This is a genomic window from Comamonas fluminis (assembly GCF_019186805.1).
In the GTDB taxonomy this organism is placed as follows: domain Bacteria; phylum Pseudomonadota; class Gammaproteobacteria; order Burkholderiales; family Burkholderiaceae_C; genus Comamonas; species Comamonas fluminis.
Window position 1 is genome coordinate 2,410,975 of record NZ_CP066783.1, and the last position, 55,839, is coordinate 2,466,813.

The following is a 55,839-nucleotide window of genomic DNA, read 5'->3' on the forward strand; positions in this document are numbered from 1 at the left end:
CGTTCCACCCAGGCGGTGATGCGGCCCAGCGTTTTGTCGTACAGGCTTTTGCTGGTGTGTTCGCCGTGCGCGTGAATCGCCGGGTCGTGCCAGACGCTGGAGAGCATGGGGTCCAGCGTGAAGCTGACAAACATGGAAATCATCACCGCGGCGACGATGGTGATGCCGAACTCGTGAAAAAACTGGCCGATGATGCCGCCCATGAAGCCAATGGGCAAAAACACCGCCACGATGGACAGCGTGGTGGCCAGCACGGCCATGCCAATTTCCTGCGTGCCTTCCAGCGCCGCCTGGTAGGCGTTCTTGCCCATCTGCACATGGCGCACGATGTTCTCGCGCACCACGATGGCATCGTCAATCAGCAGGCCCACGCATAGCGACAGCGCCATCAGCGTGACCATATTGATGGAAAAGCCGAACCAGTACATGAACAGGAATGTGCCGATCAGTGCAATCGGCAGCGTCAGCCCGGTGATGATGGTGGAGCGCCATGAATTCAGGAACAGGAAGACGATGAGTACCGTGAGCACAGCGCCCTCGATCAGCGTCTGGCGCACGTTGTCCACCCCCACGCGAATGGCGCGGGAGTTGTCGGCCACGGCTTCCAGGCGTATGCCGGGCGGCAGCTCGGCGGCGATGGCCTTGGCGGCGGCGTTCAGCCCATCGACCACTTCAATCGTGTTTTCGTCCTGGGCTTTTTGCACCGACATCAGCAGCGTGCGCTGGCCGTTGTACAGAGACAGGGTCTGCAGCTCGGCGGCGTTGTCCTGTACACGGGCCAGCTGGCCCACGCGAACCGGCGCACCATCGCGCTGGGCTACGATGATGTTGGCAAACTCCGCCGGGCGCTGAATGCGGGCATCAATCTGCACCACGCGCTCCTGCGTCAGTGAGCGCACAGAGCCTACGGGCAGGTCCTGATTTTCGGCCCGCACAGCCTGGGCCACCTGGTCGGGCGTGATGGAGTAGGCCTCCAGCGCCTTGGGGTCCAGATAGATATTGATTTCGCGCTGGGTGGCGCCCACCAGATTCACCGCACCCACACCGCGCACGTTTTCCAGGCGCTTTTTCAGCACCTGATCGGCCCAACTGCTCATGGCAATGGCGTCGGGTGGTGTCACGGCGGCGTTTTCAGGCTTGCTCACGCCATGCAGCGCATGCGGGTCGGGCAGCACAGCCAGGGACCAGACGGCGGCGCTGGCCGGGTCAAAGCGGATGACGCGGGGTTCCTTGACCTCATCGCGCAGCGTGGGGCGCACCGAGGCGACTTTCTCGCGCACATCATCGGCGGCGCGGCGGCCATCAATGTGCAGCTGAAACTCGATGATGACCACGCTGGTGCTGTCGTAGCTGCGCGAGGTCAGGGAGTTGATACCGGCCACCGAGTTGACGGCTTCCTCAATCTTCTTGGTGACTTCGCTTTCCACAATTTCGGGCGAAGCACCGGGATAGGCCACCGAGACCACCACCACGGGAAACTCGATGTTCGGGAACTGGTCCACCTTCAGGCGCTGGTAGGAAAACACGCCCAGCACCACAAAGGCCAGCATGACCATGGTGGCCAGTACCGGGTTTTTCAGACTGACGCGGGTGAACCACATTTAGCGGCCCCCTGCTTCAGCAGCAACGGGGGCCGCCGCAGGTTGCGCTTTGGGCTGCACTTCCACGGCTGTGCCTTCACGCAGGCCACCGGCAGTGCCCAGCAGTATCTGGTCGCCAGCCTGAACACCTTTGAGAAGCTGAACCCAGGTGGCGCCCTGGTAGGCGCTCTGGCTGCCCAGCTCAAGGCTTTGGTGCACCACGCGCAGCACAGGGCGGGCAGCCATTTCATCACTGCGATCTGGAGAGACGCTGGCGGGCGCGACCTGGCCCTGGCGTATCAGCTGCAGATAGGGCTGGGGCTTGTCAGTGCGCACAGCGCTCAATGGAGCGGCCAGCTGGCTGGCGTTGCCTGTGATGATGTTTCCTTGCAAAAACAGGCCGGGGCGCAGCTGTAATGTAGGCTGGCTGCTATCGTTATTGAATGGCGCTACGGCAAGATAAGCGGCAACAGTGCGCGAGCCCGTCTGGGCGCTGGGGTTGATGCGTACCACCTTGGCCTGCACCGGAGGCAGGCCATCGGCAGCGCCGGGCACCTGTAATTGCGCGGCTTGCCCCACCTGAACCTGTACCGAATCGGCAGGAGCCAGCTGTGCCTGAATTTCAAGCTGTGCCGTGTTGACGATCTCCACAATCTTGGCCTCAACCCCCACGCGCTCACCACTTTGCACAAAGCGCTGGGCAATCTGTCCATCCATGGGGCTGGTGATGACGGAATCCGTCACCGCTTTGTGCGCAGCATCGGCGGCGGACTGGGCAGCGGCAAGATTGGCGCGGGCGGTATCGAGATTGGCCTGTGAGGTTGCCAGCGCCGTGGTGGAGATAAAGCCTTTTTGCACCAGGGCGGCGTTATTGTCCTGGTTGCGCTGGGCAATGGCCAGCTGGCCGCGTGATGCATCGGCCTGCTGCTGGGCCTGGCGCCAGCGGGCGGTGGCTTCCGTGGCATCAATGCGGGCCAGCACCTGGCCTTTTTTCACGTTGTCACCTTCGCGCACTTCCAGCCCGCGCAGCTCTCCTGCCACATAGGCCTTCACAACTGCAGAATGCAGTGCCTGTACGGTGCCATTGACGGGAACGCTCAGCGACAACTGCAGCGGGCGCAGCTCCAGCACTTCATTGGCCGCAATCTGAATGGGCAGCTCCAGCGGTGTGCTGGATGCCGCCATGGCCTGCTTCTTGTGCTGCTGATTGCTGAAAGCGCGCCAGCCTGCAGAGGCCAGCAGACCTACCACGACCAGGCCGATGGCCCAGCGGACGGAAGACTTCATGGTGTGAGATTGACGAGGTGAGGAAGACATCCTGAGCGATCAGGGTCAGGGCTTTATTACAGTTTCTGCGGCAAGTGTAGTGGGCCGCCAAAATGGCGATAGTGCCCGGCGTTGCACATTGGTGAAATCGTGATTGATTCAATCAATAGACATACGCGGTATTCAAAGGAGAGAACTATGACGGTGCAGACGATTTATCTGGGTGGAGGATGTTTTTGGTGTACGGAAGCCGTGTTTGACCGTGTGCGCGGCATTGTGGATGTGGAAAGTGGCTACGCCAACGGCCATTTGGACCATCCCAGCTACGAAGATATCTGCACCGGTCAGACGGGGCACGCCGAAGTGGTGAAGCTGGAGTACGACGCGGATGTTATTTCGCTGCGTGATCTGCTGCTCATCTTTTTTGCAACGCACGACCCAACCACGCTCAACCGCCAGGGCAATGATGTGGGAACGCAGTATCGCAGCGCCATCTACACCACCAGCGACGAGCAGGCCCAGGTGGCCAAAGCCCTGATGCAGGAAATGCGGGAAGAGGGGGCATACGACGCCCCCATCGTGACAGAGCTGCAGCCCATCAAGGCCTACTGGCCAGCCGAGGCCTATCACCAGGACTACTTTTTGCAGCACCCCAACCAAGGCTATTGCGCATTTGTGGTGAGCCCCAAGGTGCAGAAATTCCAGCATGCGTTTGCACGCTGGCTCAAAGAGTGAAGCGCGGCGGCAATGGATGCCGCATTGACGATCAGCGCAAGCATGGCGAAGAATCTTGCCCGCAAAGCCTGCCCGGGCAGGCTACACTTTGCAACTCTTGGCCAGCCTCTGCGCTGGTGAGCTGACCAGCCTCTCTTCCTTGTCTTCCAGATTTTTCCCCTCACATCGCAACCGTGCAGCGCAGGCTGAGCGGGGTGTGACGCTGGGCGACTGGCGCCGTTACTGGCTGGCGGCTATGCTGGTCTTGGCCATGGTGCTGGGCCCGGCGCTGGGGCAGATGCACCGTGCGGTGCACGCAGCGGGCAGCGCTCCCGTGGCGGCATCGGGCAGCAAGCTGGGTGCGAATGCACAGCATGCGCTTCATGCACCGGCCTCGGCGTCTGATGCGATTTCAGATGGGGCTTCCTGTGCCACATCTGCCGAGCTAGTCAGCAGCAGTGCCAGCAACGGTGCCTGTGGCGACTGGGTTCATGCCCTGTTTGCAGGCCATGGCCCGGCAGATTGCCAACTGCTGGATCAAGCCAACCATGGTTTTGCCGGGCCACCGGCGGTTCTGCAACTGGTGGGCGAGGCGCCAGACTCAGCGCAGCCTGCGGTCCATATTCCCCGGCCTCGCGCCATCTTTGTCGCCGCATCGTTTGATGCGCGCGCGCCTCCTGCATTGCAACTCCTGCGCGCCTGATTTGCGGTCATGCCATGCATGACGCAGAACTTCGCGCTCTTCAAACAATAGCTGTCAGCACTTGATCTGCAAGGGCTGCAGGCTGCTTTGATTCAAATTTAGCTGCGTTCGTCCTTGCATGGTCAAGCGGGCGCAGCTGTGTGGAATTGCAATGTCTTACCGTTCAACTTTATTGATTTCTTCTGTGCTGGTGGCCGTGCCAGCTGTTCATGTTCACGCGCAGGAAGCTGCGACTGCTGAGGCAACTCTGGGCGAAGTCACTGTCTCCACCACTGGCATGGCCGAGGGGGATATGGCTACGCCAGTGCAGGTGCTGGGCGAGGAGGACCTGCGCCTTCGCCGCGCCGCCACGCTGGGCGAGACCCTGGCCGCAGAGCCCGGCATCAACGCCAGCCACTTTGGCGCAGGCGCCAGCCGCCCTGTGATTCGCGGCATGGATGGTGCGCGGGTTTCCGTGCTCAGCAATGGTTCTGAATTACTGGATGCCTCCACCGTCAGTCCCGACCATGCTGTGACCACAGAGCCACTTCTGGCCACGCAGATGGAAGTGTTTCGCGGCCCCTCGGCCTTGCTCTACAGCGCGGGCGCCATGGGCGGCGTGGTCAATGTGCTGGATAACAAGATTGCCACCAGCGTGCCTGAGAAGGCGCTGTCTGGCTCTGCTGAAGTGCAGGCGGGCACGGCTGCGGGCATGTCTGCCGGGGCACTTTCTTTAACTGGCGCCATGCCGCTGCAAAACAATAACGGCACCCTGGTACTGCATGCCGAAGGCGTGGCCCGTAACGCCGGCGACTACCGCGTGGGCAGCGGCTGGGATCAGGGCAGCAAGGTGGCAGGCAGCTTCAGCCGTGGCAACACCGGCAGCCTGGGCCTTTCCTGGGTGGGCGACAGCGGCTATCTGGGCCTGGCCTATACCCGTCAGCAGGCACGTTATGGCCTGCCCGGCCATCAGCATGGCTTTGAGGGCTGCCACGCCCATGGCGATCATCTGCACTGCGGCGATCATGATGGGCATGACCACGAGGAAACAGACTCTTCCAGCGTGCCCGTGGTGGACTTGACCAGCGAGCGCTGGGATCTGCGCGGCGAATGGCGCAAGCCTGTGGCCGGCATTGCTGCCGTGCGCTTGCGTGGCGGATGGACGCGCTATCAGCACGATGAAATCGAAGAGGGCGCCGTATCGACCGCTTTTCGCAACCGCGGGCACGATCTGCGCCTGGAGATGGAGCATGAGCCCATCGCCGGCTGGCGCGGAACGCTGGGCGTGCAAACGCTGAACCGCCGCTTTAGCGCGACGGGTGAGGAAGCCTATGTACAGCCGACCAACACGCAGCGCGAAAGCCTGTATCTGCTGGAGGAATACCGCTGGCAGGACTGGAGCCTGCAAGGCGCTTTGCGCCACGATCGCCAGCGTATTGAAGCGCAGCAAACCGATCAGACGCGCAAGCACAGCGCCACCTCGCTGTCTCTGGGCACTGTCTGGAAGTTCACTCCAGGCTACAGCGCAACGGCTTCGCTGACCCATGGCAGCCGCATGCCCACAGCGGAAGAGCTGTTCGCCAATGGTTTGCACATGGCCACATCTACTTATGAAGTGGGCAATGCCAATCTGGGGCGGGAGCGCTCGCAGGCGCTGGATCTGGGTGTGAGCAAGACGGCAGGCGATACGCGCTGGAAGCTCAATGCCTACCACTATCGCATCAAAAACTACATCTATGGCGCGACGGTGGATGAGCATGACGGCCTGCAGCTCTTGCACTACACCCAGGCCGATGCGCGCTTTACCGGCTGGGAAGCGCAACTGAGCCAGCGCTTGAGCCGTGAATTCATCGCCACAGTCTTTGGCGATGGCGTGCGCGCCAGGCTGGAAGATGGCTCGGCCCTGCCGCGCATTCCTGCTTTACGCGCCGGTGTTCGCGTGAACGCCAGGCTGGGCGGCTGGGACACCATGGCGGAATGGACGCAGGTGCTGCGCCAGAACCGCACAGCAGCGTTTGAGAGCGAAACCGGCGGCTACGGCATGCTGAATCTGGGCGCCAGCTATCAATGGCGCAGCGGCGGCAATCAGTGGCAGTTCTATGTCAAAGGCCAGAACCTGACCAACCGTCTGGCTTACGCGGCCACCTCATTCATCAAGACGGCCGCTCCATTGACTGGGCGCAATCTGGTGCTGGGCTTGCGCATGGACTTTTAAGCCTCCACAGGCCTATGGCCTGTGTGGAGTATTGGCTCAACTGGCATGCAGCGCTTATGGCACAAGCGCTGCATGCTATAGATAGTGTTGCAAATGCCGCAAGGCACGCGGGCTGTCCACGCCAATTCTGGCAATCACTTCCAGCTCGGGCACACCTGCGCGCAGCCATTGCACGATGGCGGTATTGCGCAGCACCTGCGGGCCCACGCGCTGCAGCGGGAACTTCTGGCTACCTTCGGGCTGAGCCTCGTGGGCGCGCTGGATCAGCTGGGATGCCACATGAAAAAGCATGCGTACAGAAAGCGGTCCCCCCCGGCGGGAATAGAACACCTCGTGATCGCCATCCACTACGCTGGGGCCACGCTGGCCTGCACTGAAGCGCCGCCAGTCGCGCAAGGCCTGGGCCACGTTGTGCGGAATATCCAGCAAACGCTGTTGTGCGGCCCGTCCTCCATCGATGTGCAGCTGTGCAGGAACGTCAGATACGGTTCCCTGGCCGGTGTCCGCCCCTGCGACTGAAGGTATCCATATGCGTGCATCGCTGCTGCAGATATTTCTCCACTGCAGCACGCGTACTTCTTCTGGCGCCAGCGCCATTTCATACAGCAGCAAAACAATGGCCCGGTCACGCGCATTCTGGTAGCCATCGGCCTGAGGGAACTGCCTTGGCAAGGCTTTCCAGAGCAGGGGAGGCAGGCAGTGCCCTTTGCCATCTTCAGACGGAGGCCGTTCGGCAGGCTCAAGCCCTGTTGCGGGATTGATCTGCAGCCACCCATGCTCAAGGGCATGGTCATAGATGCGCTCCAGCAACCGCCAGTAGCGCCGGCGAGTCACGGGGCTGATCTTGCGTTCAGGGTGGTGGTGTGCGCGCTGCCCATCTCGTATGCGCAAAAAGCTTTGCACATCCACAGCATCAGCCTCATGCCACCTCTTCGGAGCCAGTGAAGCCGCAGAAGAGGGTGAAGGCAATTCACCAAGGTGAGACAGCCAGGCCAGCCAGACCTTTTCATAGTTGCCGTCTGGGCTTGTGTCCAGAGCATCCCAGCTCTTGCTGCCCTCATGAGACAGCCATTCACTGAAGACTTCGGTACCGCAGGGAATATTCATGACAGGGAGTATCAAACAGGAAACAGAGCGCCCGAACAGTAAATTGAAAAGCTGAGCCCGATGTGGGAGCAAGCGCCTGCAAGAAGACGCGGCGAAGGAGAACCAAGCAAAGACAGCAACGGTATCTGGGCAGCCATGGCAATCAGAACGCATTGATTGCGATCTCGACCGAGACAAACACCCCAAAAACTATAGCCACAAAGAGCTGAACGCCGAGCTCACGTAAAGGCAAACGCTTTCTCAACTCATCTATTTAATGTAACTTACATGAATCTAGTTTAAAGAACAAAATTCAATTCTTGACGAAGTGATCTATGACAATAAAGTCCTGTCCTCAATCAATAAGTCCTGTCCTGAGCCGTTTTCACAATAAGTTCTGTCGCAAAAGGGGGGGGGCGTCCCCAAAGTGCCGACAAACAGAGCTGTCCCACTTCCACGAGGTGTTGTGGCTGGATTTGCGGTGCCGATGGTCAATTTTGGGAGCTTGGGGCTTAGCACAAGCCTGCAACGCTCGATGTGCTGATTTTTGCTTAAAAATTATGCAAATGGTAGGTTTCGAACAAATAGATCTGTCCCAAAATTTAAAGTGACATTAAAGGTCTGTCCTGGCTTGGGCGACAAGCCTTCAACGAATGCTGAGCTATCTAGGAGTTGAGTGCTGTGGTGGCACTGCCCGGAGATCAAGGCCGAGGCTAGTGGCAAGCATGAGTGTTTGCGTTGTTGTTGGGAGGGCTGCTTCAGGCTGGTTGCAGCCGCTGAGATTTGGCACGTCTGTGACCGCTGCCGCCGATACCAGACGTTGACAGGCTATCTGACTAGGCGTCCGCTGTGCGCCTCAAACCGGATGCTGGCTGCATAGCAGTTCGCCAAGCAATCTGAACGACAGCTCTCATAAGCTGCGAACTGGTGCTGCCGACCCATTGTTGTCTGTCGATACTCACACCAGCCCTCCTGAAAGCAGTCTCCGACGCAGGCTCAATGACTGTTGCAGCAGCACCGTGAGTAACCAATTGCACCGACAATCCTGTCATAGATCACAGGAGCACCAATGGGTATTTCGTTCGAATGGATCAACTCATTTTTGGAGTCAAACGTCGCTAAGGTCGTTGTAATTCCTCTATTAGTCGCAATTGGGGGATGGGTTGGCTACCTTGTAAAGCGCTGGATCGAAAAACCCAAGCCTTCAAACCTAGATGAGTATGCTGATCTACATAAGGCGCTTACGTTGAAGGAAAAGCTAGACCAAAACCAGATGTCGCTGAATGATTTGAGAGTTTTCAGAGCTGACGTTCTAAGCAGGCCTGCGCAGGCTGCAGTTATGAGCGCAGAGCACTACATCGAGTTGGCTAAGCGATTAGCTGACGCGGTGGAGGTGGCTCCTAACAATGGACTGATGCTTGAGAACGCCAGTAACCAACTTGAGATGAATGAAGTATCTGCGAAAAGTGCAGAGACAGTTGACAAAATGAATCGCCCCGGATTCCCTAGACACTTTTAAGCCGTTGGGAATGGCGTTTCTCGAACTCTATCGGAGAAATATCTCCTGCAGTGCCGTGACGCCTTTTTGGGTTGTAGAACATCTCGATGTAGTTGAAGATATCTGCCCTTGCGTCCTCGCGCGACGTGTAGATCTGGCGACGAATTCGCTCGCGCTTGAGCAACTGGAAGAAGCTCTCGGCCACTGCGTTGTCATGACAGTTACCGCGGCGACTCATGCTGGAGACTAGGTTGTGATCTCGTAGGAAGTCCTGCCAGTCATGCCCGGTGAACTGACTTCCCTGATCCGAATGCACCATGACCGCCTGATCAGGTCGACGACGCCACAGAGCCATCAGTAGTGCATCGAGTACCAAGTCGGTATCGATGCGGCTGCCCATGGACCAGCCCACGACCAGACGGGAGAACAGATCAACCACCACTGCCAGGTACAGCCATCCCTCGTGAGTGCGGATGTACGTGATGTCGGTCACCCACGATTGATTGGGCTCATCCACAGCGAAGCGGCGCTGCAGGTGGTTAGGGGCAACTATGGCGGGCTTGCCTCCGCGCATCCCAGGGCGGCGCCGGTATCCCGTTTGCGAACGCAGCCCTTGGAGCTTGAGCAAACGGGCCACGCGGTGTTTACCGCAGCGCTCTCCCAGATCCCGCATGTCCAGTGTGAGCTTGCGGTAGCCGTACACACCACCACTTTCAAGCCAGGCTTGTTTGAGCAAACCTTGCAGTCGCAGATCATCCCGAGCCCGTGGGCTGACGGGTTCAGCTTTCCAAGCGTAATACCCGCTGGGATGTACCACCATGACTTTGCACATGCTACGAATGCTGTATTCGTGCTCATGTTTCTGAATAAATGCGTACTTCACCCGAGCTGCTTGGCAAAGTACGCTGCGGCCTTTTTTAGGATGTCACGCTCCTCGGTCACACGCTTGAGCTCGGACTTTAGTCTGCGCAACTCTTCTGTCTGCGTAAGTTGAGCTTGTCGCTCTGCGGGAGGCCCTGAATGCGTCTTCAGCCACTGATACAGGCTATGTTGACTAACGCCAAGGCGCTGTGACACGTCAGCGACCTTGTGGCCTCGTTGTGTGATCTGCTTGATGGCTTCGATCTTGAATTCGTCTGGATATTTAGGCTTACTCATGGCACCTCCTATTGGGCCTCGGGATTGAGGCTCAGAAGTGTCTAGAAAACCCGGGGCGATTCACAGAAACTGGCAGGACAGGACATTTGTCATCGAAAGGAGGACGGCCGCGATGCTTCCCTCTGAAGCTAGGACAGATCTTTATTTGCAGGAATCAGAAGCTCTGTCATCAGGAAGGAGGGCCTTCCTGATGCGCTCAAGGTTAGGGAGCCAGTCGTTCACGAATCCAGTCCTGTCCATCCAGACGGTAGTTCAGTCTGTCGTGCAGGCGGCTCTTGCGGCCTTGCCAGAATTCCCAGCGATCCGGCACAAGGCGAAAGCCTCCCCAGTGCGGAGGGCGGGGAGGGTTGAGCAAAAACTGCGCGCTGTACTTGGCTGCGTTGGCCACCAGAACGCTGCGGCCGCTGATGACCTGGCTTTGAGGGCTGGCCCAGGCACCAATGCGCGAATCCAGCGGGCGGCTTGCGAAATAGGCATCGCTTTCTTCGGCACTGACTTTTTCGACCCGGCCTTCAATCCGCACCACACGCTCAAGCTCTACCCAGTGAAACTGCAAAGCGGCAAAGGGGTTGCCCGCCAGCTGCTGGCCCTTGCGGCTGTCGTAGTTGGTGTACCAGACGATGCCGCGCTCGTCGTAGCCCTTGATCAGCACGATGCGCGTGCTGGGGCGCATGTCCCCGCTCACCGTCGCCACGGTCATGGCATTGGGCTCGGGCACCTGCGCGCTGACAGCTTCCTGCAGCCATTGATCAAACTGCTGGAAAGGATTGGCGCTTGAAGCGGATTCACTCAGTTCTGCACGCTCATAGCTCTTGCGCAGATCGGCGATGGATGAAGATAGGCTGCTCATGGCCTCATTGTGCCGCGCCATCAAGCCAGCGTTATGCTTGAACGCAATATGAGCCACGAAGATTTGAACAAGCCTGCACACGCTGCCAGCCACGGCCCCTGTGTTTTGATCCTGGCCGCGGGAAAAGGCGAGCGCTTTACGGCCTCAGGCGGCAGCACACACAAATTACAGGCCATGCTGGGGGCAAAGAGCGTGCTGCAGACCACGCTGGCCAGCGTAGAGGCCTCGGGGCTGCCCTGGCATGTGGAATATGGCCCCCATCCCGGCATGGGTGACAGCATTGCCGCGGCAGTAAGCGCCACCGCGCAGGCGGATGGCTGGCTCATCCTGCCAGCGGATTTGCCGCTGGTTCAGCCACATACGCTCACAACACTGGCCCAGCAGTTGTACCAGCTGGACGCTTCGCAGTTGCATGTCGTACAGCCCTTCTACCAGGGCCAAAAAGGCCATCCCGTCGCATTTTCTCGCGCAGCAGGGTGGGCGCTTTCCCAGTTGACGGGCGACCAGGGCGCTGCCAGCGTGGTGAAGGCCGCTGCGCAGCAGCAGACACTGCAGCGCTGGGACTGTGACGATATTGGCTGCGTGCTGGATGTGGACACCGTCACGGCGTTGGAGCAAGCCCGCCAGATCTGGCAGCAGCGAAGCACCTTCTGAAACTCAGAATGAAAAAAGCCCCTGCTTTCAGGGGATTGGCAGCAGTGCTGGGTCAATCCAGCGATCACTCAGGCTCCGCGCTCAATCACGCCACAGGCCAGGCGCGCGCCAGAATTGCCTGTGGGCTGAGTGGTGTAGTCATCCGCATCGTTGTGCACGATAAGGCTGCGACCCAGAATGCCGTTGGCTGAGCGATTGAGAGCGAAATCCTTGCTCACAAAGTCAATGGTGACCACGCCGTCCTGATTGGCGTCCAGGCTTGGCAGATCGCCCAGATGATGTGGCTGGCTGCCGTTGAACTGGCCATGGGCCTGTTGCGTCGGATTGAAGTGGCCGCCTGCGCTCAAGCCGTCGCCGCTGGAGCAATCGCCTTTTTCATGGATATGGAAGCCATGTTCACTATTGGGTGCGAATCCCTGAATCTGCCCCTGCACGCGGACGCTGCCATCGGGCTGAGGAAAGAACTGCACCACGCCGCTGACGCTGCTGCCCTTGGTCGCTTCCAGCCGGGCAATGGACTGAATACTCTTTCCTGTCGCTGCGCCGGGCGTTGAAGCAGCGCCAGCCTCGCCAGAGCCAGAAGAGGGCGCTACCGTAGGGGCGGTGGAGCAAGCCGTCAGAGCCAGAGCTGCGGCGAGCGACAGGCCCGCTGCCAATGGGCGGGAAAAGAGGGTGGCAACAGGGCTGGCAAGCATGACGTTCTCTCCATGAGGCAAACCTGCATTGTGCCGCAGCGCTCCCGGTCAGTTCAATAGTTTCTGCCTTGAAGCCCAGTCAGAGCATGCGCTTTCAGCTATGTTTCAAATAGCGGCCTGAATGGAAAACTGGCTGCTGTTGCTTTGCGCATAGCTCAGCAGACGTTTCAAAGCCTTGTCATCAATCCCCAGACGCTGCAGCTCATCGAAGGTGGCACGCGCATAGTCAAACGTCGTGCCGTAAATACCCTGGGCCTCGGAAAAAATGCGCCGGTACTCGTCCGGCGCCAGCTCGCCGGTATGGTGCGGGCTCTGGCGCGAAAGCGTAAAAGCCAGCGCTTTCACAGTGCCCTGCGGCGTCTTGCAGGCCAGCCACTTGGGGTCATACACGGCATTGGGCATTTCGCGCTGCCACAGCTTGCGCATGACTTCATCGCCCGCATTGCGCGGAATACGAAACACCATGCCCTGGCAACTGCCGCCAGAGAGCATGCCAAACACCAGCCCGGGAACCTGGGGCGTGCCACGGTTGATGGTGCTCCACATTTTGAGAGCACGGTGCCAGCCGTGGACATGGGCTGCGCGCCGCTCTGCAAAGTCAAAGTCAGGGCGCCAGATCAGTGAGCCATAGCCAAACACCCACAAGTCTTCTTCGCCACCCCATTGCTGCAGAGCCTGTGCCAGCATGTGATCGGCATTGCGCGGGCAGTTCGTTGCATACGCATTCAACAAAGAAAGAGTGGACATCAAAAACTCCCGTAACCGGCACCAGGCCTCAGCTCACTGCTATGTATAACGCCTGGCGGCGCCCTTGGTGCACAAGGCACGGGCAACAGGCATAAAAGCAACGCTTTTCCTTGTGCAGCAGGGCTCTTTGCCATGGTTTTGCGCATCGATGCATGCGCAGTCTCAGACGCTCAGTACCAAACCTCTACAATGCGTGGTTTTGCCACCCTTGCTGCTGGAGCACCAGCCAAGAGGTGATGAAGACAGATTTCGCACTTCAACACTTATTTGCAGGAACGGAGAATTCATTCATGTCTTTCAACAGCTCTGACGACGACAGCCAAGAACGCTTTGCACTGGGCTTTCTGTTTGCTCTGATTGCACTGGTCGTGTCCACCGTGGTTGGCACCGTCGTTTACAAGCGCGGCATTTCGCACGCTCCCAAGGCCGCCGTAACAGCGCCCGCCAGCAACGCCACCAATGTGCCCGTCGTGATTCAGGAAGACGTGGCCAGCGTGGTCGTGGAAAACGGCGTGGTCAAGTTCTTCTTTGCCTCCGGCAAGGCAGACGTGGCAGAAGGCGGTAACGCAGCGCTGGCCGACGTGGTCAAGGGCGTGCAAGATGGCAAGCGCGCTGTGATCTCCGGCTTCCATGACGCCACCGGTAGCCTGGAACAAAACATGGAACTGGCCAAGAACCGCGCACAAGCGGTGCAAGCGGCTCTGATCGCTCTGGGCGTTGCAGAAGACAAGGTCGAGCTGAAGAAGCCCGAACAAATGCAAGCTGACGGCAGCAATGCTCAAGCGCGTCGCGTGGAAGTGATTCTGGTCGACTAAGACAAGATTCCCGCCTCAAAAAAGCCCGATACGGTAAGAGCCGTATCGGGCTTTTTTGCTATTGAATTAATAGCGAATCACGCAATATTCACGGCGGCTAATCAGCTATTTTCTATAAAACCCGCCGCAGGAGGCTGGCCCAGAGCAAGCACTTTCTCCGATCCATCTTCGGCCACCTGACGCATCACAAAAGAGTTCCGCTGAAACCGCATGCTCTTGACCTGCCAGCGCCCCGCAATGCGCACGCATTCGTCGGTGTACTGGCCCGAGAGATTGACGATGGTGCGCTCTTTCACGTTGACCTGGCAAAAATCCAGATCCCACAGCACGATGGCACTGTCAGCGTCCGTAAACAGTATCTGGGGGTTGTGCGCGTGGTGCCTGTCCTGAATCGATGGATTCTCAACCGCCAGACGCGTAAAAGTCTCCACCCATCCGTCTCTTCCGATGATGGGGGGGAAGCCATCGGCTTCAATGACAGCCCCATGCTCCACAAAGCATTCCCGTACAAGCTCCGGCTGCTTCTGATCGCAGGCGCGAAGGTATTGCGCCTTCAAAGCCTGCAGGGCCTGCATATCTTCCAGTTTTTGCAGGCGCTGCAACACGTCCGTCATTGCCGCTGATTCGCTCATCATTCGTCTCCTTGGTTTGTCTGCCTGAGATTCTGAAAACAGCATCAGCGAACGAAACCCGCATTTGGACGATAGACAGAGACTGCACAAAGCAAAAAGCGGTGCCAGGCACCGCTTCTATGAAAATCGACAAGGCGAAGCGATTAACGCAGGCCAGTGCCTGCGCCCAGATCATCCTTGCGCTCGATCAGCTCTATTTTGTAACCATCGGGGTCCGTCACAAAGGCAATGACCGTGCTGCCACCGGCCACGGGACCAGCTTCGCGGGTCACATTGCCGCCTGCAGCTTTGATCTTTTCGCAAGCGGCATAGGCATCAGGTACGCCAAGAGCAATATGACCGTAAGCAGTGCCCAGCTCGTAGCTTTCCGTGCCCCAGTTATAGGTCAGCTCAATCTCTGCCTGACCGGGGTTGCCGCCTTCGAAGCCCAGAAACGCCAGCGAATACTTGTATTCGGTGTTCTCGGACGTACGCAGCAGTTGCATGCCGATGACATGGGTATAGAAATCAATAGAGCGCTGGAGATTGCCAACGCGCAGCATCGTGTGGAGGAATCGCATCCGCCAATTGTGCCAGCAAGGTGCAAGAGCCGAGTGAGTAGGGCGTTGCCACCCTGATGTGATGCAGCGCGGCTAAGATGCCGCAAAGAGGGAAAAATGCGTATGGGACAGGCGGATCGTGACTATTGGCATAGAGACAGGCCGTTTACCCAGGCGCGCCACGAAACCAGCTTTCTGACCAAACTTCTCATCACGCTGGCAGTGCTGCTGATTTGCGCCGTGGCGTATCGCTATCAGGCAGAGATCAAACTCTGGGTTCAAAAGTCAGCGGAAAGACCGGCTCCGCGCGCGCAAGCACCTGTGTTGCCTGCCCCTGCAGTGGTTCCTGCACCAGTACCTGCTGTCCCGCAAAATCCACGCCCCGAGACATCCGGGCAAATCTACCGCTGTGGAAACACCTACAGCCATGAGCCCTGTGACAACGCCCGTCAAATTTCGGTGCCCACCAGCGCATCACGAGACATGTCCGCCACCCAGGAAATCTATCTGTGCAAGGACATCTATGACCGGCTGACATGGGAGAGCACTCCATGCTCCGCCAACGGCAGATTCATGGACCGAATCGCCCGTGTTCCCGCGAATATTCCCTGGGAAGAACAAGTCGCGATTGCCCGCCAGCAAAGAGACCGCGCCCATGCCATTGCTGCTGAGCAAGTCGTCGCTGTTGCATCCAGACCATCATCAGCGCCCAGAGCCAATGCAGGCGAATGTCAGGCGCTGGACGAACGCGTCAACTGGCTCGACTCTTTGGGCCGCATAGGTGGCGGCGGCTACACCATGGACTGGATTCGCGAACAGCGCCGCCAGGCGCGCGATCGGCAATTTCGAATTGGGTGTTAGACCGCATTGGTTTCGATACAGAGAAGATGCTGAGCCTTGTATGCAGAGGGCGTGAGAGAAGTAGCTCAGCCTCAGAGCAGCGCCGGCGCGACCAGATCCACCAAGCTTGGCAATTTGATATTTAACATAAGATACATTCACCGGCCGCTTGAGCTGTGTTTACTACAGAAGCAGTAGCAGCACCGCTAGCACCCATAAGCGTTCCGGCCAGAGCAGTGCCGGTTAGAAACTTGCGCACCATGCGCGATTTGCACGCACTGTCGCGCTCTCCTTCGAGGGCCGCGATCACAAGCCACTTCTGCGCGTCCTCACCCATCTCTTCAGCCAGAGCACCAGCAATCGACGGGCTCAGGTGTCCACGCACCTTTGCTGTCGCCAGCGTTGTGCGTGCCAGGTTGAGTTTCTGCGTCCAGTAGGGCGCAGGCTGTTGGGATAAAGCTTTTTCCAGCAGGTCTAGCGTCGTTTGCATGTGGGCTCCTGTTGCTTTCTTGACTACAACGTGCAGTCATTATGCGAAAAGTGTTGACTGCAATGTGCAGTCATGGATATGGTTGCGCCGAGTGACTGCATATTGCAGTCATAACAGGAGCCGCCAGCATGTCTATCACCTCTCACACTCCCCTGATAAGTCCTCTACCTGGTCAAGAAGACCAGAGCGCTCGCCTGGCGGCTTCCGCCGAGGTCGGCCAGGTGGAGGGCACCATTTATTGGTACCGCAACGAGTACAAGACCAGCACGGGTATTTGGCTGGTTTCAGGTTTTTGCAAGATGCCTCGCTGCTTTCCAGCTTCCGGATTCGACGCGATCGAGTGGCGCTCTGTTCCTTGTATTGGGTTTGATATGGGCAGAGGGCAGAGCGCCATGAGCAGTACTCTGACCCTCGAACAGTTTCAGCGATGGCTGGAAACATGCGCGCATGAGGCGTTTCACGCTATTGAAAACCCGCCCGAATGTTCAGCAACAGATCTCGCACTGCACCGTGAAGGTTGTGAGATCGTAATTGGTCAATGCGCTATTGCGACGCGGGCTCTCATGTCGTTCAAGCTGGAGCGGGGCGCATGAGCAAGTTGGCCTTCCCGTTATCGCTCGTATCCATCGCGTTGTCACTGTTCGCACTGCTCGTGAGCTGGTTTGACGACCGGGTCATCGACATGTGCACCCGTGCAGAGCACACGATGCCTAGCAAGACCATGCTTCTTTTGATGGCGGCGGGCGCATGAGCACCAGCTTTTCCGCACAGCGCCTCAACGCTGCACATGACCAGGTCACGGCCATGATGCGCCGTCCAAACCGTATCGACGATTTGCGCCTCTATGAGCTCTCCAGCCGCATCAGCGTGGAGGGCCATTTGATTTTGGCTACTAGCACGCTAGACCTCGATTTCTTGGCCTTCTTGGGCCGGGAAAAAGCCGCTGGCCGCACGTACTCGTCGCAGGCTCTCGCAAAGCAGGTTTTTTCTCAGGCGGGCGTGGTAGCACCGCCTGAGAGTCCTACCGATAGGATTTCGCCAGTTTTGGGGAAGGGGTCACAAAATGGCCTATGACACCCTCAAGCTGAAAAGCCCTTCCATGGACGAATCCTTCGTCCGCGCCATTGAGCAGCAGTGCGTTTTGCGCTCTGGAATCGACCTGGCTACGGGCGCGATGCTGTACGAGTTGCACACGGGGGAATTGCTGGGTTCCTGGGATTCGCGGATCAGTGTGCGCCCCATGTATGAGGATTGGGTCACGGACAAGAACGGCCGTCCGCGTCTGGCGCCCTGCGAGCCTTACATCCTGGTTGAAGGCTCAGTGCACAAAGCCATGATGGGTCACAACGTATACGGCGGGCCGCGTGACTTCAAGAAGGCTTGCTCGTTCTTCGTCGCCCTGGTCGAAAAGCTGCTGGGCGTGGATCTGCCGCCCTCGGGCAACTGGACAGTGCACCGCGTGGACGTGGCCCATGTCTTCGCGCTGACGAAACCGGCCTGCAAGGAATTCTTCGACAGCATCCAGCTGCGCAACTTCCCGCGCCGCCAGAAGAAGGCAGCCAAGTACGACATGGCCGTGTACTTCCCGGGCAAGACCACGACCGTCAAGTTCTATCACAAGGGTTCTGAGTTCGGCCTGCATGACAAGGCGCGGCTGCGCAACTACTTCCGCCAGGCCTACGCGCTGATGTACGGAAAGAAAGACCTGCGCAACTTTGAACGGGCAGAAAACAAGCTCAAGGCATTGCAACGCCTGGCCGACAGCCGCTTGCGGGTTGAGGTCGAAGTGCACTCCGACAAATTCCAGTACGACTTTGGGCGTAACCCGCTAGTGAGCGAGGTGGACGACGCCTACCTGGAAACGATTCACGACAAAGAAGTAGAGCGCCTGCTGCGCGAAGGAAAGCAGTCCATGGAAACAGTACGCACGACCCAGGCAGTGATGACGCGTTTGGAAAACGTATATGGCAGCACCAGAGGTTTGCAGCTCTATGGCTTCTGGTCTGCCATGTGCACGCAAAACGAAAACGTCATGCGAAATAAATTCACGCGCTCAACGTTTTTCCGCAATCGAAAACAACTTGAGGACGCCGGGGTTTCCTGGCGCTGTTCTGACATCCATGTCACTGCGAATGACAGCCTCATTCATGACTTCACGCCGCAACGCGTGGACAGGCGTTTCTGCAATGCCCCGGCCAGAAACCGCCCTGAACTCAACTACAGCCGGGACGAACTGCGCTTAGCCGCTTGATGGAGAAAAGACGATGAGTGATACAGCAACTGCTACAGCAGCCCCCAAGGCTGGCCGCCAGCTGGGTTTCAACCAGGTGATGGTCAAGGGTCGCATTGAAGAGTCGCGCCGCCACGAGAACACCACCTATACGCGTGTTCTGTGCCCCGCTGCTGATGAGTACAGCCGCCCCCAGACCCTTGAGATTCGCAGCAAGGCGCGTATCGGCCAAAAGGGTGACACCGTGCAGCAGCTGTGCTACCTGGGCGGCTTCACGCGCAAGGCGTTTACCGCCACGGATCGCAGCACCGGCGAGCAAACAAAGGTCACGCCGGTGGACATGACTTTGGACGCCATCGAAGACTGATTCAGCCATGACAGCAGAGCAGTACATCGCCTTCATTTTCTCCATCGGCGCAATTGGCGGCGTGACTGGCTTTGCTGTGTGGCGAATTGTCGAAGCGCTGTTTGAGCTGCACTGGCTGCGGGATTCGGCCCAGCGCGAACAGTCGCAGGCCGAGTGCGTGGCCCTCGCGGTCGCTAGCGTGCCTGCTGCCCAGCGTGCCGCCGCGCACTGCGCATTGCAGCGCCTCTCCACTGCTCCCGGCCCTGCACGCGGCGAGCGGGCTGGGCCGGGGGTGGGGGAGAGGCAGGGCGCCGCATGAGAGCCGTTTATTGGGTGATCGCCTTCGCTTTGCTTCTCGCGTGTGCCTCTGCATCTATGGCTCTTGAGGCTGATGGCCGCTGGTACGAATTCCGAGTGAGGTGGGTTCATGGACTGGAATAACTCGTCGCACGTACTCCAGGTGCTTGTCGTCATCGCAGTGGTGCTGGTGTTCCTCCACGGCTTCAACTCGGGGAACAAGCTGTGACTGCTGAACAGATTGGGTATGTCATCGCAGCCTGCCTCGGTGTGTGGGTGTCGGGCTATGGAGTAGGCCAGGCGGTTGCCTGGGTTCGCAGGCTCCGCGACGTTGTTTAGGTTTCGCGCATATCGCGCAACGCACGGGCGTTTTCCCGTTGATGAAGTGAAAGGGTTCGTTATGAACAAGCTCCAAAACCTGCGCCGCCTGGCGCGTGATAACGCAGCACGCATGGGCGTTGCTGTTCTGGCTCTGCCCCTGTCTATGGCTGCTCGTGCGCAGGCAGTAGATCCGTTTGACAAGGCAGTTACGGAAGTGACCGCCAAGGTCGCAACCTATGGCGCCGCACTGGTGGGCGTTGCCGCTGCTGCCGTGGTCTTCATGGTTGCTATCAAGTACGTGAAGAAGATTCCTCGCGCCTCTTAATCGAGCGCTGGGAGGCTTTTTCCCATTGGGCTGCGTGCAGCCCTTTGGAAAGGGGCCACTATGCGAAAACTTCTCTTGGCCGTGGCGCTGGGCAGTGCCCTGTCTGCTCATGCCGCCGATTCAAAATTTGACGCCTTCATGGGGACGGTCGTTGGCAACAGCACCACTGTGACATTTGGCGGCAATGGGCAGCCAATTGCCACTACCTCAAACCACCTGGGCACACCGTCAGCAAATACCGTTGGAAATATGGGCGTTGCAACGGTCAATGGTGATCCTCACTATGTTGGCCGTGCTGAGGCTCCAGTCGCAGGGACTAACAAAAAGGTTCCAATTGACGTCAAGGTGCCGATCAATAAACGCTCTGTTGCTCGCGCCCTCATTGCTGCTGCTAAATATGGCGTCGGCGGCGCTGGTGGCATTGCTGTCGGATATGCCGCCGAGGCACTTCTAGACTTCGGGCTCAAAAACGTTACTGTTGGTGCTGATGGCTCAGTGCAGGCTGATTCGGAGACGCAAGCTCACTATCCCGTTTCGGATGGTTATTACTGGAAGCTGAATAACGGTAATCAGACAAATTTCTTGTCTGCCGAGGATGCATGCATTGCGGGTCGTTACGACAACACGATTACGTTTGTAAGTGTCCAAATGATGGATGGGGGGACTTGGGCCTACTGCAATGCAAAGTGGCCTTTTGGCACTGTTTATCAGTATCAAATTTTTCGGCAGCAGCAATCAAACTGTCCCGCTGGGCATTATGTAGATCAGGGCATCTGTACCCCTTCTAAGCCACTTACAAAAATGACAGAGCAAGAAATCCTCGACTGGATTGCTGCTCGTGATGGCTGGCCCACATCTGCTACGCGTGCAATAGCGCAAATGTCCGCAGACCCTCGCGTAGAGCCATTAATTCAGACGGGCACGCCGAATATCACAGGCCCTTTCAAGATTCAGGAAACGCCGACAGTTCGCACGTTTTCAGAGCCTAAGCCTGGTGTTGCTGGGCAGACTCAGTCAGTCACTGAAACCAAGCAAAAAACCGTTGGCTTGGACTATGCCGATAACAAGGTGAAGGCCACGACAACGGAAACAAAGCAGCGTGTTGTCGATGGTGTCGCAGAGCCAGAAGACACGACTCAGAAAGATCCTGAAAACGACTTTCTCGTCTGCGGCCTGCCCAATACACCTGCATGCCGAATTGAAGAAAAGGGCACTCCTGAGCCTGTCGAAGACACGGCACAAAAGGACGCTGAGCGGGTGCACAAGCCGCTTGATGATCTTCTCAAAGATCCCAAGAGCGTCCTGCCAAGCTTCCCAACGATCAACTGGACATTTCGCCTGCCATCTGGCTGCGCGCCTCTGAGCATTCCTGCCTTCTCACCGTTCCTGCAGGAAATCGACGTCTGTCAGTTCCAGCCCATCTTTCACGACATCATGAGCATGATCTGGGTGGGCGGGGCTTTGTTCGGTGCCATCGGCACTTTCTGGCGCAACGTGTTTGCGAAAGCGGGGTAAGCCATGCCAGTGTTTGCAGCGTTTATTGGTTCTATCGGCATGGGGGTTTACAACCTCCTGGTGGCCTTGGTCGGCGTCCGTCTTGCTATGCGAGTTGCGGCCGTCATATCGTTGGCAACGATCTACACGGCCTGCGTGATCTACTTCAGCACCATCATCGTGCCTTGGCTGGAAGCGCTTTTCATGAGCGGCTACGGCCAGCTGCTGGGCCTGCTGTTCCCGCCTATCTCCGGTACCGTCCTGGCCGGCCTCGGCGCTTACTGGACTTGCGTTGCTGGCGCGCAGTACGTCGGCAACCTGATGAAAATCGCCATAGGGAAATGACATGGCGGTCTACAGCGTTGAAGGCAAGCTCGGCACGGGCAAAACCAAGTTCGCGGTGTACCAGGCAGAGCAGGCTCTGCTTGCTGGCCGCCGTGTTGCGTCCAATGTGGATCTGAAGCCAGAGATCCTGAACCCGTGGAAGGCCTGTAGCTACGTGCGCTTGCCTGACAAGCCCACGGCTGAAGACTTTCTGGCAGCGGGCCACGGAAACCCAGATACCTACGACGAAAGCCGCAATGGTGTGCTGATCCTGGACGAGCTGGGCACCTGGTTGAACTCGCGCTCGTTCCAGGACAAGAGCAGAGCAGGGGTGATCGACTGGCTGATCCATGCGCGTAAATACGGCTGGGACGTCTTCTTGATCGTCCAGGACGCCACCATGATCGACAAGCAGGTGCGCGAAGCCCTCATTGAGTACCAGTGCCGCTGCATGAACCTGTCGCGGGTTCGTATCCCGTTCATTGGCAAGCTGCTGGGCTTCATGCACAAGCCATGGGGCTACCTGCCCAAAATGCACACGGTCACGGCCAGGACGGGTTATGGCCAGAACGCGATCATTGCGGAAAAGTGGCTCTACCGTGGCGACCACCTGCATGCCGCCTATGACACGCGGCAGATCTTCACCAGCGACTATCCGAACGGGCCGCACAGCGTGCTGGTGCCGTGGGAGTTTGAGCGTCGAAAGACCTCTGGCGAGATCTTTCGGGAAAGGTTGGAAACCTTTCTCGGGAGATTTCGCGCTCCGCCACTGGTCCGGCCTGCGCCGCGGCAACCAGGTCGCGCCATCACGCTGCTGCGCGATGTGGACATGGACCCAGACCGCAAGGTGGAGCTGGCCCGCCGCTATTGGCAGGGGCAGGACTGGGCATGAAGTCGCTCGCGATGGTGCTGGCCGTGTGGGTCGTTCTTGGCCTGGTGCAACTGGCGCAAGCTGAGCTGCCCGCTGGGTGCGTGAAAACCGCCAAGGCCTGCGACTGCTACAGCTCGCGGGGCAAGCGTGTCGAAGTCGCTCGCGATACGTGCCAGGTGGCGATGACTCCGGTGCCAGTCCCGCTAGCCGGTGGTGACCTGGACGCCATGTCTGTCAAGACCAAGCCGCAAGAGCCGGAGCGCTCGCCGTATGTCAAAGCGCCCATTCCCTGGCTGATTGAGCGATGAGCTAGACTCCCGCCGACTGGAGGGGGCAATGGCGATCGACACGCGGGACTACTACAAAGACAAGCACAACCAGGCAGCGGGCTACATGGAAGGCTCGCCGCTTCGTCAAAGCATGGGCGAGGTCAAGGCTGGCCGACGTGCCCGCATTCGTGCCCGCCGCGACCAAGAAAACCGCAATGGCCTGCTGAGCTTCCTGCTGAAAATGGCCATTTTCATTGGCGCGGTCGTGTTCCTGGTCAAGTTCCTGAAGGCCTGATGAGGCACTGAGTGAAGCCAGAGGATTTGGCCGGGGAAATCGCAGATTTTCTCGGGCAAACCGCAGGGCGTAGCGCTGTTGGCGAGGGGCGACTCCGTGCATGGCGCAGTGCAGCGGAAAAGTCACGAAAGTGTATAAAAACGCATGTAATATTTACTACATATTATGTAGCATACATTACAAGACTGGCGCGGGGTTGAGTGGATTTTGCCACAGGTGAAAAAGGCTTGAGGATTTCGTCGGGGAAATCGCAGATTTTCACGATGAAACCGCAGGGCCGCGCCTTGCACAGGCATGGTCTTGGCTGGGATTTCAGAGCGATAGCTGGGTGTCTGGAGGCTTGAGGATTTTGCCGGGGAGGTCGCAGACCTTCTCGGTGAAACCGCAGGGCCGGTGCCTGATAAGGCGCGGTCTTGGAGGTGCACTGCCGGGAGGCGGTAGCACCTGGTTGTCAGCGGTCATGGGAGGATTTCGCTGGGGAGACTGGAACAGTCTTCGCAGTGAAACCGCAGCATGAAAGCAGGGCGATCAGCAAAAACATGGGAATGGGTCTGGGCTTGGCCCAGCTCTGAACGGATTTTGGAAACAGGCACACATGCGCGCATGCCTTGTTTGGGTGATTGCCGCATGCAGTTCGCCTCTTGTCGCGCAACATTCCCGGTGCCATGAGAGTCGTGGCCACCAGCGCGCCGGAGTTTGACCAGGTCGAGCCACATTTCCAGCAGCATGCCGCGTCCCGCAGCTCGCGCACAGCGCAGCACACATTCGGAGGGCGCAGCACCAGCTCGTGCAGAGCGTCACCCACTCGCTTGATAAACACGGCTGTTTGCGCGCAAGCGCTCCTGGAGCTGGCAGCGAAGAGTAGAGGATTTCGTCGGGGAGACTGGAACAGTCTTCACGATGAAACCGCATACCGCAGCGAGACCCTGCCGACAAGCATCGTCACGTACACCCCACGATGCACATGGCCGAAGGCCACAGGATCAAGGCTGTCCGCACCCGTATCCGGCTGTTTAGCGAAGGTGGCGCAAGCATGGTTCAGAAGTTGTTAGCCGATTTTGAAAACCGGCAGATTGGCTGGGCCAGAGTTCGACCTGGTCAACTCATCTTCAAGGCGTGCGATGTAATCCAGTAGCCGCTTGTTCTTGCGCTCCAGGGCTTGCGCCTGGGCGAAGTATGTCGAGGTGCGCAGACCTGATATTGACTCAATGTACTGAATGCCCCAGGTGGATTCCCAGAACAGCGCCAGATGGATCGCTCTGGGTGCCTGGCCGCGTGCGCGGTACTTGCGCAGCGTTGAGGGGGATATGTCAAGCAGCTTTGCCTTTTGCTCAATGCTGCCTGGCACGTTGTCAAGGACGTAGGAGAAGTGAGGGAGATGTGCGGGGTATGGTGCTCGAAACATCACACGACGTTCGAGCAATCGTTATGCAAACTGGAACGATTGCAGGCTGAACAGCTTTTTCTTCAAACGAGCGATTAAACATAAGATACATCGTATCTAGTTAAACCTTAGGTCAGATCGAAGCCAGAACTGGCCACCAAAGCTGCAATTCCAAGCCTCCTCCGGGCCTGCCGAGCGATCAGCACAACAGCCATGGCAAATGAGGGTGTGCAGAATTTTGTGTAAACGGACAATCCACCGCCGGCGCAAGCCGGCCTATCCGTAAGCACAATGAGCACCAAGAAACACGACGTACCCGAAGAACTGCTGTCTGGCCTGCTGGCCAACTACAAGAAACCCGAAGACCTCATCGGCGAGAACGGCCTGCTCAAACAGTTGACCAAGCTGCTGGTGGAGCGAGCCCTGGACGCCGAACTGACCGAGCATCTGGGCCACGAACGCAACGAAGCGGTAGCCAACACCACTGGCAACACCCGCAATGGCAAGAGCAAGAAGACCCTCAAGGGCGATTTCGGCGAGTTGCCCATCGAGGTGCCACGTGACCGCCATGGCAGCTTCGAGCCCCAACTCATCCCCAAGCACCAGACCCGCTGGGCCGGCTTCGACGACAAAATCATCTCGCTGTACGCCCGCGGCATGACGGTGCGCGAGATACAGGCCCACCTAGAGGAGATGTACGGCACCGAGGTCTCGCCCAGCCTGATTTCCTCGGTGACCGACGCCGTGGCCGATGAGGTCAAGACCTGGCAAGCCCGCCCGCTCGATGCAATCTACCCCATCGTCTATCTGGACTGCATCCATGTGAAGGTGCGCGAGGGCGCTGTGCGGGTCAAGGCGGTGTACCTGGCCATCGGCATCACCATGACGGGCGAGAAGGAGGTGCTGGGCCTGTGGCTGGCGCAGACCGAGGGGGCCAAATTCTGGCTGCAGGTCGTGACCGAGCTGCGCAACCGGGGCGTGCATGACATCTTCATCGCCTGCGTCGATGGCCTCAAGGGCTTCCCTGAAGCCATTGAGGCCGTGTTTCCCAGGACAGTGGTTCAGTTGTGCATCGTGCACATGGTGCGCCACAGCCTGAACTACGTCTCGTGGAAGCGTCGCAAAGAAGTGGCCGCAGACCTGAGACGCATCTACACGGCCGCCACCGCCGAGGAGGCCGAGCTGATGCTCGGTGAATTCGAGCAGCGCTGGGATGCCGAGTACCTGCCCATCGGCCAGTCCTGGCGCAGGAACTGGAGCCGCTTGACCCCGTTCTTTGACTACCCGCCGGAAATCCGCAAGGTCATCTACACCACCAATGCCATCGAGTCGGTGAACATGGGCCTGAGGAAGCTGACCAAGAACCGGGGCTCGTTCCCCAGCGACGAGGCGCTGACCAAGCTGTTCTACCTGGCCCTGCGCAACATCAGCCAGAAGTGGACCATGCCCATCCGGGATTGGAAGGCTGCGCTGACCCGCTTTACCATTCAGTTCGGAGACCGCATTTCCATCAATTGAAGTCCGAACCGTTTACACAAAAATTCGGACACGCCCAATGCCGAGCTGGCCCAGTTGCGACAAGCGGCATCGACACCTTCAGTTTAGGCACTGCTTAACATTTGTTAAGAACTTGCTATAGAATCGACCCCAACACGGCCCCCTTCAGTGAAGTGCTCTGCACCAGCTGCTTGGGGGTTTTTCTTTGCCCGTGCTCAGCTAAGCAAATCTTGCCACTTTGGTACAACGCCCATGCCTTGCAGCGTCAAGCCCACATGGCGCAGGTCCGGGAAGCCATCCAACAATGCTGTCAGGCGCTGGCTCCATGATGACCCAGGATTGATGTGCTGCATCAGATGATGGCAGATACACAGCAGTAAAAACGGACGTGCCACCAGCTGCGCCTGCCCCTGGAAGGGGTCTAAAACGGGTGCAGAGCCCTTCTTGGGCAGCCTGGGTTGGTCTACCACGTTACGGTTCCATAGGCGGCTATGGTGGGCGCATACGTTGCGCAGGTAGTTCAGGCTGCGCAGCCAGCTGGCAAACACCTGCCCGTTGCCTGCGGGCAGGCCATAGCCCTGTGCGATTTGGTCCTGCTCCTGCGATGGCAAGCCCGAGAACAGCACAGACATGCTGCCAAAGTCCCAAACCTCGCATGCCACCCATATAGCCAGCGGCTGCCCGTATTTGTTCCGGTAGTGCTCAATGAACTTCTCACGCGATCGGCGAATCAGGTCATCGTGTTTGCTCAGCCATTCTTGGTGCTGAGTCAGCCCAGAACGCTTCAGCACCTGCGCGAAGTTCGGGTGGAAATATGTTGCGTCCTGATAAGCAAATGCGCCCTTCTGCCCCAGCCGGTGAGACAAATCCACGCGCAGCGCGATCTCGATGCGCTCCAGGGCATCCAGAGCCAGCATGCGCAATCGTTTGTCAAACACATACAGGTCTGCCACATCCTTCAGTCGCGTCCCCGGCTTGAAGTCATCCAATACCTGCCGCTGGCCAGGTCTGCCACCTTGCGCAGCCTGCCACTGCCGCATGTCATACCAATAGCCTGACAACCGGTAGTACCCAATGCGTTCCAGATAGTCTTGCCCTTTGACAACGTCTGTAACGATCATGCCGCGCGCCTGCAGCTGGGCCAGTTGATCTGCAACACTAAGCCAAGGCTTTTGATAGCTCACCAAAAGCCTCCCTGCATCGACGATAGCAACGTCCGACCTAAATCCAGGAAAAGGGGCATTTCACTCACTCCACTGCCTCAACCGGCGCTGGAGCGCCGTTAATCAAGCCGTCAGCCGCAAAGGCAGCCTCCAACAGCCCGAGCATTTCCCGCTGATGTCTAAGCATGGCTCCGCCTGATGCCCACGCACTTTCAACCGAGAACGCCGAGTACATCGCCAAGGTCTTCAGGCTCTGACTCTGCTTTTCGCTCACCAGTTGCTTGAACTTGTCCTCCGGCCCTGAGTTGCCAAGGCGGGAGTTCATCGTATGACTGACCAGGCACAGATTACCTAGAGCATGCAGATGGTCGTCATCCCACGAATTGCCCGTAAACAGCTCCGTCTGTGGGTGCAGGTGCTCCACTGAGCGGCGAGTGCTGGTGAAAGCAAAATCGCGCCACTCCTGCGCTCCCGGCTTGTCCTCATGCCTGGCCTGCAGCCAGAGCAAATAGTCCAGGAAATTGAAGTCCACCAGCCTAGCCCGCCCATACGTCAACTTGCTTGGCAGCGCCCTTACCAGTTCACTGTCCGGTCGATGGGGTTTAAAGAACTGTGTTGAACGGCGCACCAGTGCCTCATATGTCACTGGCTCAGGCCCGCCAGCGCCCTCCTCCAGCACAAAGGCCTTGGCCAACCCTTCCAGCGCCAGCAAAAACGCTGCGCCATCAATGGCTGTCTCAGCATCCTGCTGGTACAACCAGCGCAACACCCCTTGCAACCAGTGCTTACGCGTGGGCAGCATGTACGACACATGCAGCGCAGCCTGCAGCATTCGCAAGCGCTCTGCCCAGTCCTGGCCAGCATCATCAAAGGCGTTGACCCACAGCAACACGGCCTTGTCATTTCTGAACTTGCAGCGCTGCAATTGCCAGTGCTCCTCATCGCCTTGGCTGTCAACGCTGCTCTTAATCACATGCTGGTCCAGCAGAAACCGGCAGCGCAGCAACCTGAAGCCGAATTCCAGAATCTGATCCGCACCGCCACGCAGCAATGGCTCAAATGCCGTCAGCAAGTGTTTGTCGTCCAGCGGTGTGCTCTCAAATGCCTCACCCGGCATCATGGCCAGCACCTGCAGCAAGAAGTTGGGGAAGTTAATCACCGAGCCAAACTGGGCCTTGCTTTCCTCGTCCTCCTCATCGTCCCCTACCTGCGTGGCTACCAACTGCCCGCCAGCAATGCGAGGCCGGTCAGCAATCAGTTGCATCAATGATTTGGGCGCGGCTGTCGTCTCGTCAAGGCCACCAAAACACGCCACCAACTGCTGCGCATTTTTCACCAGCAGCAACCTGCCATCTGCAGCAAATATGCGCTTGCGCAAATCTGGCACGAACCCGGACTGCACCGACCTGTCCATCACAGCACAGGCATCCCACACCGTATGCAGCACCTTCATGGCCGCGTGCTCACCATGCTGCTGCAGCGCTCCCAGCAAACGAGCCTTCAGCACCTCGTGCTTAGCCAATTGCTCGCCGCGGTTGTTCATCACCTCGAAGTAGTGATTCAGGTCCGTTCGCGCGGGCAAATCCACCCGCAGCAGTTGAACGCGCTCCAGCAGGAAATGGGCAAACACCTTTCGGTGCGCTTCCGGCAACTCACGCAATAGACCCTCAATAATGGCTCGCCCTTCCCAGATGCTGCTTGCTCCGCTGGCATCGTCACCATCTGGTTTGTCCTTGGCCTGTGCTGCCGCCTGCAAAGGCTGCGCAAACACCGTCTTCAGCGCCTGACTCGAAGCCTCGCGGCACTCAAACTGCAAAGGCATGCGCGCCATCGCGCCTTCCAGCTCAGGGTACATGGCACGCAGCACTGACACCAGCAGGCTCAGCGTCGTCAGCCGCTGCTGGCCGTCCACCACCTCCCAGTGCTGATGCTGCTCGGTACGCCGCGCGTACACCACCAGAGTGCCGATGTAGTAGTCATGCACCAAATTCTGTGCATTGCGCTGGGCATAGTCGTTCACGTCGGCAATCAATTGACCGATCTCTCTCGCCCCCCAAGCATAGTTGCGCTGATACACAGGGATGGAATACAGCCCATCTGCCAGCACCTGCTGCACGGTCAGCAGTTGGGGCTCATGCTTGTTGTTCATGCTCTTCCTTCAGTGCACCTTGCCGCCAGTAGCCCAGCTTTTCCATCCAACCCTGCAACGCATCCAAGCCTTGTGATGGCGGCGTGCCGCGCTCGTAAAAGGCAGTGGGCAGCGAGATATTCAGGAACTCCTGCGGCGTGATTGCATCGCGCAGCACGGCAAACGGGTTGACCCCGCCCTCACTGGCAAATTTGTCCATGCTGCCCACCATCACCCGACGGTTGAGCAAGCGCGCATAAGCCCAGGCAAATGACAGCTCCACCGCCTGCGACAGCCCCTGCTCACCAAATTTGTCCACGTAGTACATCAGCAGCGCATCAAACACGGCGCGCACATGCGAGTCACCCTTGCGGTCACGCCCTGCATAGCGCCCCAGCGTCTCCAAGATGCCACGCGCGTCTTCAGCCAGTGCGTGCTCAAATTTTTGGGCCCAGGGAGGCAGCTTCCCCACTTCCTGCTTGTGATGAAAGCCCATGCTCCAGTAATGCTGCACCCAGTCAAAAAAGCGCAAGCCGTTGACCACAGGTGCATCAAGCTGACAGGGCCACACCTGCCCGCGCGTACCCGTATGGCTCTCCAGCAAATGCACCGCATCGTCCAGCATGCGCCACGCACGGCTCATGGGCGCGGCCGCACGGCTCTCCAGACTGATGCCTTTGAACACGCCCACATGCCGCTTGCCAAAATACTCGGCATCACGCCCACGGCTGCGCTGGCGGGTTTGAAACAGAAAACGAGCAAACAAGCGCTCTAGGTCGGGTTGCGAGCATCGCTCCCAAGCCTGCACGGCTTGCCCCTGTAACGCCAGCTCTGCCGGGCGCAACGCCCGCAGGTGAAAGGCCTTGAGCAAGTCATGCACGCACAACGGTTTGCCACGGCCGTTCTGTGCATCAAAAAACTGAAATGCCTCGGTCAGACTGTGCAACTGCACGCGCACCACCTCGCAGCGCTCCAGCAAAAACTCCACTTGCGCCTGCCCCCACTGCGCTTGCCGAATATGGCGTGCAATGGCCTGGTAGTTGGCCTGTACCTGCTGGTGCGACAAGGGACTGGGAAATTGCGGCTCAAACAGTTCCAGCGCTAATAACTCACGCTGCCAGGCTGGCTGCTGCTCTTCGGCAACTTCCCGGGCCGCAGCGCGCAAGGCATGCAGCACCAGCAGCAAAGTCACGGTGCGCTGCTGGCCGTCCACAATATGGTGCGATCTGCGCGCTGGCATGCCGCTTTGACCAGGCAGATCGACCGCCGACTCCACATGCACCACCACCGTGCCCATGCGGTAGCTGCTGGCCCCTTGCTCCTGTGCAGTGGCTTGGGTTTGCAACTCAATATCGCGCAGCAACTGCTGCACTTGCGGCAAGCCCCATTTGTAGGGACGCTGGTAGTCGGGAATGTTCAGTGCCTGGTCGCCAAGCCAGTCCTTGAGTTTGCAAATCTCAGCGCAAGCCTGCTGGGCCGAGATATGTGACAACTGAGCTTTCTCTGCTTCTGGTTCAGACACATGTGCCTGCGAAACCGCCCTCTCGTTCATAAGCCCCATCTTTTTCTTTCTTGGTTATTTGGGATTGGCTGGTGATCTCCTCCGCCACCAAACGCACATCACAGTCCCTAACTTACCAGCGTCACGCCTGTCAGGCGCTGCGGCAGAAGCATATTCAGCCCAGCACCTTGGCACAGTGCAGATTCATACCCTGCCGTCTACCGCATCACCTTCCAGAAATACATATTGCCGGTGGTATGCCAAATATGGCAAATGTTGAGGCTCCAACCGCTTACGCAAGCGCATTCCTGCCTCAATCCCCAGCAAAGCTGCATCGGCAACACGCAACTGGGGAGATAGAACGACCTCACCCTGCGCATCCAGCGTAATCAAGCCGCAATCGAAGGCTGCATCCCACTGTGCCGCCAGCAGCAAACCGTTGAACACACTGGTTTTCTCCTCCGGCGCAGAGGCTGCCCAGGGCTTGATATGTGAGGCGCGCAGCAAAGCGGCGTGCGAGACACCAGAAATCGCACAAGCCCCATCCCAATACTGTTCCAGCGCCTGGCGAAAGCGGTCATGCCCCACACGGCGCGTAGTCAGAATGCTCGCATCTTGGCCCGGTGCTATGGCTACGGCAGAGCTACCCATTCCAAGATCGTGGCCCGGCACATGCGATGCATCCTGGCCAGCAACGCCCTCTGTGCTCAAGGCTTGTTCATCCGGAGCTGCCTTAGCAGATGACTGAAGCTGAATCAGATCCCCCTCCGCCTTCACGTCTTGCTCTAACCACGCCAAACAACGCGAAAGCGCCGCTGAACTGTCAAACGTCAGACCCACGCCATAGGGAATCGGCGTAGCTCCGGTATGCATGTGCTTGGGGAACAAGCCCATATTGCTGGAGTGAAAGTACTTCGCCCCCACTTCCACCCCATCTATGTGCAAGTCCTGCGCGCCAGAATGCGGGTGGGCCACCAGCACACTGGTGCCGCCCTTGCTTTGCAAATTCAGGTACAGCGGTAAGTCTGTGCCATTCTGGTAAGCCACCTTCTTCTTGGTGCGATTTTTTTCTTGATAACCACGGGCCAGCAGTATGGGCTCCACCACATCAACCGATAAAGACATTCAAAAACTTTCGGGAAAAACCAAAGGCAACAGGACGCATTGCCCTGCCGCCGAAAACATAGCCTTGGTCACGTTGAGATCACGCAAAGGTCACATGGATCGCCATCAAGCCGCAGCCTGCTCCACCCACGCCTGCGCCAACAGTCCTTGGGTGTGGCGCGCCTGCGTGAGTTGATCGCGCAATTGCTGGCACAGAGCTCGCAATTCGTTCACGCGCGTGACGATGCGTGATTGCTCGGTGAGAGGTGGGAAAGCTACGACTATTGGATACACCTTTTTCCCAGATATAACTGGTTGCGCTGTTGCAGAGTCGTTCTCTTTTAAATTTGTAGCTCTCAACAGCCAATACAACCAACTCATATCTATAAAATTTTCTGAATATTTAGTAATGAAAGCATTATCAGTAACCCAAGCTTCTGAAGGGGTAACATGTACCGATCCACAGTAATATCCCACACGACCTATTACCAATGTAGGCTTGCTCACATTGGCCTTGTCATGATATCCATTAACTCCATTCCCCCCATAAACTGGAATAATCCCATCTTTCGCCATTTGTGCAGATGTAAGCCCATCACCTGAATTTATTCGAATCAAGCCCGCAAGCCTCACCCACTCCCACCCCAACGGCAGCACAAACGGTTTTTCCTCATCGCCAATCGCAGGCAACAGCGTATCCCGCTTGATTTTCCCTTCCGCAATCAAACGGTCTTTTTCGGTGCGAATTTTTTTCAGCAATTCGCTGGCAGGCTCATCGGTCGGGTCTTGCGGCACCAGCAGGCCGCGCACTGCGAGTTGGAGGATGGTTTGCTCCAGCGCATCAATGGCTTCGGGACGGTCCAGTAGCACATCAAAATGCGTGGCCACGCGCTGCCAGTTGTGGGCCAGCTCGGCAGCGTCTGCGCTTTGGGCCAGGCTGCCCAGCAGGGCTTGCAGCAATTGCTGATGCTGGATGGCTTCCAGTTGACCTTGAGCTTCCAGCGCATCGCAAAGCTGCATCAGGGATTCGACACGGGCGACGATGCGGGATTGTTCGGCGAGGGGTGGAAGTGGAAATGGTTTACTCTCGAAATAGCTACGCGGCAACCGCTTTTGCCCTGCGGAACCAGTCATAACCTCTTCACCATCCTTGAGAAATCCCGGCGTTTTCAGAAAAAGCAGAACGTATTTACGATCTATATCGCCTAGCGGCCGAACAATATGAAGCTCTGTAGTTCCGGCCCCTATACCATTGCTTAAATTCTGAAATACTGTTGATTTTCCATTTTCAAAGCACGGTGTGATTTTTGCCACACCCACATCACCTTCAGAAAATTGTGTAAATCCAGTTTTTATTTCTTGCCACAAACGAGTCTCTGATGCATGAGCCACCGAGAACTCCACAGGAATTGAGCTCATTTGCACAAATGAAGCCTTAACAGCATCTGCTTCCGAATTTCTTGGATTTATTAATCCAATCGTTTTAAGGTTTGACCACTCCCATCCCACCGGCAATTCAAATGGAATTTCTTCTTCTATACTTAATGTAAGCGGCTTTTCTTTTTTAATCTTTCCCTCAGCCACCAGCCGCACTTTTTCTGCTTTGATGCGCTCCAGCAGCATGCTAGCCGGTTCCTCGCTCGCATCTTGTGGCACCAGTTTGCCCTGCACCGCCAGCGTCAAAATCAGCTCGCGCAGCTTTGCCACGCCCTGCGGCGCTTGCGCAATCACATCAAAATTAGAGAGCAGCTTGCGCGCACTATTGCTTGTTTTCAGCATGTTTTAACCTTGAAACCCTTTATCTACGCACGCTAGTCGCTCTTAATTTTTCTCTGTCTCTGTGCTGTCGGCATCACCTGCAAGCGATTGCGCCAGCATGGCTTGGAGCTGGTTGCGCAGGTCTTGCGCCTTGGCCTGCAGTTGGCTGTAGGCAGCCAGTAGCTCGTCCGGGTCGTGGCTGACTTGCTCGGCCGCATGGGGATTTTTCTGGTCCAGATTGAACGTAGGCCAATAGATAGCATCGCCAGCTTGCTGGGCCATATTGCTTGCCTGAGCAGCTTTCCTACTTTCCTCCGCCAAAGATTGGTGCTGCTGCTTAAGCTCAGCAAACGACTCCGTAATCTCTTTACCGTTTTCTTTCAGCTCATCTAATTGAAGCTTCACATCCGAGGCATCTGCTTTCAAACGCACAGAAAGTGATCGAAGTTTTTTCGCATCCTCCCAGTGAGGAGTGGCCCGTTCTTTGGCATCGGCAATTTTTTCGCCGTAGTTCACCTTCCACGCTTGTTCGTTTTCCACACGGCTGGCAAAGCCGTCGGCAGCATTACCCCACCAGGCTTTCTCCACATCAAACTCTTCAATGCGGATGGGCTTGGTTTTGTTGTAGTTTTTGACGCCTTGCGGGTAGCGGTGCTCGTAGTACCAGACATGTTCGGTAGGCTGGCCCTTGGTGAAGAACAGCAGGTTGGTCTTGATGCCGGTATAGGGGTTGAACACGCCATTGGGCAGGCGCACGATGGTGTGCAGATTGCACTCGTTGAGCAGCTTTTCTTTGATGCGGCTTTTGCTGCCTTCACCAAACAAGAAGCCATCGGGCAGCACCACGGCGGCGCGGCCACCGTCTTTGAGCAGCTTCATGATGAGGATCATGAACAAGTCGGCCGTTTCACGGTTGCGCAGATCGGCCGGGAAACCGTCTTCAATACCGGGCTCTTCCGTGCCGCCAAAAGGTGGGTTGGTGAGGATGATGTCCACCTGATCGGCTTTGCCGTAATCGCGCAGCGGGCGGCTCAAGGTGTTGTCGTTCTTGATCTGGCTGGGCACTTCAATGCCGTGCAGCATCAGGTTGGTGACACACAGGCTGTGCGGCAGCGGCTTTTTCTCCACGCCGCGCACGGCGGTTTGCAGCAGCGCTTGCTGCTCGGGCGTTTGGGCCTGCTTGCGCAGTTGCTCAATAGCACACACCAGAAAGCCGCCGGTGCCGGTGGCGGGGTCCATCACTGTCTCTCCCAATTGGGGGTTGGTGATGTCCGTCATGAACTGGGTGACGGCGCGGGGCGTGTAGAACTCGCCCGCGTTGCCTGCCGCCTGCAGGTCTTTGAGCAGCTTTTCGTACAGGTCGTTGAACTGGTGGCGCTCTGCTTGGCGGTTGAAGTCGATCACCGCCAGCTTGTTGATGACCTGGCGCAGCAGGTGGCCGCTTTTCATGTAGTTGTAGGTGTCGTCAAACACGCTACGCAGCACATAGGCACGCGGGTTTTGCTCAATGCTGCCAGGCAGTTGCGCGAGCGTGGGTAGCAGCTCGTTATCGACAAAGCTCAGCAGCGCCTCGCCCGTCATGCCTTCTTCATCCGCAGCCCAGTCGCGCCAGCGCATGCCTGCGGGGATGGGGCTTTGGTAATTGTCCTGGGTGAATTCCAGCTCTTCTTCCAGCGCATCAAACACCTTCAGAAACAGCAGCCAGGTGAGCTGGGACAGACGCTGGGCATCACCGTCCACGCCGCTGTCCTGGCGCATGATGTCTTGGATGGATTTGATTGTGGATGACAGGTTGGACATGCTGCGAACTTCGAATATCTGAAAAAAAATGCTGCCAGCACTTATGAATCAAGCGCTGGCAGCTATCTATTTTGAAGGTTTAAGACTGGGCAGACGAGCCAGTTGGGTAAATGGCCTGACCCAGTTGTGCCATGGCAGCCTGGTAGTTCTGCTTGCTGCCGCCAAAGCTTTTCATCAACTCTACATTGCTGCCCATTTGTGTGAAGGGCTGCACCTTCAGGATGTCGTTATTTTCAATGGCAAAGATGCCCTCATCGGCATATTTGTCAATCAACGCATCCAGCACCTTGCGGGCGGTGTCGCCATATTTGGCGTAGATGCCGTCGTCAGCCAGCTTTTGCTTGGCGCGCTTGGCGCGTTCGCTGCGGGTGAGCATGGGCTGGTCGTAGGCCACATGCAGCAGCACGTCGAAGGGGTCGGCACCTTGCAGACTGCTGCCATCACCTTTTTCCAATGCCAGCTCTTCCGCCAGCACATCCAGCAGCACGCCGTGGTGTTGCAGCTCTTCGATCAAGGCTTGCTTGCGATCCGCACCGCTCCAGGCTTGCAGAAAGGCATCCAGTGAGTCGTATTTTTTGGCCAGGTTGATGCGAGTGAAGTCGCGCAGGCTCTCGGTGACAAGCTTGCCATTGGCATCAAGGTACTGAATGCGTTCACGGGCAATAGCGACAGTGACGCGATCGCTGATCTTGTATTTACGGGGCTTTTCCGGGTCGCCCGTCAAGTCACCACCGGAGCCGTCGCCACCATAAACACCGGCAGGATCCTTGGTGGAGCCACCTGTTGTCGGCGTGCTGCCATCAGCACCTTCGTCTGAGCCAGGCAGCCCACTTTCACCATCAATGACTGCGCCTTCTTCCCCATCCGGCGTTTCGTCAGGTGTTGGCGGCACCACATCATCGTCGCCTGTGGACTTGTAGATTTGCACGGGCTCGCCATCAAAGTCTTTGTCAGCAAACAGCTCTGTGGCGCGCTTGAAATCGAGAATGGTGAAGAACTGTTTGCCATGCTCTTCGTTTAAGCGCGTACCACGCCCAATGATTTGCTTGAACAGCGTCATGGACTTGATGTTCTGGTCCAGCACCACCAGCTTGCAGGTTTGCGCATCCACGCCAGTGCTCATTAGCTTGCTGGTGACTGCAATCACAGGGTCTGCACTGTCAGGATCAATGAAGTTGTCCAGCTCGCGCTTGCCAACCTCGTTGTCTCCGGTGATTTGCATCACGTATTTGTGGCGGGCAGCACAGAGGTCTTTGTTGGCTTCAGCCAAAGCAGCAGTCATGCGCTGGGCATGATCTACGTCTTCGCAGAACACAATGGTTTTGGCGTTGCGGTCTGTGCCCTTGAGGTACTGAGTGATCTTGTCGGCCACCACACGGTCACGCAGACCCAACACCAGGTTGCGGTTCATGTCCGAGGCGTTGTAGATGCGGTCTTCAATGAGGTTGCCGTTGTCATCCTTCATACCTTTGGGCGGGCGCCAGCCAAAGGTATCGCGATCCAAATCAACGCGCACCACTTTGTACGGTGCCAGAAAGCCGTCTTCAATGCCTTGCTTGAGGGTATATGTATAGACGGGCTCGCCAAAGTAATAGGAGTTGGAAGCGTCTTCGGTTTCCTTGGGCGTGGCCGTCAGACCAACCTGCGTCGCGCTACCGAAGTAGTCAAGGATGTCGCGCCAGGCCGAGTCCTCGTTGGCGCTGCCACGGTGGCACTCGTCGATGATGATGAGATCGAAAAAATCCGGGCTGAACTGGCGAAACACGTCGTCCGCGCCCTTCCTGCCCGTGACTGCTTGATACAGGCCCAGGTAGACCTCATAGGATTTGTTGACTTGCTTGCCGCCCGTCAACTTCTTGCCCTTGGTGAGAGCCAGCTCCAGCTCTTCTACTGTGGTGGTGCCATCAGCATCAACACGCTCAATCCCCTTGGCATGCGGGCTGAGCTTGGCCATCGCGCCCTTGAAAGGCTTGAAGTCGCCAACCATGGTCTGATCAACGAGGATGTTGCGATCGGCCAGGAACAGGATGCGCTTCTTGGCACCGCTCTTGAGCAAGCGCCAGATGATCTGGAAGGCTGTGTAGGTTTTGCCGGTACCCGTGGCCATGACCAGCAGCACGCGGCTCTGCCCTGCGGCAATCGCCTCCAGAGCGCGGTTAATGGCATGCAACTGGTAGTAGCGTGGCACTCGGTTGCTATCGCCTTGGTGGTAGGCAAAGGCATTCACGGCGGTTTGCGCTGGCGTCCAGCCTTTCCACTGTTGGTAGAGTGCCCACAGGAGTGCAGGCGATGGGAACTCCTCCATCGCAAGATTGGTGAGCAACTGCCCGTTGAAGAGCAACGTGGCGTCCCGGAACACAAAGCCATCGCCGTTGCTGGCAAACGCAAAAGGAACGCCCATGCGCTCTGCGTACTCAGTGGCTTGCTGCACACCAGCGCCCACCGTATGACAGTTGTCCTTGGCCTCAACGATAGCGAGAGGCTGTCCAAACTGAAAGCACAACAAGTAATCAGCTCTTAGCGCCGACTGCTTATCACGCTGAGCTTTTTGTCCACGAACGACAATTCGCCCCGGTGCAATGGTGTACTCACGATAGATCTGATCGACCTCGCTCCATCCAGCTTTCACTACAGCTGGGCTGATGAATTTCGCACAAATATCGGCTTCACTGAGCTGCTTCTTGTCCATGCCATCCCCGTGTCTCTATTAAGATGATTATGGCTGCGATGTAATGCTGTCCTTACATTCAACACCCGAACTTGAATTCGCAAGCCTTCCCAGCAAAATCTGCAGTTGTCGCAGTGACCACGCCCCACCTCTTGGTGCAGATAATCCCAGCCCATTTAGCTCTGCCACCATGTTTCGCTGGCTCATGCCCTGCGCTTGGAAACCGGCAATCACGCTCCTGAATCTGGCAGCAAACGCAACGGCGGCGTCTTGGCGCGAGTTGTTCAAGGCCGACAGATTCGCACCACCAGCACCGCCAAGCACGACACCTCTTGCCTTTGCTGCCGCCAACGCCGCCTTGGTGCGCTGACTGATACGCCGTCCTTCAAACTCTGCAAAGTTGGCCATGCTGACCAGCACCATGCGCCCTTCCGGTGTTGCCGGGTTCACATCCGGTAGGTCGGCAAAACAGATCGTGACCTTGCTGGTGTCTATGACTTCAAGGAAGAAGCGCACTGAATCGCCCCGGGTTTTCTAGACACTTCTGAGCCTCAATCCCGAGGCCCAATAGGAGGTGCCATGAGTAAGCCTAAATATCCAGACGAATTCAAGATCGAAGCCATCAAGCAGATCACACAACGAGGCCACAAGGTCGCTGACGTGTCACAGCGCCTTGGCGTTAGTCAACATAGCCTGTATCAGTGGCTGAAGACGCATTCAGGGCCTCCCGCAGAGCGACAAGCTCAACTTACGCAGACAGAAGAGTTGCGCAGACTAAAGTCCGAGCTCAAGCGTGTGACCGAGGAGCGTGACATCCTAAAAAAGGCCGCAGCGTACTTTGCCAAGCAGCTCGGGTGAAGTACGCATTTATTCAGAAACATGAGCACGAATACAGCATTCGTAGCATGTGCAAAGTCATGGTGGTACATCCCAGCGGGTATTACGCTTGGAAAGCTGAACCCGTCAGCCCACGGGCTCGGGATGATCTGCGACTGCAAGGTTTGCTCAAACAAGCCTGGCTTGAAAGTGGTGGTGTGTACGGCTACCGCAAGCTCACACTGGACATGCGGGATCTGGGAGAGCGCTGCGGTAAACACCGCGTGGCCCGTTTGCTCAAGCTCCAAGGGCTGCGTTCGCAAACGGGATACCGGCGCCGCCCTGGGATGCGCGGAGGCAAGCCCGCCATAGTTGCCCCTAACCACCTGCAGCGCCGCTTCGCTGTGGATGAGCCCAATCAATCGTGGGTGACCGACATCACGTACATCCGCACTCACGAGGGATGGCTGTACCTGGCAGTGGTGGTTGATCTGTTCTCCCGTCTGGTCGTGGGCTGGTCCATGGGCAGCCGCATCGATACCGACTTGGTACTCGATGCACTACTGATGGCTCTGTGGCGTCGTCGACCTGATCAGGCGGTCATGGTGCATTCGGATCAGGGAAGTCAGTTCACCGGGCATGACTGGCAGGACTTCCTACGAGATCACAACCTAGTCTCCAGCATGAGTCGCCGCGGTAACTGTCATGACAACGCAGTGGCCGAGAGCTTCTTCCAGTTGCTCAAGCGCGAGCGAATTCGTCGCCAGATCTACACGTCGCGCGAGGACGCAAGGGCAGATATCTTCAACTACATCGAGATGTTCTACAACCCAAAAAGGCGTCACGGCACTGCAGGAGATATTTCTCCGATAGAGTTCGAGAAACGCCATTCCCAACGGCTTAAAAGTGTCTAGGGAATCCGGGGCGATTCATTCCCGTACATCGTCTTCAAAATAGAATTTTAAAAATCCTGTCTGTCTAGTTATTTCGAATCGGGCTGTCAAAACCTTGGGAACAATGGCAACTTCTACCTCATCCCCATAGTATCCTAGCCCTATATCCTGCTCAAGGTCATCTATGATCCACCCATCAAGCCTTTCTGAGTGAATATAAAAAGGATAGTTTCTGTCGCACATCATCCGGGATATCTCCGTGATATCGGAGCCCAGAAGATTTGCTAATTCAGGCAGTTTTATATAGCCCGTAGATAAAAGCTCGGGTAGAGCTTCTTTAATTTTTTCGGAATCCATGAATGAGAGCTGATGCAAGGTTCTGTGCCATCTCGCTCTGATGTCCGAAGCAATGATCTTGGAGACTACCGGCTTTCGACTTCCAGTGGAGAAGTGAAGCTCGGTCTTGCCGACGATCGATTGGAGACGCTTGGGCACGTACATCCGAATCGCATAGATGCCGCTTGGACGGCGATAGATCTGATCCATCTCGTAGAACACTCTCGTAGTAGTGCTTACGAAACTGGCACCTTCAAACCGAAGCAGCCATTATAAATCAATGACTTGCATGCGATTTGGAGCGGGCGATGGGAATCGAACCCACGTTATTTGCTTGGGAAGCAAGAGTCCTACCATTGAACGACGCCCGCATGCTGGCATTTACCCAGAATGCGCCTTGCAAAAATGCTGCTCTGCAAGCGATTGCTTCAATCCTACATCAAGCTTTGCAGGGTTCCAGGAAAAAAACGTTCGATACCGCGATTTTTTGCCCCTGACTTTCCCTTGGGCGACGCCCTTCCGTGACTTTGTTAGGGGCACTTTGGGATGCTAGGCAGTGCCACAAATCACACGGGTAAAATTGTGCAGGATCAAACAGTCTGCAACATTGGCTGCTGCAAGTGATGTAGCACTTGCGCCATGCGCCACCTGCGACTGCAGGTTTTATGCCCATAGCACTTTGGGCAATGATCCCAACTACTTACCGACTTGCTGCCACACCAATCCTGCCCTGCACGGGCTTGCTTCATGATGCCGATCTGCTTTTGCGCTATTGCCTTGCCCCCTGCCTTGCCCGAACCCGGTGCAGCAGTACTGGCGGCTAAGGCTGCTGCAGATCGCAAGGAGGTGGCATGAACGCGCAGCCGCTCTATGACCTGGCGCCCGTGCTGGAGTTGATGGCTTTCGGCCTGCTGCTGGCACTGGGGCCACTGTGCTGGGTATGGTGGCGCAATCGCGGCACAGGGCCCAGCCGGCGGCTGCAGGCCCTGTGTGTGCTGACGCTGTTTCTGACTTTTGATCTGGTGCTGTTTGGTGCGTTTACGCGGCTGACGGATTCCGGTCTCGGCTGCCCCGACTGGCCCGGCTGCTACGGCACATCAAGCCCTGTGCTGGCGCACGCCCAGATCTCTGAAGCCCAGGCCGCCATGCCGACTGGCCCTGTCACGCATGGCAAGGCATGGGTGGAGATGATTCACCGCTATCTGGCCACCACGGTGGGCGTGCTCATTATTGCAATGACCGTCATGTCCTGGCAACAGGCGCTGGCCGCCCGCCGCGCTGGCAGGCCAGAAGAAGCCCGAGGTGCGATGAGCCCCTGGTGGCCCACATTCACGCTGATCTGGGTGTGCATGCAAGGTGCACTGGGCGCGTGGACAGTGACCTGGAAGCTGTTCCCAGCCATTGTCACCTTGCACTTGCTGGGTGGCACGGGCCTGCTGGCCTTGCTGGCCATTCCTGCATCGGCCATGAGTCTGAAGCAGGCGGGCCAATGGCCTGCTTTGATTGGCAAAGGCGTGCGCGCAGCCCTGTGGGTCTGCCTCGTGCTGCTGGTGGTTCAGGTCAGCCTGGGCGGCTGGGTAAGCACGAATTACGCGGTGCTGGCCTGCTCTACCTTCCCGACCTGCCAGGGAAGCTGGTGGCCTGCTATGGATTTTGCGCAAGCCCTGCAGATCTGGCGCCCGCTGGGTCTGCTGGCAGATGGCAACAGCATCAGCTTTGAAGCGCTGACTGCCATCCACTATACACACCGGCTGATGGCCTATGTGGTGATCTTGGCACTGGCAGGTCTCTGGATGGCCATGGGCCATGCGCCCGCACTGTCCCGACAGCGCCGTCTGCTGGGATTTTTTGCGGTGTTGCAAGTTTTAACGGGCCTGTCCAATGTGGTTCTGGACTGGCCTCTGGTTGCTGCTGTGCTTCACACCGGTGGAGCGGCAGCCCTGGTAACGATTGTGGTCTGGAGCCTTACCGCGACGCGGAGTGCTGTCAGCCCAACAACAACGCAGCGCCCGGCCTGAGGCACTGCGTACAAAGAGTGATTGCATGAGTCAAAGTGAAGCCCTGTTAGATAGCAGCTCCCGCCTGAGTCAGTTCTATGCACTGACCAAGCCCCGCGTGGTGCAGCTGATTGTGTTCTGTGCGCTGATTGGCATGGTGCTGGCCGTCCCCGGCTGGCCCACGCTGGCTCAGTGGCTACATATGGCCGAGGCCAGTGTCGGCATCTGGCTGGTTGCGGCAGCCGCTGCTGCCTTCAACTGCCTGGTAGAGCGCCATATCGACGCCAAGATGAAGCGCACCGCCTGGCGCCCCACGGCGCGTGGCGAGCTGTCCAGCCAGCATGCGCTGGCTTTCTCGGCCATCCTCTGCATGATTGGCGCCACGATTCTCTGGGTCTGCACCAATGCGCTGACCATGTGGCTGACGCTGGCCACGTTTGTGGGCTATGCCGTCATCTATACCGTGGTGCTCAAGCCTGCCACGCCGCAAAATATTGTGATTGGCGGCGCATCGGGTGCCATGCCGCCCGTGCTGGGCTGGGCAGCCATGACCGGTGAAGTCGGCCCAGAGGCGCTGATTCTGTTCCTCATCATCTTCCTGTGGACGCCGCCCCACTTCTGGGCACTGGCGCTGTACCGGGTGGATGATTACCGCAAGTCTGGCCTGCCCATGCTGCCCGTGACCCATGGCAGCGAATACACGCGTTTGCAGATTTTGCTCTACACCATCGTGCTGTTTGCCGCTGGCCTGCTGCCCTTTATGTATGGCATGAGCAGCTGGCTGTATCTGTTTGCCGCGGTGGTGCTGGGCGCGGGCTTTGTGGGCTATGCGATTGCGCTGTACCGCAATTACTCCGATGAGCTCTCGCGCCGCACGTTCCGCTTTTCGCTGATTCACCTGAGCCTGCTGTTTCTGGCCCTGCTGATTGATCACTATCTGTTCATGGGCTGATTTTTCAGCGCTGTTCACACCCAAGCCCGGTTCTTCCGGGCTTTTTTTGTGCTCGAAACGCTATCAAATAGTGAGCTCTCAGCGCATGCTTATCAATGGCCTGATGGCCATTTGATCTCAAACACAGAGTTCCCATGAAAAAGGCCAGCCCTTTGCAGAGCTGGCCTTGCATTGCGGGTCAGAGGCGCGTGAGCACCCCTCGCTTTTACAGACCCTTGAGCAGCTTGCCGTTGACTTCCTTGCCGTACATGGAGTACTTGCCATGGTGCTTTTCAGCCGTGGCCTGCAGGTTGCCGTTGAAACGCGGATCCTGGCCACGCTCCTGGCTGTTGATGAAGGTTGCCACGTCCCAGGCTTCCTGATCGCTCAAAGTCGCATTGCCGTAGGGCATGTTGTTCTTGATGAAGTTGGCGGCCTTGTCGATGTCATGCATGCCAGCGCCCCAGTTATAGGAGTCCTTGCCCCACAGCGGCGGGAACACGGCGATGTCACCTGTGAACTGACCCTTGCCGTCTGCACCGTGGCACAGCGCGCACTTGGCTTCATAGACCTTGGCACCGGCTTCATAGGTCGGTGTTTCTTCAGGCTTGCCCGCCTTCTTGAAACCTGCGCCGGGCAGCTTCTCGCCCGTGGGGGCCTTCTGCGCCATCCAGTAAGCGTAAGACTCCAGCGCCACCAGAATGTCGTGACCGTCGTCGGGCGCCTTGCCATTCATGGAATACATGAAGCAGCCGCGCACGCGTTCGGCAAACGTGTCTACGTGGTCGGTCTTCTTGCGATAGGCCGGGTACATGGGGTAGGCGCCCCACATGGGAGCTGCGCCCTTGAGGCGGCCTGCATCCAGGTGGCAGTTGGTGCAGCTGAGCGGGTTACCCGAAAAGCCCACGGCATTGGCAGGCGTGCGGGTAAAGATGGCTTCACCGCGGCGCACCCACTCGCCCATGGGGCCTTCGGGGTAGTCCGTCGCACCTGGGGGCGCGAATTCGCCAGACTTGGCGGCAACGGGCACAGCCTTGGCATCAGCGACAGCAACTGCCACCTTGGCAGGCTCTTCAGCCTTCTTGGGGCTGCTGATGTTCATGCCGTACCACAGCGCGCCACCCAGACCTGCAAACATGCAGGCCACAACAGCGTATTCAGCCAGATTGGAAGACTTGGCCTTGTCTTGTGTTTCTTGGGACATGGTTACCTCAGGGCTTGGCTGTCGTGGTGGCGGCTGCGGGGTTGTGCAAGCGCTGGTAGTAGGCGGCAACGGCCTTGATGTCTTCGGCCGTGAGCTTCTTGGCCACAGCGCCCATCAGGCCCAGAGGACCGGCTTCGCGCTGCCCCTTGTTCCAGGCGTCAATCTGGGTCTGCATATAGTCGGCAGGCAGATGACCAATGGCGGGGAAATCCTTGCCCACACCCACGCCGCCAGGGCCGTGGCACTGCGCGCAGGCAGGAATGCCGTCCGCCCAGCGGCCACGCTCGACCAGCCATGCACCGCTATCGTCATCCTTGCCAGGCAAAGCACCGCGCACGGCCTTGATAGGCAGCTTCAGGCTGGAGTAGAAAGCCGCCACATCAGCGCGCTCCTGCTCGCTCAGCGCCTTAGCCATGGGAGCCATCACCGCCGACTGACGGGCGCCCGCAGCCATCTGGTTGAGCTGGCGCTCCAGATAGCCAGCGTGCTGGCCGGCCAGCGCGGGAAAGCCTGCCTGGCCTTCGCCCTTGGCACCGTGGCAGGTGGCGCAGGCCGCTGCACCGCCCGCCGAGCCGGACTGTGCAATCTTTTCACCGGCAGCAGCGCTGCCTTTCAGTGCGGCCGTGGCGGCTGCAGGTTCTTGCGCCCAGGCGCTGGTCGCCATCAGCATGGAAATGCCGACAGCCACCCACGACCGGGGCAGAGTCTTTGTGTTCAAGCGGTTCATCTTGGGAATATGGATTGACGCGGCGCCCACTGCAAAAACAGCATGTGCAAGGCACCCGCGGCTGACCTTTGAAATCAGCGGCTCCATGAGCGCTGACTGGACATTGCCCGAAGATAACGAGACGACATTAAGTAACAGTTAAACCTGCATCACCCCCCTTTGCATTTGTCATCTGCGTACTGGCAGCACCGACATCAGCGCAATCATGGCTTCGGCATGGCTACGCGTCTGGGTTTTTTCGTAAATCGCCCTGAGCTGGCTGCGGATGGTCGTAATCGACACCCCCAGCAGGGCCGAGCATTCGTCCGCATTGCGGCCCTGCAGCATGGCCTGCGCAACCGTGGCCTCCGCCTTGCTCAGACCAAACGATTGCCGCAATTGCGCAAGCCCGGCCTGAGCAGCATCCGGGCGCGAGCGAACCGTGACCATCAGCACCGCGTTGTCGAACACCGATTGCAAAGCCGTTGCTGGAAGATAGGCGATATTGAGAAACAGCCGATGTGCACAGAGTTGATTGAGCCCCCTGAGCGCCACGCTCTCGGCCTGACGCAACTTGCCAACGCGCTGCAGCGCTGCCTGCAACTGAGCGTTTTCCTGGGCATCTACCGCCACGAGATGCCCACCCACCAATTTCAGCTCTGCCGAACTTTTAATCAGACTTTCCGCATATTCATTGGCATAGACAATTTTGCGCTCTCTATTTAGCGCAAACAGCGCCAGCCCCATATTGGCGGCAAGCTCATTGCCAATAGCGGCATTACGGTGCAAATGCTTTGATTCATGCCATAAAGAAATCGATCGTCCCAGGTGATGCAGGATGCTCTGGGCATTTTCCTTATCCGCAGAGGAATACTCTTTCCGTTCGCTGGAGCGAAGTAATCCCAGCAGCAATCCATTATTATCTGGCGTTGCAAACTTGACGCCCATCAAATATCGAATACCAGCGGGTATTTGAAAATCCTGAAAAAACTCGCTTCGAGAAACATATTGATCGCTGAGGTGCTCCTGGCAAAGCACCAGTTGCCCTGTGCCCGCAGCATCCACCAGCGCCCGGCGTGGGTCTATGGCGGCGTAGTACTGCTCATAGATGCCAATGAGGGCATCCAGATTCATGCCTGGCGTATAGCTGGAGAGCGCAGGCATGTTCCGGCTTTCATCCCAGGTGTACATATGAAAGCAATCGGCACCCAGAGTCTGTATGGTGCGCTGGAATGTCTCAAGAAAAAATTCATGGCGCATGGCCGATTCATAAAGATCACCAATCCTATGATCCGAAGACATTTTCTATTCCCTCTGAACTTTTATTTCAAATAAACTAAAACTCAAAAAATAAATCTAGACAATTCATTTAAAACTTTTTTCATTCATTTGAATGATGAACCTTTTTAAGATTTTTTTCAAAAATAAAAGCTCAGAAACATTTTGACGAGGCACTCATGAAATACACAACAATAGCCCTCGCCGCGACTGCTTGCATGCTCAGCGCATGCGGAGGCGGCGGTGACAGCTCAACATCAAAGACCTCCGATCCTTCGTCGGGCTCAGCCAGCTCCACGCTCAGCGGCGTTGTGGCCACAGGTCTCCCGCTGGTAGGTGCCAAGGTCAATGTCACCTGCAAGGCTGGCAGCGCAAGCGCCACTACAACAGCCAGCGGCAGCTACTCGGTCGACGCGTCGAGCCTGACGCTGCCTTGCGTTCTGGCTGCCGTCAGCGCAGACGGCAAAGTGGAACTGCATTCCGTCGTACCCGGAAGCGGCGCTGCCGGCACCGCAGTCACGTCCAATATTTCCCCGCTTACCGATTTGCTGCTGGCCCAGTACAGCGGCACGACGGCAGCGCAGTTCATTGCCAGCTTCTCGGCCAGCACTGTCATCAACAGCAGCGATATCAAGGCCGCCCAGGCGGCACTGGTTACCGTGCTCAAAGGCTCTGGCGTTGACACTTCCACCATTGACGATCTGATCGGCGGCAAACTTGATGCAGGCAGCCACCAAGGCTATGACGCGGTTCTGGATACGCTGCAAAGCGTGATAGCCGCCGCTAGCACCACACTCAGCGAAGTGGGTGGGGCCATTGCCAGCAATGCGGCCAACCCCACCACAGCATCGGGCACCATCACCACCGTGCTGGCCCCTGCAAGCACGGCCTGCTCCACGCTCAAGAGCGGCGCTCACCGCATCATTGATCTGGCCAGCGGCACCATGACGCCGGTCACCATTGACGCTGTCAATCTCACTGCCAGCATGAATGGCAGCAGCTACAAGCTCAGCAAGAATGCGGCCTGCGACTTCACCCTGGACGACAGCGCCGGCACACGCGTGCTGGTGGCGCGCTCAGGCATGGCCAGCTGGACCAGTGGGAGCGCCAGCAGCGGCAAGGCGGCAGTCTCCATTCCGGCGCAGACCATGGACCCAGCCGCCGTCAATGGCACCTACAACTACGCCCTGCTCAGCGGCCCGTATCAGAACGAATTTGGCACCCACACTTACGCCAAGGGGGTGACAACCGCTGCCACCAATTGCGAAACTGGCGTGAGCAGCTGCACAGTAGATACCAACAGTCCTTATGGCCATCTGGTGGCCCGCGAGGATGGCGGTGCAGACTGGGTAGATGACGGCTCCGACAACAGCGCGGGCTTTCTCGCCTATGGGTTTACCAATGCGCAGGGCCGCTCCATCTGGCTGGTCAGCGTCAAGGAAAGCGGTGGCGGAGTCGGCGTTTTCGCTAGTCAGGCCAATGCCACCATTCCCGCCATTGACAGCGTCAGCACCTATAACCAGTTCACCATCGACAAGAGCACAGGGTTGAGCGCCGTGACACAGGAAAGCTGGAAAGCGGCTTCCGTGAGCGACAAGACCCTGACGCGCTTGTTCAGCTCGGACAGCCATACCGACGAGCTGACCTTCAACACGCCATACCAGGGCCTGCGCCACCGCCTGATCAATGCCTGCAAGACATCAACAGGGGCCAGCATGAGCTGCATGGCCAGCCTGCAGATGCCTTTGAGCGGCATCACGTTCTCGTGGAGCGCCGATGCCAGCCGCCAGCGCACCACGGTTTCCGTGACTACGCCAGAAGGCAGCTGAACGTTTTTCAACCCGCTTCAGGCCTCTGCGCAGCCCACCACGGGCAAGTAGAGGCGCACAACCAGACCGGTGCAGTCCTTCTCAGGCTGCTCCGGTTTTTCCTGCGTCTGGGCAAGCCAGTCCTTGCGCGGCATCAGTTGCAAGGCACCGCCGCAGCACTGCGCAATGCGCTGCACAATGGCCAGCCCCAGGCCGCTGCCGTGGGACTGATGTGTCTTGCGCCAAAAGCGCTGCGTGGCAGCCGCACAGTCCTCCGCACTCAGGCCCGGCCCATGGTCCAGCACCAGCAACTCCACATAACCGTGGGGCGCCGCAGGCTGCACTAAGGCCGATGGAAGCTGCATCACATGGCGCAGCCCCAGCAGCACGGGGTTCGCTGCCGCGTCTTGCCCCGCCAAAGTGCCATAGCGCAGCGCGTTTTCAATCAGGTTGCGCACTGCCGACACCAGCAATGGCTGCGGAACCCGCACGCGCAGATCTTCCAGCCGTGCATCCCCCTGGCGCTGCCCCGGCAACCAGGCCAGGCGCTGCAGGCCCGAAGGGATAGCGGCGGCAGCCAGCTCCCAGGCTTTTTCCACAGACTCCAGTGCGCATGCAGGCTCTGTGCCACACACTGCGGCCTTCGATGCCGCGCCGGATTCATCCACGGGCTGACAATCCAGCCGCGCCAGCAGCAGCAACTGCTCCAGCGTGTGCTGCAGGTGGTCCACGCCCTCTCCCGCGTGCAGCAAGGCCTCATTGGCCATCTGCCACTGCGGTGTCTGTGCCACCGGGTGCCATTGCCGCTCGCTGCCCGGCTGCTGCGACTCGCTGCGCACCATCTGCAACTGCCCCGCACTGTTCACCGCCATCTGCGCCACCTGTACATGGGTCTTGACCGCTGTCAGCGGTGTGCGCAGTTCATGGGCTGCATCATCACTCCAGCGACGTTCGCGCTCAATGGCGTTATGAACGCGCTGCAGCATGTCATTGATGGTCTGCACCAGTGGCGAAAGCTCTCTGACCTGCTGGCCCTGAGTGACTGGCGAATCATCACCAGGCGGCCTCTGGCCTAGCTCCTGGCGCAGCGATTCCAGCGGTTTCAAGCCTCTGCTCACCCCCCACCACATCAGCACCATGCTGACCAGCAGCGCCAGCACAAAGGGCAAGATGATGGTGTAGGCAAACCCATGCACCAGACCTTCGCGCACATCAATGCGGTCAGCAGTTGCAATGCGCACGCCGTGCTCTTCCAGCACATAGGTGCGCCACGGCCGCCCACCCTTGGTAATGGTGGAAAAACCCAGCGGCAAAGGCGCCTGAAAGCTGGGCGCACCGGCGGTACGCGCCAGCACCTTGGAGTCGTCCGCCTCGTCTCCGCCGCCAGCGCCGGAATCAGCGCCCTGCTCTGCAGGTTTGGCGGCTTTACCTGTGCGCGGTGCATGCAGGGGAGATGCAGGAATCAGTGCGGAATGGTTATCTCCAGACCTGGCCCCCGAGGCATCGCTCTCGGGTGCAGCGCTCTGCACCGGAGCAGTCTGCACCTCGCTGCGCAGCATGCTGACTTCACAGGCCACGCCATCGCGTGCCACCACGTTCAGCATGGGCCCCCAGTCCTTGGGTGTGGCGTTTTCCGGCTTGAACTGGTGAACAATGCCCGCCACCATGCGTGCCGACGCAATCAGGCGGTCATCGAGTACCGAGCGCAGCTCATGGCGCATGCCTGCAAACATCCAGGCCGCCACACCGCCCCACAGAGTGCACAGAGCCAGACACAGCCAGACCAGCAGCCTTACCCGCAGACTGCGCATCACTGGGCTTCCTGATCCTGGCTGCGCCCCAGACGAAAGCCCACGCCGCGCACCGTCTCGACAATATCGGTGCCCAGCTTGCGGCGCAGATGGTGGACATGCACGTTCACGGCATTGCTTTCCACATCCTGGCTATAGCCATAAAGACTGTCTCGCAGCTGCTCCATATTGAGCACACGCCCTGGCGACTGCAGCAAAGCCCGCAGCAGTGCCCATTCGCGGCGCGACAGATCGACCAGCCGCGCATCCCGCAGGGCACGGCCTGCCGCCAGATCCACCCGCACATCGCCCAGCACAATCCAGTCCACCGACCGGCCCGCCGCGCGGCGCAGCAAGGCATGCAGGCGCGCTGCCAGCTCATGCAGATCAAAGGGTTTGACCAGCCCGGTCTGCAGACCTTCAATGCGCTGGCCCACGGCATCACGGGCTGTCAGCACCAGCACCGGCACCTCCACACCCTGCTTGCGCCAGCGCGCCAGCAGGTGCAGGCCGTCCTCATCGGGCAAACCCAGATCCAGCACACAGACGTCGAAGTGCGAAGACTTGATGGCAGCATCGGCCTGCGCGGCGCAACCCACCACATCCACACCGAAGCCCTGCAGTTGCAGGCCCGCCTTGACCCCGCTGGCCACCAAAGCGTTATCTTCTACCAACAGCACGTGCATTGTTTAACCCCTGAACTTGTGCTCACACCGGCGCTGATGCCGCGTACAAGCCACTGTTCCATTTCCTGTTCGAAAAACGGGCAGCATGGCAGATTTATGTTTTTGCAGCGTTAACTCGCACTTAATCCCTTGCACTCAAGATTGCCGAGTCATTTCACAGGTTCAGCTCCCATCCCCTCATCCATGCCTTTCATGCGCCCCTCGCGGCTTGCCGCCTGTGCCCTCCTGTCCGCCGCGCTGCTGGGCCTGGGTGCTGCGGCGCAAACCTTGCAAGTGCCGGGTCTGGTTTCCAGCAAGACTGCGCAAGCGGCCAGCAGCGCGCAGGATGTTTTGAGCGCAGATCAGGCCTTCGCCCTTATTGAACCAGCGCCAGGCGCTATCAAAAATGAGAATGACCAGCAGCATTTGCAGCTGCAGTGGCGCATTGCGCAAGGCTATTACCTCTACCGCGACCAGATCAAGCTCACCGATGCGCAGGGCCAGCCGCTGCCATTGAACATTCCCCCGGGCGAAACCCTGAGCGACGCATTTTTTGGCACTGTGCAGGTGTTTCATGATGCGCTGAATGTGGGCGCCCCGCTGCCACAGCGCGCCGGGCAATGGCCGCTGCAGCTGCAATGGCAGGGCTGCGCCCATGCTGGCGTGTGCTACCCGCCACAGCGGCAAAGCATTGCTGCGCAGCAACTGGGCCTGGCAACGAATTCCACGGCAACCACTGCAATCACGGCAAGCACCGCAAGCACTGCAGGCACGCCGCCAGTCGCCCCGCCATCGCCGCCTTCGCCACCCTCGCTCCTGCAATCCCTGGCGCTGCCCGCCAGCGTTCTGATCGGGCCACTGGCCTTGCCCACCATGGCTGTGGCCGCATTTCTGGCACTGTTTCTGAGCCAGTGGTGGGCCAGACGCCAGCAGCAGCGCCACGCACAGCCCGTGGAATCGCTGCTGATGCACGCCACGGTGCTAGGTTTGCTGGCAGCGCGCCTGGCCTATATCGCTCAATGGTGGCGGGAATACCTGCTGCCCGTGGCCCAGTCGCCCGCCCATGCTCTGGCGCTGATCGACATCCGTGACGGCGGCTGGAACCTCTGGGCGGGGCTTGTCGCCGCCCTGGCCTGGGTTATATGGCGCGCCCGCCACAACGCGGTGCTGCGCCGCAGCACGCTGCAGGCACTGGCGGCAGGCGCTTTCATTGTGATAGCTGCACACGCACTGCGGTATTGGGTTGAAGCGGAAAAACCTTCACTCCCCGCAATCAGCTTTGTCAATGCAGCCGCTGCATCCGTGGACCTGCGCAGCTACCAGGGCCAGCCTGTGGTCATCAACCTCTGGGCCACCTGGTGCCCACCTTGCCGCCGTGAAATGCCGGTGCTGGCGCAAGCCCAGAAAGAGCACCCCGATATTCGCTTTGTCTGGGTCAACCAAGGGGAAAACGCGCAGACCGTTGTGCGCTATCTGCAGACCATGGCCCTGCCACCGGCGCAGGTGCTGCTGGACCCCGACCAACGCGCCAGCGCGCACTGGCAGCAGCGTGGCCTGCCGTCCACCTATTTCTATGACGCGCAAGGCGAGCTGCGCGGCACGCGCATGGGAGAGCTTTCCCGCGCCAGCCTGGCCGAGCAACTGGCCCGCATTGCCACTGCCAGGCCGGCATCCACAGACAACAACCAGAAAGGCCCCCAATGACCCGCATGCCAGCGCTGCTGCGCCCAACAGCCCGAAAACGATGGGCCTTGCTGGCTACGGCCTCCATCGCGCTGCTTGCCGGGGCCACTTTTACCGCAGCCACGCTGTCGTGGGCGGCATCCGGCGATCTGCCGTCCGACAAATTTCTGGCCGAGCAAGGCCTGACCGTGGTGGGCCCCATGCCAGCCGAAGGCGGGCTCAAGGCCTGGGCCGCCTACCGCGACCAGCAGCCCATTCCCATCTACCGCCTGCCAGACGGCAAGCACTGGGTGATTGGCACCGTGATTGATGCGCAGGGCAAGGACGTGAACGCCAAGGCGCTGCAGACTGCCGTGCAAAAGCCCATGGGCCAGCAGGCCTGGGCCGATCTGGAACGCACGCACTGGATAGGTGACGGCAAGCCCGATGCGCCGCTGATTGCCTATGTCTTTACCGACCCCAACTGCCCCTACTGCAACCGACTGTGGCGCGAAGCGCGCCCCATGGTGCAGTCTGGCCAGCTACAGCTGCGCCATATTCTGGTAGCCGTGCTACGCCCCAGCAGCGAGGGCAAGGCAGCTGCCATTTTGCAGTCTGCATCGCCTGAACAAGCACTGGCCAGCCATGCGCAGGCCTATGCCAGCGCCCATGGAAAAAACCCCGACACTCTGGGCATTGCCGCACTGCCGCGTATTCCACTCTCAGCCCGCGATGCACTGGCCAACAATGTCTCGCTGATGACTGCCATGGGCCTGCGTGCCACGCCCGCCACCGTCTGGAAAAACGCGCAGGGCACGGTACAAATCCGCACCGGCATGCCTCCGGGCCTGCTTGATGAGGTGATGGGCAAGACGGCTGCCAAATAGTCATGCAGCAGCTGCTGATGTCATTGCGGTTAAACAGGCCTGAAGCCCATGCTGATAAAGCGCATGCAGCTATAGTCTGCGTAGCAAACTAACGGATTTTCACCATGACCCAAGCTGACTGGACTCAACGGCTGCCCGCCCTCCAACCCGCCTCGCGTATCGTGCTGCACGCACCCAGCGCGCAAGCGCTGGCCCGCGCCCGGGGCAACTTCAAGAATCTCAGCGCCGCCCAGCCCGATGCGCAGATCTGGATCGTCGTCAACGCCCAGGCCGTGCAGGCTGTGCTCGATGCCCCAGAGGACATGGGCCCGGCACTCAGCCAGGTGCTGCTGTGCCCCAACACCCTCAAAAACAACCAGCTCACCGCGCCCGCCCATATTCAGGTGCTGCCCATGGGCGCCGTGGAAGCCATTGCCCGCATGCAGCAAGATGGCTGGGTTTATATCCGCAGCTAATCAGCCCGAAATCAAGCTCGCAATCAAGCTCACATCAGGCCCGCATGCAGGGCAAGCCAAGGGCCACGGCCTCACACCGTGCCGTGCACCCAGGTCTGGCAATTGCCAATGCCGGTTGCACCTTCCACATCGTCGTGCAGGGCGATCAGGCAGTCCCGAAACTGGTTGAGGCGCTGAACGCTTTCAGGGCTGCTGCAGTCGGCAAAGTATTCGCCTTCCAGATGTGATTCACCGCGCCACTGCCCGTGGTGGTGGCCTTCAAAGCCGTGGTACAGGCCCGCGCCCAGGTGAAAGCCGGTGTCGCCCAGCACCTGCACTCTGAGTTCCCGCACGCTGCCGTCTGCCAGCGTAATGGCCATGCTGCCGCCCAGCAGCCGCTGGTTGCGCGGGTCAAACTTCAGCTTCGGCTCCACCTTGCGCAGCAGTACTCGCCTGCCATCGGCATACTCAAAACCGCCCTGCACACGCTCGTGGCTCCAGCCCTCGCCTGCATAGCGCAGCAGATACTGAAAAAATCCCCAGGTGCGTCCATCCGCGGCCTTGAAGCGCACAGGGCTCCACAGTGCAAAGATATGGGGTGCCAGCGCATCCATGGGGTCGGGCTGCACATCGCTGGCGGGCTGGCCCACACTGGGGCGCAGGCCCCATGAGTGGTCACGCGTCATCACCCAGTCACGCACCTCGATGCGGCGGCCTTGCAGCTCAATCCAGCCATCGGCGCAGCCAATCTGGTGATAGCGAATCTGGTCGGCACTGCGCCGGTAGCCCGTGGTCATGCGGCGGTCTTCGCGCTCCTCCACCACGCAGGGCAGCTCGCCCGTCAGCTCCAGCTCATAGCTCAGCGGCTGCACCTCGTTGGCCTGCATGCGAATGCGCACACGCTTGAGCGGCTCCAGCACCTCATACTCCAGCGGCCCGGCATTCACATCGTTGGGCGCGCTGGAAAGCGAGCGGCTGGCACGCACCGTCCACTGCTCCACACCGCGGCTGCAGCCGCCGTAGGCATCCACCACGTTGCGGTTCACATATTTGCCCATGCCAAAGTTGATGGACAGGCTTCCATCCGGCGCGCAGACCATGCCGCAGACCTTTTCAGTCCACGAAAGATCGGACTGCAGCACGCTGGCATGGGTCTCGACGATCTGGTGGTTGAAGAACTCATCGGCGGCCAGCAGCGGGCCAATGCTTGCACTCATCGGGCAATCCTCGGGGGTGGAAATGCGCTGCATCTTGCGGCCCGGGCTTTGCGCCACTCATCGTCTCTTCAGACTAAGCAAAGGTCAGAGTGACGGCGCCCATGCCTTGGGCCAAGCTGCACGCCAACTCCACCTCTGCAAGCCATTCCTGCACGCCCATGCTGACCCAAGCCGACGACTTCCCCATCCACCAGTTGCCTGAGCCCATTGCCACCGCAGGCACTGACCGCAACTTCTACGATCGCTATTACTTTCAGGGCTATGACGCCGCGCAGGGCACCATGATTGGCGCCGCGCTGGGCGTCTACCCACATCTGGACCTGATCGACGCACACTTCATGATTCAGCAGGACGGCGTGCAGCACCGCGTTTTTGCCTCCAGACATCTGCGCAGCGAACGCATGGACCTGCAGGTCGGCCCCATCACGCTGCAGGTGCTCAAACCTTTGCAGCAGCTGCGCCTGCAAGTCAACGACGAGGCCCATGGCGTGCAGGCTGACCTCACCTTCAACGGCCTCAGCGCCCCCATTGAGGAGCCACGCTTTACCCACCGCGCAGGCCCGCGCACCATCATGGACCTGACGCGCATGACGCAAAGCGGTCTGTGGGAAGGCTCCATCACCCTGAACAGCCAGCAGCAATCGGTCAGCCACTGGCGCGGCACACGCGACCGCTCCTGGGGCGTGCGACCGCTGGGCGCACGCGATGGCCAGCCCGTACCCGATGCCGGGCCCACGCAGTGGTACTGGCTGTGGGTGCCCATGCATTTTGAAGACCATCTGATGTTCTTCCATACGAATGACGATGCCCACGGCAATGGCTGGAACCGCAGCGCCGTTCTGGTGTCCCTGAAAGACCAGCAGCAGCACAAGCTGTATGACGTGCGCTTTGAGCCCAGCTATCGCCCCGGCACCCAGCAGATGGACCGCTGCAGCGTGCACGGAAAGCTGCCCGATGGCCGCCCGGTGCGCGTGGATCT

The 55,839-nt window shown here is 58.6% G+C and carries 54 protein-coding genes, 1 tRNA gene and 1 pseudogene (2 of these 56 cut by a window edge); 28 read left to right on the forward strand and 28 right to left on the reverse strand.

The window, feature by feature from the left end:
* Positions 1-1,601, reverse strand: the 5' portion of a protein-coding gene (locus JDW18_RS11385; protein ID WP_218243707.1) for an efflux RND transporter permease subunit. 1,654 nt of this gene lie to the left of the window's left edge; only the first 1,601 of its 3,255 coding nucleotides appear in the window; the start codon lies at positions 1,599-1,601; the stop codon falls past the left edge of the window.
* Entirely contained in the window at positions 1,602-2,867 is a 1,266-nt protein-coding gene (locus JDW18_RS11390; protein ID WP_218243708.1) for an efflux RND transporter periplasmic adaptor subunit, read from the reverse strand. It abuts the gene before it with no gap.
* Positions 2,868-3,044: 177 nt separating this feature from the next.
* Here JDW18_RS11390 and msrA point away from each other — a divergent pair, with 177 nt between their 5' ends.
* From msrA to JDW18_RS11405, 3 genes are all read left to right on the forward strand, one after another.
* Complete coding sequence (msrA, locus tag JDW18_RS11395; protein WP_218243709.1) at positions 3,045-3,581, forward strand: peptide-methionine (S)-S-oxide reductase MsrA; 537 nt, start codon at positions 3,045-3,047, stop codon at positions 3,579-3,581.
* Between the two features lie 235 nt (positions 3,582-3,816).
* A complete protein-coding gene (locus JDW18_RS11400; RefSeq protein ID WP_218243868.1) occupies positions 3,817-4,263 on the forward strand; it encodes a hypothetical protein in 447 nt (148 codons plus the stop codon).
* Positions 4,264-4,414: 151 nt separating this feature from the next.
* Positions 4,415-6,457: a TonB-dependent receptor domain-containing protein gene (locus tag JDW18_RS11405; protein ID WP_246610474.1), complete on the forward strand. Its 2,043-nt coding sequence runs from the start codon at positions 4,415-4,417 to the stop codon at positions 6,455-6,457.
* A 75-nt stretch (positions 6,458-6,532) separates the two neighbouring features.
* On the opposite strand, the gene JDW18_RS11410 is transcribed toward JDW18_RS11405, so the two are convergent.
* On the reverse strand, positions 6,533-7,564 hold the full coding sequence (locus JDW18_RS11410; protein ID WP_218243711.1) for a tyrosine-type recombinase/integrase: 1,032 nt from the start codon (positions 7,562-7,564) through the stop codon (positions 6,533-6,535).
* A gap of 1,048 nt (positions 7,565-8,612) precedes the next feature.
* Here JDW18_RS11410 and JDW18_RS11415 point away from each other — a divergent pair.
* Positions 8,613-9,062 (forward strand): hypothetical protein, encoded by a 450-nt coding sequence (locus tag JDW18_RS11415; RefSeq protein ID WP_218243712.1) that lies wholly within the window; start codon positions 8,613-8,615, stop codon positions 9,060-9,062.
* Here JDW18_RS11415 and JDW18_RS11420 read toward each other — a convergent pair.
* Positions 9,049-10,199 (reverse strand): IS3 family transposase gene (locus tag JDW18_RS11420; protein WP_218239616.1). Its coding sequence is split into 2 segments (ribosomal slippage): positions 9,049-9,953 and positions 9,953-10,199, totalling 1,152 coding nucleotides; the frame shifts between segments, so codons are not numbered across the junction. The two genes, JDW18_RS11415 and JDW18_RS11420, sit on opposite strands and share 14 nt — an antisense overlap.
* A 202-nt stretch (positions 10,200-10,401) precedes the next feature.
* Positions 10,402-11,049 (reverse strand): pyridoxamine 5'-phosphate oxidase, encoded by a 648-nt coding sequence (gene pdxH, locus JDW18_RS11425; protein ID WP_218243713.1) that lies wholly within the window; start codon positions 11,047-11,049, stop codon positions 10,402-10,404.
* A gap of 48 nt (positions 11,050-11,097) precedes the next feature.
* On the opposite strand from pdxH, the gene JDW18_RS11430 reads away from it, so the two are divergent.
* Complete coding sequence (locus JDW18_RS11430; protein ID WP_246610476.1) at positions 11,098-11,703, forward strand: nucleotidyltransferase family protein; 606 nt, start codon at positions 11,098-11,100, stop codon at positions 11,701-11,703.
* Positions 11,704-11,771: 68 nt separating this feature from the next.
* On the opposite strand, the gene JDW18_RS11435 is transcribed toward JDW18_RS11430, so the two are convergent.
* Both JDW18_RS11435 and JDW18_RS11440 read right to left on the reverse strand, forming a co-directional pair.
* Positions 11,772-12,398 carry a superoxide dismutase family protein gene (locus JDW18_RS11435; RefSeq protein WP_218243715.1) on the reverse strand — a complete coding sequence of 209 codons (627 nt, stop codon included), beginning with the start codon at positions 12,396-12,398 and terminating at the stop codon, positions 11,772-11,774.
* Between the two features lie 105 nt (positions 12,399-12,503).
* A complete protein-coding gene (locus JDW18_RS11440) occupies positions 12,504-13,145 on the reverse strand; it encodes a gamma-glutamylcyclotransferase (protein ID WP_218243716.1) in 642 nt (213 codons plus the stop codon).
* Positions 13,146-13,435: 290 nt separating this feature from the next.
* On the opposite strand from JDW18_RS11440, the gene JDW18_RS11445 reads away from it, so the two are divergent.
* The gene (locus JDW18_RS11445) at positions 13,436-13,960 is read left to right on the forward strand and encodes an OmpA family protein (protein WP_218243717.1); all 525 of its coding nucleotides are present in this window, start codon (positions 13,436-13,438) and stop codon (positions 13,958-13,960) included.
* Between the two features lie 101 nt (positions 13,961-14,061).
* Here the strand turns inward: JDW18_RS11445 and JDW18_RS11450 are convergent, their stop codons facing one another.
* Together JDW18_RS11450 and gloA are read right to left on the reverse strand one after the other, a co-directional pair.
* Positions 14,062-14,592, reverse strand: coding sequence for a nuclear transport factor 2 family protein (locus JDW18_RS11450; protein WP_218243718.1), 531 nt, complete (start codon positions 14,590-14,592; stop codon positions 14,062-14,064).
* A 143-nt stretch (positions 14,593-14,735) separates the two neighbouring features.
* Complete coding sequence (gloA, locus tag JDW18_RS11455) at positions 14,736-15,152, reverse strand: lactoylglutathione lyase (RefSeq protein WP_218243719.1); 417 nt, start codon at positions 15,150-15,152, stop codon at positions 14,736-14,738.
* 96 nt (positions 15,153-15,248) lie between these two features.
* Here gloA and JDW18_RS11460 point away from each other — a divergent pair, with 96 nt between their 5' ends.
* On the forward strand, positions 15,249-15,992 hold the full coding sequence (locus JDW18_RS11460) for a hypothetical protein (RefSeq protein WP_218243720.1): 744 nt from the start codon (positions 15,249-15,251) through the stop codon (positions 15,990-15,992).
* A gap of 121 nt (positions 15,993-16,113) precedes the next feature.
* Here the strand turns inward: JDW18_RS11460 and JDW18_RS11465 are convergent, their stop codons facing one another.
* On the reverse strand, positions 16,114-16,461 hold the full coding sequence (locus JDW18_RS11465; protein WP_218243721.1) for a hypothetical protein: 348 nt from the start codon (positions 16,459-16,461) through the stop codon (positions 16,114-16,116).
* Between the two features lie 128 nt (positions 16,462-16,589).
* On the opposite strand from JDW18_RS11465, the gene JDW18_RS11470 reads away from it, so the two are divergent.
* The 12 genes from JDW18_RS11470 (at position 16,590) to JDW18_RS11525 (ending at position 23,233) form a co-directional block, all read left to right on the forward strand.
* On the forward strand, positions 16,590-17,054 hold the full coding sequence (locus tag JDW18_RS11470; RefSeq protein WP_218243722.1) for a hypothetical protein: 465 nt from the start codon (positions 16,590-16,592) through the stop codon (positions 17,052-17,054).
* Positions 17,051-17,212 carry a hypothetical protein gene (locus JDW18_RS11475; protein WP_218243723.1) on the forward strand — a complete coding sequence of 54 codons (162 nt, stop codon included), beginning with the start codon at positions 17,051-17,053 and terminating at the stop codon, positions 17,210-17,212. The genes JDW18_RS11470 and JDW18_RS11475 overlap by 4 nt, the downstream gene beginning before the upstream one ends.
* Positions 17,209-17,535, forward strand: a complete 327-nt coding sequence (locus JDW18_RS11480; protein ID WP_218243724.1) for a hypothetical protein — start codon at positions 17,209-17,211, stop codon at positions 17,533-17,535. The genes JDW18_RS11475 and JDW18_RS11480 overlap by 4 nt, the downstream gene beginning before the upstream one ends.
* The gene (locus JDW18_RS11485) at positions 17,525-18,712 is read left to right on the forward strand and encodes a phage/plasmid replication protein, II/X family (RefSeq protein WP_218239599.1); all 1,188 of its coding nucleotides are present in this window, start codon (positions 17,525-17,527) and stop codon (positions 18,710-18,712) included. Before JDW18_RS11480 ends, JDW18_RS11485 begins: the two co-directional genes overlap by 11 nt.
* Positions 18,713-18,725: 13 nt before the next feature.
* On the forward strand, positions 18,726-19,058 hold the full coding sequence (locus JDW18_RS11490) for a single-stranded DNA-binding protein (protein WP_218239600.1): 333 nt from the start codon (positions 18,726-18,728) through the stop codon (positions 19,056-19,058).
* Positions 19,059-19,065: 7 nt separating this feature from the next.
* Entirely contained in the window at positions 19,066-19,356 is a 291-nt protein-coding gene (locus JDW18_RS11495) for a hypothetical protein (protein WP_218239601.1), read from the forward strand.
* A 378-nt stretch (positions 19,357-19,734) separates the two neighbouring features.
* Complete coding sequence (locus tag JDW18_RS11500; RefSeq protein WP_218239602.1) at positions 19,735-19,980, forward strand: hypothetical protein; 246 nt, start codon at positions 19,735-19,737, stop codon at positions 19,978-19,980.
* A 60-nt stretch (positions 19,981-20,040) separates the two neighbouring features.
* Entirely contained in the window at positions 20,041-21,495 is a 1,455-nt protein-coding gene (locus JDW18_RS11505) for a hypothetical protein (RefSeq protein ID WP_218239603.1), read from the forward strand.
* Positions 21,496-21,498: 3 nt separating this feature from the next.
* Positions 21,499-21,819 (forward strand): hypothetical protein, encoded by a 321-nt coding sequence (locus tag JDW18_RS11510; protein WP_218239604.1) that lies wholly within the window; start codon positions 21,499-21,501, stop codon positions 21,817-21,819.
* 1 nt (position 21,820) lies between these two features.
* On the forward strand, positions 21,821-22,690 hold the full coding sequence (locus JDW18_RS11515) for a zonular occludens toxin domain-containing protein (RefSeq protein WP_218239605.1): 870 nt from the start codon (positions 21,821-21,823) through the stop codon (positions 22,688-22,690).
* Positions 22,687-22,977, forward strand: a complete 291-nt coding sequence (locus tag JDW18_RS11520) for a hypothetical protein (RefSeq protein ID WP_218239606.1) — start codon at positions 22,687-22,689, stop codon at positions 22,975-22,977. Before JDW18_RS11515 ends, JDW18_RS11520 begins: the two co-directional genes overlap by 4 nt.
* A 28-nt stretch (positions 22,978-23,005) precedes the next feature.
* Positions 23,006-23,233, forward strand: coding sequence for a hypothetical protein (locus JDW18_RS11525; protein WP_218239607.1), 228 nt, complete (start codon positions 23,006-23,008; stop codon positions 23,231-23,233).
* Between the two features lie 1,048 nt (positions 23,234-24,281).
* Here the strand turns inward: JDW18_RS11525 and JDW18_RS11530 are convergent.
* Positions 24,282-24,656, reverse strand: coding sequence for a hypothetical protein (locus tag JDW18_RS11530; protein WP_246609848.1), 375 nt, complete (start codon positions 24,654-24,656; stop codon positions 24,282-24,284).
* Between the two features lie 252 nt (positions 24,657-24,908).
* Here JDW18_RS11530 and JDW18_RS11535 point away from each other — a divergent pair, with 252 nt between their 5' ends.
* Positions 24,909-26,135 carry an IS256 family transposase gene (locus JDW18_RS11535; RefSeq protein ID WP_218239608.1) on the forward strand — a complete coding sequence of 409 codons (1,227 nt, stop codon included), beginning with the start codon at positions 24,909-24,911 and terminating at the stop codon, positions 26,133-26,135.
* Positions 26,136-26,329: 194 nt separating this feature from the next.
* Here JDW18_RS11535 and JDW18_RS11540 read toward each other — a convergent pair whose 3' ends face one another.
* The 8 genes from JDW18_RS11540 to JDW18_RS11575 all read right to left on the reverse strand — a co-directional run bounded on the left by JDW18_RS11540 (position 26,330) and on the right by JDW18_RS11575 (position 38,752).
* Positions 26,330-27,235 (reverse strand): Abi family protein, encoded by a 906-nt coding sequence (locus JDW18_RS11540; RefSeq protein WP_246609850.1) that lies wholly within the window; start codon positions 27,233-27,235, stop codon positions 26,330-26,332.
* Between the two features lie 127 nt (positions 27,236-27,362).
* Entirely contained in the window at positions 27,363-29,426 is a 2,064-nt protein-coding gene (locus JDW18_RS11545) for a GmrSD restriction endonuclease domain-containing protein (RefSeq protein WP_218239610.1), read from the reverse strand.
* Positions 29,410-30,927 (reverse strand): DUF262 domain-containing protein, encoded by a 1,518-nt coding sequence (locus JDW18_RS11550; RefSeq protein WP_218239611.1) that lies wholly within the window; start codon positions 30,925-30,927, stop codon positions 29,410-29,412. The genes JDW18_RS11545 and JDW18_RS11550 overlap by 17 nt, the downstream gene beginning before the upstream one ends.
* 183 nt (positions 30,928-31,110) lie before the next feature.
* Positions 31,111-32,031, reverse strand: coding sequence for an HNH endonuclease (locus tag JDW18_RS11555; RefSeq protein WP_218239612.1), 921 nt, complete (start codon positions 32,029-32,031; stop codon positions 31,111-31,113).
* Between the two features lie 105 nt (positions 32,032-32,136).
* Positions 32,137-33,789 carry a restriction endonuclease subunit S gene (locus tag JDW18_RS11560; protein ID WP_218239613.1) on the reverse strand — a complete coding sequence of 551 codons (1,653 nt, stop codon included), beginning with the start codon at positions 33,787-33,789 and terminating at the stop codon, positions 32,137-32,139.
* 42 nt (positions 33,790-33,831) lie between these two features.
* Positions 33,832-35,568, reverse strand: coding sequence for a type I restriction-modification system subunit M (locus tag JDW18_RS11565; protein WP_246609852.1), 1,737 nt, complete (start codon positions 35,566-35,568; stop codon positions 33,832-33,834).
* Between the two features lie 79 nt (positions 35,569-35,647).
* Complete coding sequence (hsdR, locus tag JDW18_RS11570) at positions 35,648-38,257, reverse strand: EcoAI/FtnUII family type I restriction enzme subunit R (RefSeq protein ID WP_218239614.1); 2,610 nt, start codon at positions 38,255-38,257, stop codon at positions 35,648-35,650.
* 27 nt (positions 38,258-38,284) lie between these two features.
* Positions 38,285-38,752 (reverse strand): recombinase family protein, encoded by a 468-nt coding sequence (locus tag JDW18_RS11575; RefSeq protein WP_218239615.1) that lies wholly within the window; start codon positions 38,750-38,752, stop codon positions 38,285-38,287.
* 63 nt (positions 38,753-38,815) lie between these two features.
* Here JDW18_RS11575 and JDW18_RS11580 point away from each other — a divergent pair.
* A protein-coding gene (locus tag JDW18_RS11580) for an IS3 family transposase (RefSeq protein ID WP_218239616.1) occupies positions 38,816-39,966 on the forward strand; the annotation gives its coding sequence in 2 pieces (ribosomal slippage) (positions 38,816-39,062 and positions 39,062-39,966; 1,152 coding nt in all).
* 15 nt (positions 39,967-39,981) lie between these two features.
* On the opposite strand, the gene JDW18_RS11585 is transcribed toward JDW18_RS11580, so the two are convergent.
* The 3 genes and pseudogenes from JDW18_RS11585 to JDW18_RS11590 form a co-directional block, all read right to left on the reverse strand.
* On the reverse strand, positions 39,982-40,302 hold the full coding sequence (locus JDW18_RS11585; RefSeq protein ID WP_218239617.1) for a hypothetical protein: 321 nt from the start codon (positions 40,300-40,302) through the stop codon (positions 39,982-39,984).
* A gap of 66 nt (positions 40,303-40,368) precedes the next feature.
* Positions 40,369-40,491 (reverse strand): annotated as a pseudogene (locus JDW18_RS22790) (DUF6538 domain-containing protein); the annotation flags it as partial.
* An 87-nt stretch (positions 40,492-40,578) separates the two neighbouring features.
* Positions 40,579-40,652 (reverse strand) — tRNA-Gly (locus JDW18_RS11590).
* Between the two features lie 480 nt (positions 40,653-41,132).
* Between JDW18_RS11590 and JDW18_RS11595 the strand changes: the two genes are divergently transcribed.
* Together JDW18_RS11595 and cyoE are read left to right on the forward strand one after the other, a co-directional pair.
* A complete protein-coding gene (locus JDW18_RS11595; protein WP_218239618.1) occupies positions 41,133-42,299 on the forward strand; it encodes a COX15/CtaA family protein in 1,167 nt (388 codons plus the stop codon).
* Positions 42,300-42,324: 25 nt separating this feature from the next.
* Positions 42,325-43,230 carry a heme o synthase gene (cyoE, locus tag JDW18_RS11600; RefSeq protein ID WP_218239619.1) on the forward strand — a complete coding sequence of 302 codons (906 nt, stop codon included), beginning with the start codon at positions 42,325-42,327 and terminating at the stop codon, positions 43,228-43,230.
* A 205-nt stretch (positions 43,231-43,435) separates the two neighbouring features.
* Here the strand turns inward: cyoE and JDW18_RS11605 are convergent, their stop codons facing one another.
* The 3 genes from JDW18_RS11605 to JDW18_RS11615 all read right to left on the reverse strand — a co-directional run bounded on the left by JDW18_RS11605 (position 43,436) and on the right by JDW18_RS11615 (position 46,310).
* Positions 43,436-44,413: a c-type cytochrome gene (locus JDW18_RS11605; RefSeq protein WP_218239620.1), complete on the reverse strand. Its 978-nt coding sequence runs from the start codon at positions 44,411-44,413 to the stop codon at positions 43,436-43,438.
* A gap of 7 nt (positions 44,414-44,420) precedes the next feature.
* Positions 44,421-45,140, reverse strand: a complete 720-nt coding sequence (locus tag JDW18_RS11610; RefSeq protein ID WP_218239621.1) for a c-type cytochrome — start codon at positions 45,138-45,140, stop codon at positions 44,421-44,423.
* A gap of 168 nt (positions 45,141-45,308) precedes the next feature.
* Positions 45,309-46,310, reverse strand: a complete 1,002-nt coding sequence (locus JDW18_RS11615; RefSeq protein ID WP_246609854.1) for a helix-turn-helix transcriptional regulator — start codon at positions 46,308-46,310, stop codon at positions 45,309-45,311.
* 398 nt (positions 46,311-46,708) lie between these two features.
* Here JDW18_RS11615 and JDW18_RS11620 point away from each other — a divergent pair, with 398 nt between their 5' ends.
* Positions 46,709-48,226 carry a hypothetical protein gene (locus JDW18_RS11620; protein WP_218239623.1) on the forward strand — a complete coding sequence of 506 codons (1,518 nt, stop codon included), beginning with the start codon at positions 46,709-46,711 and terminating at the stop codon, positions 48,224-48,226.
* A gap of 17 nt (positions 48,227-48,243) precedes the next feature.
* On the opposite strand, the gene JDW18_RS11625 is transcribed toward JDW18_RS11620, so the two are convergent.
* Together JDW18_RS11625 and JDW18_RS11630 are read right to left on the reverse strand one after the other, a co-directional pair.
* Complete coding sequence (locus JDW18_RS11625; protein WP_218239624.1) at positions 48,244-50,016, reverse strand: ATP-binding protein; 1,773 nt, start codon at positions 50,014-50,016, stop codon at positions 48,244-48,246.
* Complete coding sequence (locus JDW18_RS11630) at positions 50,016-50,681, reverse strand: winged helix-turn-helix domain-containing protein (protein ID WP_218239625.1); 666 nt, start codon at positions 50,679-50,681, stop codon at positions 50,016-50,018. The genes JDW18_RS11625 and JDW18_RS11630 overlap by 1 nt, the downstream gene beginning before the upstream one ends.
* Positions 50,682-50,864: 183 nt before the next feature.
* Here JDW18_RS11630 and JDW18_RS11635 point away from each other — a divergent pair, with 183 nt between their 5' ends.
* The 3 genes from JDW18_RS11635 (at position 50,865) to JDW18_RS11645 (ending at position 53,664) form a co-directional block, all read left to right on the forward strand.
* Complete coding sequence (locus JDW18_RS11635) at positions 50,865-52,364, forward strand: prolipoprotein diacylglyceryl transferase family protein (RefSeq protein WP_218239626.1); 1,500 nt, start codon at positions 50,865-50,867, stop codon at positions 52,362-52,364.
* Positions 52,361-53,209 carry a thiol:disulfide interchange protein DsbG gene (gene dsbG, locus JDW18_RS11640; RefSeq protein ID WP_246609856.1) on the forward strand — a complete coding sequence of 283 codons (849 nt, stop codon included), beginning with the start codon at positions 52,361-52,363 and terminating at the stop codon, positions 53,207-53,209. Before JDW18_RS11635 ends, dsbG begins: the two co-directional genes overlap by 4 nt.
* A 104-nt stretch (positions 53,210-53,313) precedes the next feature.
* Positions 53,314-53,664, forward strand: a complete 351-nt coding sequence (locus JDW18_RS11645; protein ID WP_218239627.1) for a DsrE family protein — start codon at positions 53,314-53,316, stop codon at positions 53,662-53,664.
* 71 nt (positions 53,665-53,735) lie between these two features.
* On the opposite strand, the gene JDW18_RS11650 is transcribed toward JDW18_RS11645, so the two are convergent.
* Complete coding sequence (locus JDW18_RS11650) at positions 53,736-54,917, reverse strand: Rv3169 family protein (RefSeq protein ID WP_218239628.1); 1,182 nt, start codon at positions 54,915-54,917, stop codon at positions 53,736-53,738.
* Between the two features lie 44 nt (positions 54,918-54,961).
* On the opposite strand from JDW18_RS11650, the gene JDW18_RS11655 reads away from it, so the two are divergent.
* Positions 54,962-55,839, forward strand: the 5' portion of a protein-coding gene (locus tag JDW18_RS11655) for an Rv3169 family protein (RefSeq protein ID WP_218239629.1). The gene runs 271 nt beyond the window's last position; the window shows 878 of its 1,149 coding nt (coding positions 1-878); the start codon lies at positions 54,962-54,964; the stop codon falls past the right edge of the window.

Excerpts from the sequence above, each read along its gene's own strand:
- JDW18_RS11390 (WP_218243708.1), bottom strand. The coding sequence starts at position 2,867 with ATGAAGTCTTCCGTCCGCTGGGCCATCGGCCTGGTCGTGGTAGGTCTG.
- msrA (WP_218243709.1), top strand. The coding sequence starts at position 3,045 with ATGACGGTGCAGACGATTTATCTGGGTGGAGGATGTTTTTGGTGTACG.
- JDW18_RS11400 (WP_218243868.1), top strand. The coding sequence starts at position 3,817 with ATGCTGGTCTTGGCCATGGTGCTGGGCCCGGCGCTGGGGCAGATGCAC.
- JDW18_RS11405 (WP_246610474.1), top strand. The coding sequence starts at position 4,415 with ATGTCTTACCGTTCAACTTTATTGATTTCTTCTGTGCTGGTGGCCGTG.
- JDW18_RS11410 (WP_218243711.1), bottom strand. The coding sequence starts at position 7,564 with ATGAATATTCCCTGCGGTACCGAAGTCTTCAGTGAATGGCTGTCTCAT.
- JDW18_RS11415 (WP_218243712.1), top strand. The coding sequence starts at position 8,613 with ATGGGTATTTCGTTCGAATGGATCAACTCATTTTTGGAGTCAAACGTC.
- pdxH (WP_218243713.1), bottom strand. The coding sequence starts at position 11,049 with ATGAGCAGCCTATCTTCATCCATCGCCGATCTGCGCAAGAGCTATGAG.
- JDW18_RS11430 (WP_246610476.1), top strand. The coding sequence starts at position 11,098 with ATGAGCCACGAAGATTTGAACAAGCCTGCACACGCTGCCAGCCACGGC.
- JDW18_RS11435 (WP_218243715.1), bottom strand. The coding sequence starts at position 12,398 with ATGCTTGCCAGCCCTGTTGCCACCCTCTTTTCCCGCCCATTGGCAGCG.
- JDW18_RS11440 (WP_218243716.1), bottom strand. The coding sequence starts at position 13,145 with ATGTCCACTCTTTCTTTGTTGAATGCGTATGCAACGAACTGCCCGCGC.
- JDW18_RS11445 (WP_218243717.1), top strand. The coding sequence starts at position 13,436 with ATGTCTTTCAACAGCTCTGACGACGACAGCCAAGAACGCTTTGCACTG.
- JDW18_RS11450 (WP_218243718.1), bottom strand. The coding sequence starts at position 14,592 with ATGAGCGAATCAGCGGCAATGACGGACGTGTTGCAGCGCCTGCAAAAA.
- gloA (WP_218243719.1), bottom strand. The coding sequence starts at position 15,152 with ATGCGATTCCTCCACACGATGCTGCGCGTTGGCAATCTCCAGCGCTCT.
- JDW18_RS11460 (WP_218243720.1), top strand. The coding sequence starts at position 15,249 with ATGCGTATGGGACAGGCGGATCGTGACTATTGGCATAGAGACAGGCCG.
- JDW18_RS11465 (WP_218243721.1), bottom strand. The coding sequence starts at position 16,461 with ATGCAAACGACGCTAGACCTGCTGGAAAAAGCTTTATCCCAACAGCCT.
- JDW18_RS11470 (WP_218243722.1), top strand. The coding sequence starts at position 16,590 with ATGTCTATCACCTCTCACACTCCCCTGATAAGTCCTCTACCTGGTCAA.
- JDW18_RS11475 (WP_218243723.1), top strand. The coding sequence starts at position 17,051 with ATGAGCAAGTTGGCCTTCCCGTTATCGCTCGTATCCATCGCGTTGTCA.
- JDW18_RS11480 (WP_218243724.1), top strand. The coding sequence starts at position 17,209 with ATGAGCACCAGCTTTTCCGCACAGCGCCTCAACGCTGCACATGACCAG.
- JDW18_RS11485 (WP_218239599.1), top strand. The coding sequence starts at position 17,525 with ATGGCCTATGACACCCTCAAGCTGAAAAGCCCTTCCATGGACGAATCC.
- JDW18_RS11490 (WP_218239600.1), top strand. The coding sequence starts at position 18,726 with ATGAGTGATACAGCAACTGCTACAGCAGCCCCCAAGGCTGGCCGCCAG.
- JDW18_RS11495 (WP_218239601.1), top strand. The coding sequence starts at position 19,066 with ATGACAGCAGAGCAGTACATCGCCTTCATTTTCTCCATCGGCGCAATT.
- JDW18_RS11500 (WP_218239602.1), top strand. The coding sequence starts at position 19,735 with ATGAACAAGCTCCAAAACCTGCGCCGCCTGGCGCGTGATAACGCAGCA.
- JDW18_RS11505 (WP_218239603.1), top strand. The coding sequence starts at position 20,041 with ATGCGAAAACTTCTCTTGGCCGTGGCGCTGGGCAGTGCCCTGTCTGCT.
- JDW18_RS11510 (WP_218239604.1), top strand. The coding sequence starts at position 21,499 with ATGCCAGTGTTTGCAGCGTTTATTGGTTCTATCGGCATGGGGGTTTAC.
- JDW18_RS11515 (WP_218239605.1), top strand. The coding sequence starts at position 21,821 with ATGGCGGTCTACAGCGTTGAAGGCAAGCTCGGCACGGGCAAAACCAAG.
- JDW18_RS11520 (WP_218239606.1), top strand. The coding sequence starts at position 22,687 with ATGAAGTCGCTCGCGATGGTGCTGGCCGTGTGGGTCGTTCTTGGCCTG.
- JDW18_RS11525 (WP_218239607.1), top strand. The coding sequence starts at position 23,006 with ATGGCGATCGACACGCGGGACTACTACAAAGACAAGCACAACCAGGCA.
- JDW18_RS11535 (WP_218239608.1), top strand. The coding sequence starts at position 24,909 with ATGAGCACCAAGAAACACGACGTACCCGAAGAACTGCTGTCTGGCCTG.
- JDW18_RS11540 (WP_246609850.1), bottom strand. The coding sequence starts at position 27,235 with ATGATCGTTACAGACGTTGTCAAAGGGCAAGACTATCTGGAACGCATT.
- JDW18_RS11545 (WP_218239610.1), bottom strand. The coding sequence starts at position 29,426 with ATGAACAACAAGCATGAGCCCCAACTGCTGACCGTGCAGCAGGTGCTG.
- JDW18_RS11555 (WP_218239612.1), bottom strand. The coding sequence starts at position 32,031 with ATGTCTTTATCGGTTGATGTGGTGGAGCCCATACTGCTGGCCCGTGGT.
- JDW18_RS11560 (WP_218239613.1), bottom strand. The coding sequence starts at position 33,789 with ATGCTGAAAACAAGCAATAGTGCGCGCAAGCTGCTCTCTAATTTTGAT.
- JDW18_RS11565 (WP_246609852.1), bottom strand. The coding sequence starts at position 35,568 with ATGTCCAACCTGTCATCCACAATCAAATCCATCCAAGACATCATGCGC.
- hsdR (WP_218239614.1), bottom strand. The coding sequence starts at position 38,257 with ATGGACAAGAAGCAGCTCAGTGAAGCCGATATTTGTGCGAAATTCATC.
- JDW18_RS11585 (WP_218239617.1), bottom strand. The coding sequence starts at position 40,302 with ATGGATTCCGAAAAAATTAAAGAAGCTCTACCCGAGCTTTTATCTACG.
- JDW18_RS11595 (WP_218239618.1), top strand. The coding sequence starts at position 41,133 with ATGAACGCGCAGCCGCTCTATGACCTGGCGCCCGTGCTGGAGTTGATG.
- cyoE (WP_218239619.1), top strand. The coding sequence starts at position 42,325 with ATGAGTCAAAGTGAAGCCCTGTTAGATAGCAGCTCCCGCCTGAGTCAG.
- JDW18_RS11605 (WP_218239620.1), bottom strand. The coding sequence starts at position 44,413 with ATGTCCCAAGAAACACAAGACAAGGCCAAGTCTTCCAATCTGGCTGAA.
- JDW18_RS11610 (WP_218239621.1), bottom strand. The coding sequence starts at position 45,140 with ATGAACCGCTTGAACACAAAGACTCTGCCCCGGTCGTGGGTGGCTGTC.
- JDW18_RS11615 (WP_246609854.1), bottom strand. The coding sequence starts at position 46,310 with ATGTACACCTGGGATGAAAGCCGGAACATGCCTGCGCTCTCCAGCTAT.
- JDW18_RS11625 (WP_218239624.1), bottom strand. The coding sequence starts at position 50,016 with ATGCGCAGTCTGCGGGTAAGGCTGCTGGTCTGGCTGTGTCTGGCTCTG.
- JDW18_RS11630 (WP_218239625.1), bottom strand. The coding sequence starts at position 50,681 with ATGCACGTGCTGTTGGTAGAAGATAACGCTTTGGTGGCCAGCGGGGTC.
- JDW18_RS11635 (WP_218239626.1), top strand. The coding sequence starts at position 50,865 with ATGCCTTTCATGCGCCCCTCGCGGCTTGCCGCCTGTGCCCTCCTGTCC.
- dsbG (WP_246609856.1), top strand. The coding sequence starts at position 52,361 with ATGACCCGCATGCCAGCGCTGCTGCGCCCAACAGCCCGAAAACGATGG.
- JDW18_RS11645 (WP_218239627.1), top strand. The coding sequence starts at position 53,314 with ATGACCCAAGCTGACTGGACTCAACGGCTGCCCGCCCTCCAACCCGCC.